The organism is Thalassospira sp. MIT1004 (assembly GCF_001858545.1).
GTDB classification, from domain to species: Bacteria; Pseudomonadota; Alphaproteobacteria; order Rhodospirillales; family Thalassospiraceae; genus Thalassospira; species Thalassospira xiamenensis.
Window position 1 is genome coordinate 230,686 of record NZ_MCAO01000011.1, and the last position, 57,671, is coordinate 288,356.

Here is a 57,671-nt window from a genome sequence, read left to right on the forward strand (position 1 = left end):
GCTTGCAATCTATGCCAGCCTGCCGCGTCGGCCTGCGGGGGTGGATAACCACAATACACCCGATGCCCGCCGCGCCTTTGGCCCGATGGCGCGGATCGGCTTTTCAACCCTGCCCGTGATTGCCGCAGTTATTTTGTATAGCGCGATCGGCATGCCACAAATTCCGTCGCGTCCCTATTCCGAACGGGCGGGCGAACGCAATCTTGCCGCCGCTGCGGCCGCGGCAAACGATGTGACCGATCCAGACTTTCAGACCGATCAGCAAATCCGCCGGCTGCTCAGCCAGATCGTCCTGTCGCTCGAAGCCAATCCCCGCAATTTGCAGGGCTGGGTCGTTCTGGCGCGTGGGTCATTGCGTCTGGGCGATATCGAGCGGGCGGTTGCCGCCTTTGCGCGTGCCTATGCGCTTTCCGGTCATAATCCGTTACTCGCTATCGAATATGCCGATACACGCATTACCGCCCAACAAGGCCAGATTGACAAGGTGTCACGCGATCTGATCCTGCATGCGCTTGGCCAGATGCCAAACCATCAGCTCAGCCGCTATTACTATGGCATGATGCTCAAACAGCAGGACAAGTATCAGCAGGCCCTGAATGTCTTTACCGATCTCTACCGTGACATTCCAAAGGACGACCCGCTCAGCGGTGCGACCGAGGCGGAAATACAATTGCTGAACGCAGAAATCGCCGACGCAACACAGGCCGAACCGAACTAAAGCGTTTTGTGCCCTTCGCTATTGCGTAATCAGGGGACAACCGGTTTTGGTTGCCAGTTCCGGATCACATTTCGGATCGGTACAGATCATGTCGAACTGCTCCAGCTTGGCAAAAAGCATCGGCTTGATGACATTGAACTTTGTTGAATCGACAACAAGGATCTTGTTGGCCGCGGTCTCAAGAACCGCCTGTTTGATATCAACCTCATGGGGGTTGGAACAACTGACACCCCGGCTGATATTGACCCCGCCCGCCGACATGAAGGCGGTATTGATATTCAGGTTCAGAATGGCATTCACGCTGTTGCTATCGGCAAAGGATGCCGAAGACGCGTGATACATCCCGCCCAGCATGATGACCCGAAGGCCCGGCTTTTTGCACAGGATTTCGGCAACATTGATCGAATAGCAGATCGCCGTGATATCCCGATTTTCTGGTAACGCATTGGCGAGATAGGGAATGGTCGTCCCGCAATCAAGAAATATGGTATCGCCCGGTTTGACATAACGCGCGGCAATCTGACAGGCTGTGCGTTTGAGATCGGTATGCGAACCGCGTTCACGGTCCAAGATGTATCCAAGGCCACCGGCTGCTGGCGACTTGAGCGTGATGTACCCCCCCATATATGTGAAAATATTTTCACAATTGGCGACATCACGGCGGACCGTCATTTCCGAAACGCCCAGCAGATCGGCGGCATCCTTCAACCGAATGACATTGCTGACCTCCAGATTGCGGGTCAGGGCTTCTATCCGGTCCTGCGATTTGATCGACATTCAGACTCCGTTCACTGCCGATATACTGGCTGACAGGCCACAGACACACCTGAAATGATGTCGATAGCCACTCAGCACAACCATAAATTTCATCCTAAAACCCCTGATTATAGCGAGACGGGCAGCAACTCAATCAAGTTCTGTTCTGATATGTTTTTGGCTTGACCGGATGTTAACCCGATGACAGGATCATTTCAATAAATGTTAAAAATTTAACAAAACGGCGATAGCAACCCGTTATCGTCGAGGGAAACGTTACATGTCGAATGCTCCACTTCCCGCCGTTGCAGGCGATCTTGCCGCTTATATTGATCACACCCTTCTGGCGGCCGATGCCACCCCCGATCAGATTGTCTCGCTGTGCGCCGATGCGCGAAAACACGCTTTCAAGGCGGTCTGTGTCAATCCGATCTATATCCCGCTGGTCGTGCGCGAACTGGCCGATACCAATGTTCTGGCATGCTCGGTGGTGTGTTTCCCGTTCGGGGCCGATCCGGTTTCCGCCAAGGTTTCCGAAACCCGCTGGGTGGTTGAACAGGGTGCCCGCGAAGTCGATATGGTCATAGCACTTGGCCTGCTCAAGGCTGGCGATACCGATGCCGTTCGCGCCGATATTGCCGCGGTAAAAGAAGCCTGTGGCGATGCCACCCTCAAGGTCATCATCGAAACAGCCCTGCTCACCGACGAACAGAAAGTCCTTGCCTGCGAACTGTCCAGACAGGCCGGTGCTGATTTCGTCAAAACCTCGACCGGTTTCGCCGGCGGTGGTGCCACTGCCGAAGACATCGCCCTGATGCGCAAAACCGTTGGCCCGGATATCGGGGTCAAGGCGTCGGGTGGGGTTCGCACCACCGAAGACGCATTCAAGATGATTGCAGCCGGGGCATCACGCATCGGTGCCAGCGCCAGCATTAAGATTATCGGTCAGTAAACGGTGCCGGTGGCCGCATCCCGGCCACCGGAAAATTGCTGTTTTCGGAACGAACCGCATGAAAAGCCTTGGCTTTCATGCCAATAAGACGCAGAAAACTGCCAGCTAAAAAAACGATTTCAATTTGGAGGTAACAATGAACAAGCTTCTTTCATCGCTTGTCGTCGCCGGTTCCCTGCTTGCAGGTGCGGCCCATGCAGACGAAGCGGTCAAAACGCCGGACATCATTTCGAAATTCACATCCGAAACCACCGGCAAGGAATATTCCATCGCCACCGTGGTCAAGGTTGACGGTATCGCATGGTTTGACCGTATGCGCGAAGGTGTCGAACAGTTCGGCGCAGACACCGGTCACGATACCTGGATGGTCGGACCGAGTGCCGCGGACGCTGCCGCACAGGTGCAGCTGATTGAAAACCTGATCGCACAGGGCGTTGATGCCATCAACATCGTGCCGTTCTCGGTCGAAGCCGTCGAACCGGTTCTGAAAAAGGCCCGTGACCGCGGTATCATCGTGATCGCCCACGAAGCATCAAACCTGAAAAACGCCGACTACATCCTCGAAGCGTTTGATAACAAGGCATATGGCGCGAAGCTGATGGAAGTCCTCGGGACCTCCATGGGTGGCAAGGGCAAATATGCCGCCACCGTCGGCAGCCTGACCTCCAAATCCCAGAATGAATGGATCGACGGTGCCGTCGAATACCAGAAAGAACATTTCCCGGACATGGAACTGGCGACCGAGCGTCTCGAAACCTATGACGACGCCAACACCGACTACACCAAACTCAAAGAAACCCTGACCACCTACCCGGACCTTCAGGGTATCGTTGGCGGCCCGATGCCGACCTCGGCAGGTGCCGGTCGTCTGATCGCCGAACGCGGTCTTCAGGGTAAACTGCACTTCGCAGGGACCGGTCTGGTGTCGGTTGCCGGTGAATATCTGGCAAATGGCGACATCGAATACATCCAGTTCTGGGATCCGGCGGTTGCTGGCTATGCCATGAACATGCTGGCCATTATGGCGCTCGACGGCAAAGGCGACCAGATCAAGGCTGGTCTCGACCTTGGCCTTCCGGGTTACACCAATCTCAGCACCCCGGAAGGCAGCAATGCCAACCTGGTTTATGGCCAGGGCTGGGTCGGTGTGACCAAGGAAAACATGGACAAGTATAACTTCTGATTTCATCCTTTGGTGAAGGCGTCCATTAAGGACGCCTTCATTTTATTATGAGATCAGGCCCTTTGTTTCACGTTGACGGGCTTGTCATGTCTGAAAATTTCATTGAATTGCGAAACGTCCGGAAAGAATTTGCCGGCGTTGTTGCGCTTAAGGATCTTTCGCTGACGATCCGAAAAGGCGAAATCCACTGTCTTGCCGGTGAAAACGGTTCGGGCAAATCGACCCTGATCAAGATCATGTCCGGTGTATATCAGCCAAATGCCGGCGAGATTTACATTGATGGCAACAAGGTTGAAAGCCTGTCTCCCATGGCATCCATCGAACATGGGGTGCAGGTGATCTATCAGGACTTCTCCCTGTTCGGGAACCTGACCGTGGCCGAAAACCTTGCCATGAATGTGCAGCTTCGCGAACAGCGTCAGGTTCTGAACTGGCGCAAGGTCCGCGAGATTGCCAAGGAAGCGGTCAAACGTCTCGGGGTTGATCTTGACCTTGATACCGATGTCGAAAAACTGTCCACGGCGGGCAAACAGCTTGTCGCGATTGCCCGTGCGCTGATGTCAGATGCCCGTCTGATCATCATGGACGAACCGACAACCGCCCTGACCGGCAAGGAAATCGAAACGCTTTTTCGCATCGTCAAGGATATCCAGTCGCGCGGGATTGCCATTTTGTTTGTCAGTCACAAAATGCGCGAAATGCTGGAAATCAGCGAACATATCACCGTCATCCGTAACGGTCAGAAAGTGGCCGACGGCCCGACCGGTGATTTTGACGAAGCCCTGATCACCCGTCACATGACCGGGTCTGATATCATTTCCGAACCCTATATCTGGGACCAGCAGAAATATGGTTCGATGCCGCCGCGCATTGAAACCAAAAACCTGACCCACGGAAACGATCTCGACAATATCAACCTCGCGATCAAACCGGGCGAGATTGTCGGTGTTTCCGGCCTGCTTGGATCGGGTCGTACCGAACTGGCCCTGTCCCTGTTTGGCATGATGCCCGGTTACAACGGCACCATTTCGATCAACGGCACGCAAACCGTGCTCGATACGCCGCAAAAGGCGATCAGGGCCGGGGTTGCCTATGTTCCCGAAGACCGTCTCAGCGAAGGACTGTTTCTAACCCAGGGCATTGATCGCAACATGCTTGCGACCAGTTACGAAAAACTGGCCCCCGGCCTGCTGATTGATCAGAACAAGGCCGAAGAATGGGTTGAAACCATGATCCGCGACATGCAGATCGCAACCCCCACCGGCAAAAAGCTGGTCAAGGAACTCTCTGGCGGCAACCAGCAACGTGTGGTGATTGCCCGCTGGCTTCTGACCAATGCCAAATTCCTGATCCTGAACGGCCCGACCGTCGGGGTGGATGTCGGATCGAAGGCGGAAATTCACCGGATCATTCGCGAACTGGCCCAAAAAGAAGGGCTGGCCGTGCTGATGATTTCCGACGACGTGCCGGAACTGGTCCATAACTGTAACCGTATTGTCCTGATGCATCGCGGAGCCTTTGTCGAGGAAATGGCATCTGCCGATACCTCCGAAGACCAGATCAGCGACAAGCTCAAGAATTTAACGTAAGGAAAAACTCGATGGCCTGGTTTCAAAAATCAGAGGTGGTCATCGCGGGCATTCTTGTGCTTGCCATGATCCTGATCGGGCTGGTCAACCCCGCCTTCTGGAGCCTGGACAACATGTTCAGTCTTCTGCGCAGCAACGTGATCATCGGCATCATGGCGCTTGGCGTTTTGCTGGTGATGATTTCCGGCGGGATTGATGTTTCGTTCCCGGCATTCGCTGTTGCCGCGATGTATCTGACCATCAAGGGCATGCTGTATTTCAATTATGACGGTGTTGTCCTGCCCTTCGTTGCCGCGGCGACCATGGGGGCGCTGTTTGGCTGTCTGAATGCGTTCTTTGTTTATAAATTCCGCATGATCCCGCTGATCGTGACCTTGGGTACGGGCAGCATGGTGCGCGGGTTCCTGCTGGGTGTTGTTGGCACCAGCATGATCAACATCAACAAAATGCCCGATGCCCTGATTGATTTCGGAAAGTCCGATATCATCAGCATGGTCAAACCCGATGGCACAACCTATGGCCTGACCGCGATGGTTGCTGTCTATGTCGTTCTGGCCGTGGCCCTGCATATTGTGCTGCGTTATACCATGATCGGCCGCGGGGTTTATGCCATGGGCGGCGATCCCGAAGCCGCCAGCCGCGTTGGCTTCAACATCCGCAAGATCACCTTCTTCATCTATTGTGTGGCCGGGGCCCTGGCCGGGTTTGCCGGCCTCCTGCACAGCGGCATGATCTGGCTTGCCAACCCGCGTGATTTCGTCGGTCTTGAACTGGACGTCATCGCGGCTGTGGTTCTGGGCGGTGCTTCCATCTTTGGGGGGCGCGGTTCCGTTCTGGGAACCATGCTGGGTGTGTTCATGCTGGTGATGGTGAAAAACAGCCTGATCATCATGAAGATCGACACGACGTGGCAGCGCGTTGTTGTCGGCGTCATCATTGTAATTGCCACCGCCATTACGGCATGGCGTGACCGCCGTGCGAATGCGTGAGGGGGCCGATATGAAACGTGAACTCGATTTCCGCAACCTTCTGAACAAGGACAACAATATCGTTCAGCTGATCGCCATGACGATCCTGATCTTTGTTGTCATGACCGCCCTTAGCCCGGATAAATTCCTGCGCTATTACAATTTTGAATCCATCACCTACACCTTCCCGGAACTCGGCCTTCTGTCGATTGCGATGATGATTGCCATGCTGACCGGCGGCATTGACCTTTCGGTGATCGGCATTGCCAACCTGTCGGGGATCTTTGCCGGGGTGATGTTCAAGAAATTCGCTACCGACGCCGGTGTTGCCGATACCGGTTTTGGCATTGTTCTGCTGGGTGGCGTTGTCGCCCTTGGCACCGGGCTTGTCGCCGGGGCTTTGAACGGTCTGTTGATTACCCGGTTAAAAATCACGCCCATTCTGGCGACCCTTGGCACCGGGCAGGTCTTTACCGGCCTTGCCATTGTCATGACCGGCGGCCCGGCAATTGTCGGCTTCCCCGAAGCCTGGGCCTTTATCGGCAATGGCAAGATCTTTGGGCTGGCAACGCCGTTTGTCCTGTTCGTGGTTCTGGCCTGCCTGATCGCCTTCATGTTGCGCCGCACGACCTTTGGCATCAATCTGATGCTGATCGGTACCAACCCGAAGGCCGCCCTGTTTGCCGGTCTGAAACGCGAAAAGATGGTCCTGCTCAGCTACATGCTGACCGGGGTGATGGCGTCCATCGCCGGAATCATTCTTTCGGGGCGTACCAATGCGGCAAAGTCGGATTACGGCACATCCTATCTGCTTCAGGCGGTTCTGATTGCGGTTCTGGGCGGCACCAACCCGGCCGGTGGCCGTGGCACGGTGCTCGGTGTGTCGATCGCGGTTGCGGCCCTGATGCTGCTGTCAAGCGGCTTCCAGATTCTGCGGTTTTCCAACCATCTGATCGATTTTATCTGGGGCGTGTTCCTTCTGCTGGTGATTGCGCTCAACGCCTATAAAAACCGTTCGCGTTAAACGAGGTGACTTCATGACTGCGTCAACCAAGGTTAACCTGCGCAAAACCTTCTTCGGCGACGCCGAACATGTCATCGCATCGCATGGTGGCATGACGGCCAGCCTGTTTCGCTATGAAACCGGCATCGAAGCAGTCCGGCTGAAAAACGAACGCGGCTATCTGGTCATTCTGCCCTTCATGGGGCAGATGATCTGGGATGCGGTGTTTGATGGCGTGGATCTGACCATGGAAAACATGTTCAGCATGCCGCGCCCGGCCAACGTCATTGTCGAAACCTATGGCTGTTTTGCGTTCCATTCGGGGCTGCTGACCAATGGCTGCCCCGGTCCGACCGATACCCATCCGCTGCATGGCGAAATGCCCTGTGCCGAAATGGACAGTGCCGCCATTGAATTTGGCCATGACGACGACGGTGCCTTTATGGCGATCAGTGGCACCCGCGAATATGTCATGGGCTTCGGGGCGCATTACATGGCGCGGCCCCGTGTGGTTCTGCGCCCGGATGCGACGCTTTTCGATATTCAGATGAATGTCGAAAACCTGTCGGGTGCGGCAATGGACCTGATGTATATGTGCCACGTCAATTTCGCGTTCTGTGATGGCGCACAAATCATCCAGCCCGCCGGTTTCACTCCCACCGACACCATCGTTCGCACCGAAGTCCCGGCCCATGTGCCGCGCAACCCGGATTACGATGCGTTTCTTGAAACGCTGGCGCAAAATCCGGCGGCGATGGAAACCCTCGACGAACCGCATCGCTATGATCCCGAACAGGTGTTTTACATCCGCAACGCCAAAACCGATGCGCATGGCAACACTGCCTGTATGATGCGCCGCGTCGAAGGCGATGCGTTTCACATTGCCTATAACACCAATGATTTTCCCAAAACGGTCCGCTGGATACTGGCCAATCAGGATCAGAAGGTCGCGGCCTTTGCCCTGCCATCCACCTGCGAACCCGAAGGCTTCAACGCCGAAAAAGCCAAGGGACATGTCATTTCCCTGCGATCTGGCGAAAGCCGGAATTTCTCGGTAAGGCTGGGCTATATGACGCAGGCCGAAAGTGACACGGCCGAACAGGCGATCCGTTCGCTGTAAATCAGGAGAATGAATATGGCAGGCAAAATTGCCATTGTCGGAAGCAACATGGTCGATCTGATCACCTATACGGATCGTATGCCGTTGCCCGGCGAAACCATCGAAGCACCACGTTTCGAAATGGGATGTGGCGGCAAGGGGGCCAATCAGGCCATCGCGGCTGCACGTCTTGGCGCCGATGTCATGATGGTCACCAAGGTCGGCGACGATATCTTTGCCGATAACACCATCCGCAATTTCGAAACATCGGGCATTGATACCCGCTTTGTCGAACGGGTACCGGGCACCTCAAGCGGCGTCGCCCCGATCTTTGTCGAACCGTCAGGCGAAAACTGCATCCTGATTGTCAAAGGGGCCAATGCACAACTGTCCCCGGCCGATGTCGACCGTGCTGCCGATGCGCTCAAGGAATGCGACCTGATTTTGATGCAGCTCGAAATTCCGCTGGAAACGGTGTATCACACCGTCGCCTTTGGTGCCGAACATGGCATTGAAACGCTGGTTAATCCGGCCCCGGCCCCGGCTGACCTCGACAGCACCAAAATCGAAAAGGCCACATTCCTCGTCCCGAACCAGACGGAACTTGCGACGATTTCGGGTATGGCCGTGAATTCATTGGCCGATGCCGAAGCCGCCGCAAGAAGCCTGATCGCACGTGGTGTCAAAACCGTAATTGTGACACTGGGCGGTGATGGCGCGCTTCTGATCAATGGGAACGATGCGGCGGTTCATATTGATCCGGTATCGGTCAAACCGGTTGATACGACCGGTGCTGGCGATGCCTTTATCGGCAGCTTTGCGCGCTACTATGCCGAAAACCGTGACGTCAAAGCCGCCCTTGAAATGGCCGTGCGGTATGCGGCTGACAGCATCACCCGTCCCGGCACGCAGAAATCATATGCAACCGTGCAGGATTTCGAAAAGTTCTGCCAATCGCTGTAATCAGGTCTGATCTTCGGACAACAAAAAAACGGGTGCAGGAGACTGCGCCCGTTTTTTATGTGGTCCGACGACACGGCACAGATTGCACCGTCCCCTAGGAACCAATCAGATACAGCACACCCAGCAAAGCCGCGACAATAAGAATGAAAGTTCCCGCGACCGCCACAAATCGCATCACCGGATGCAGTTTGGCAAGTTCCGTGGTTTCATCGCTCTGTGATTTATGGCCGCCTGCTTCGCGTTCCTTGTGAAACCGGCGAAGCGCCTCATCGCCACTCATCGGTGGCATCTGCATCCGGTCGAGAACCGTTCCCTGATCACGACGATCAGATGCCGGTTCACCATTGCGATTATTGTCTGCGGTCATCAATCCCGGTCAGCGTTCGGCGGTCAGGCCGTCATCACCAGCACCAAGGTCCTGCGACTGGTAAACCGGCCACTTCCCCGCAGCAAGACGATCAAGCGACGGGCTGTCCTGTCCCAGACGCGAACGATACATCCAAAGGTTCGCCATCACACGCTCGATAAACAGGCGCGTTTCACGCGACGGAATGCTTTCGATGAAATAAAGCGGATCTTCGTTATCCTTCAGCGCCTTCTGCCAGCGCCCCAGATTGCCGATCCCGCCATTATAAGCCGCCATCAACTGCAAGAAGCCGTTATCGACCCCGTTCTGCCCCAGAAGATGATCGACATATTTCTGACCCAGCGACAGGTTGACTTCCGGCTCGTAAAGTTCTGCACGCTTTTCACCGCGATAACGGGTATTGCCGATATAGCTTGCGGTTGCGGGCATCAGCTGCATCAAACCACGCGCCCCGGCGTGGCTCCGCGCCTCGGCATTGAAGCCGGATTCCTGACGCATCAACGCATAAATCAGCGCCCGGTCGACTTCATAACCGCCTTCCGGTGCCCATGGCGGAATCGGATAAAGCGCATTGACGATGACCTCGCCGGTTTTCTGCGCGATATAACCGCCCAGACGCATGGTCAGCGACGCAAAATTGGCACTATCGGCAAGCGCCAGGGCCGCACGGCGCAGCTTGGCATCGTCGCTGGCTGCAGCCTTGCGCAATTCCTGTTCGGCCTCTTCACGCCTGTCGATCTGGATCAGGGCAAGGGCACGACGGCCATGCGGATCCAGTTTCAGCTTGTTGGCGCGATTTTCATCAAGCGCCAGACTGTCCCAGTCAAACACGTCATCCCGGCCAAGCGACCGCAACGCCAGAAGCCCATAAAACGACCGCGGATATTCCGCGGCCATCTGCAACAATTTGTCGGCTTCAACAAAACGCCCGGCGGCCAGATCAATACGTGCGGCCCAGAACGCCCCGGCCGACCGCGTCCAGCTTGACGCATAGTCGTTCTTGGTCAGGGCCACAAAATGGTCATGCGCCTGATCCATCTTGCCCAGCCGCCACGCCGTCAGACCCGCCGTCCAATGCGCCTGCGGCAGATATTTGCCCGACCGCTTTGCGGCTTCGGCGGCATGGCGCAAAGCCAGATCGGGCTTGCCGAAATAATAATATCCCGATGCAATCGATGTTCTGGATTCGTCCTGCTCATAGGCATCAAACAAACGCTTGGTTTCCAGTGCCTCAAGAACCTCAAGCGCGCCTGTCGGCCAACCGCCGCCGATCCGCTGGCGAATGCGGCGTTTCAGAACCGAAACGCGCGAACGCTGTGCCGATGAAAGGCTTTTGGTCGATTTGTGGTAATAGGGACGGATATCTTCGTAATCATATCCGGCACCGTTGACATACCCGCCAACCGGTTTCTTCGGATAGGTGGCATTGCCACGACGTTGCAACGCCAGTTTATAGATGGTCGGCGCTTCGGGCAGATCGGCATAAAGTGCCAGCCAGTCCTTCAATTCCTTGTAGCGCGACCGATACGCCGTCGGATGCAGATAGCGCTGTGCTTGGACATGCCCCATCAGCAGGTCATCGGACAGACGCGAAATCAGGTTGTCCGCATCCTTCCAGCGGCCCTGCTCCTGCACGACAAAAATCTGTTCATAAAGTTCTGCATCACGCTTGGACAGCACAGTCGGTGTTTTGACCGAGCCCGCATCATCACTGGCCGCAGGCGCACTAAGGGCGGCCTGTTCCTTGGTCGCCTGGGCGTCGGTTACAGGCAGCGCCAATGCAATGGCACCCAGTGCGGTAATGAAAACGGTGCGCCGAAATGCCGATATGGCACGCGGCAGGCTTGTTTGTAGTGCTTCGATCAAAACCAGTCTTTCCCCTACGAGACTCCGGCAAAGCCGTGTTTGTATCCCGAAGCAGTTTCTCGTCGCAACCTGTAGAGTGCGGTGTCCCCCCGCATTTGGCAAAGATATATACCAGCAAAAGCCGGTGCCGCGAAATGATTTCTCCGAAATCAACCACTTGGCGGGGGTGGCCGCACATTGCCTGCCCGCTGCATATCGGCCATGCATCGTGCGTTTCGTAAGGTAATTTACGACAATTTCTGCGCCACGGCCCGCAAATCGCGCCACGCCATCCGTTTCTGTTCCGGTGTCCGAAGCAGATAGGCCGGATGGAACATGGCCGTCACATCGGCAACACTGGCAGCCCCTAGCGCCATTTCTTTCCACGTGCCGCGCAACCGGGTGATGCCGCGGTCTTCTTCCATCAGGGTCTTGGCCGCACTGCCGCCAAGGCAGATAACAACCTTTGGCCCGATCAGTTCAAGATGACGGCGGACAAATGGTTCGCACACCGCGATTTCGGCGGTGGTCGGCTGCCGGTTTCCCGGCGGACGCCAGGGCAGGATATTGGTGATATAGACTTCCTCGCGCGCAAAGCCGATGGATCGCAACATCGCATCAAGCAACTTGCCGCTCGGTCCGACAAAGGGTTCGCCCTGCCGGTCCTCTTCCGCCCCCGGTGCTTCACCCACCAGCACCAGCCGTGCTTCCGGGTTCCCCACGCCAAAGACGGTATTGCTGGCCGATTTCTTAAGTGCGCAGCCTTCGAACTTTTCGACCGCTTCCTTAAGATCGGCCAGATTTGTTGCCGCCGCGGCAAGGTCACGGGCCGATTGGCGGGCTTCATGTGGCGTATCGGATAACAGGAACCCTGCCCCCGGTGGCATGGGCGGCGGCGGGGTCATCGGGGTTGCACCACCGGCGGGCCGTGGCATCGCCGGGCGGGCAGCCGCGCCACCATTGGGCGGCAATGAAGCACGGCCGGGCTGGCCTGCTGCCTGTCGGCTCAGGCTTTCGGATGCCTTGAAACGGTCCAGCGGCTCGTCGGCAATCGCCTCGTCCGCGCCCATTTCAAACTGCCAGATCAATGCCTGCAGCGGGTCCAGGTTATTTACATCAAAATCTGTAATTGGTTTGCTCATCTACACAGGAACGGTGTATGTTGCGGCGCACTCTTTGGAATGGCGCATGGATTTCAATCGACTTTAACGATTTTGGATCACTTGCACCATATACAAACGTGACTCAAATCGGTACACCTATACCGATTAAACAATGAATGTGAGAAATCAGGGCTTGGGCGAGACTCTGATCGGTGAATACCGGCTTGTGACCCATACGGGCGAAAACAGTCCGAAACGGTCGGCAGCCAAAGGAGAGAGGCCATATGGAACGCGAATCCATGGAATTTGACGTGGTTGTCGTCGGTGCCGGTGTATCCGGTCTGTCGGCTGCCATTCGACTGATGCAACTCGCCCAGGAACATGAAAAAGAAATCACCGTATGTGTGGTGGAAAAAGGTTCCGAGGTCGGCGCGCATACGCTTTCGGGTGCGGTGATGGAACCGCGTTCGATGAACGAACTTTTCCCCGACTGGAAAGAACGCGGCGCACCGCTGAATGTCCCCGCTGGCAAGGACGAGTTCCTGATGCTGAGCGAAACCGGCGGTATCAAGCTCCCCACCCCACCGCAGATGCATAACAAGGGCAACTATATCGTCAGCCTCGGCAATGTCTGCCGCTGGCTTGGTGAACAGGCCGAAGCCATGGGGATCGAAGTTTATCCCGGCTTTGCCGCCGCCGAAGTCCTGTTTAACGAGGACGGTTCGGTCAAGGGGATCGCGACCGGCGATATGGGCATCCAACGCGATGGCACACCCGGCCCGAACCACGAACCGGGCATGGAACTGCATGCGAAATACACCTTCTTTGCCGAAGGCTGCCGTGGCTCGCTGTCCGAACAGCTGATCAAAAAATTCGACCTTCGCAAAAATTCCGATCCGCAAACCTATGGCATCGGGATCAAGGAACTGTGGGAAGTTGATCCCGAAGTTCACGAAGAAGGCAAAATCACCCATACCACCGGCTGGCCGCTTGATAAAAACACCTATGGCGGATCGTTCCTGTATCACCTTGATAACAATCAGGTCGTGGTCGGTTTTGTCATCGGGCTTGATTACGAAAACCCGCATCTCAGCCCGTTTGACGAATTCCAGCGGTTCAAAACCCATCCGAAAGTCCGCAAGATTTTCGAAAAGGGCCGCCGCATTTCTTACGGTGCGCGTGCGCTGAACGAAGGCGGTTTTCAATCGATCCCCGATCTGGTCTTCCCCGGTGGCTGCCTGATCGGTTGTTCGGCTGGCTTCATGAATGTCCCGAAAATCAAGGGTTCGCACACCGCGATGAAGACCGGCATGCTCGCCGCCGAGGCCGCGTTCGAGGCGCTAACTGCCGAAACGCCACCCGCCTCGATGGAAAGCTACCCGGAAAAACTTAAAAACAGCTGGGTCTATCCCGAACTGCACAAGGTCCGCAACATCCGCCCAAGCTTCGCCAAATGGGGCTTCTGGGGCGGCATGGCCTATAGTGCGGTTGATACCTATCTGTTGGGCGGCAAGGCCCCCTGGACCTTCAAGAACCATGCGGACCATACCTGCCTGAAACCGGCTACCGACATGCCGAAAATCGACTATCCGAAACCGGATGGCGTGGTCAGCTTCGACAAACTCTCGTCGGTGTTCCTGTCAAACACCAATCACGAAGAAGACCAGCCGATCCACCTGACGCTCAAGGATGCCAGCGTGCCGGTCGACGTCAACCTTGCGGTTTATGACGGGCCCGAAGCCCGCTTCTGCCCGGCTGGCGTTTACGAATTTGTCGCGGACGAGGACAAAGGCGGCAAACGCCTGCAAATCAACGCGCAGAACTGCGTGCATTGCAAGACGTGTGACATCAAGGACCCGACCCAGAACATCGTCTGGGTGGTGCCCGAAGGCGGCGGTGGCCCGAACTATCCCAATATGTAATGCTTGAAAAAGGGCCGCGTCGTGCGGCCCTTTTTCGTAATGTCGATGATCGATATGCGCCCTATTCCGGGGCATATCCGAATGCGGCGGGCGGATTGGCCGCCGTTTCGGTCCAGACACTTTTGGGCTGCATATATTCCATCAACCCTTCCTTGCCGCTCGACCTTCCATACCCACTGGCACCAAATCCGCCAAACGGCGACATGACATTGATCGTCTTGTAACTGTTGATCCAGAACGTCCCGGCACGGACATTCGCCGCCACCCGGTGCGCCCGGTCCACCGATTGCGTCCACACCGCCCCGGCCAGACCAAACTTGCTGTCATTGGCAATCGCAACCGCCTCGGCCTCATCGTCAAACGGGATGACGGAAACCACCGGGCCAAAGATTTCCTCGCGCGCAATCGCCATGTCATTGCGCACATTGCCCAACACCGTCGGACGCAGGAAATAACCCTCGTCATACCCTTCCGGGCGAATACCACCGGCCAGCAATTCCGCGCCTTCTTTCTGGCCTGCTGCCACCAACCGGCGCACGGTCTGATATTGTGCGTCATTGTTGATCGGGCCGATCTGGGTTGCGCTATCCATCGGATCACCAACCGGAATGCGATTGGCCCCATCGACCAGCATATCAAGGAAACGGTCAACCACATTACGCTGCACCAGCAACCGCGATCCCGCGACACAGCTTTGCCCCGCCCCGCTGAATATCGCGGCCTGCGCACCCAGCACCGCACGTTTAAGGTCGGCATCACCAAACACGATATTGGCCGATTTCCCGCCAAGCTCCAGCACGCAGGGCACGATATTCTGGGCCGCCTGTGCGGCGATAATTGCCCCGGTGCGCGGCGATCCGACAAACACCACCTTGCGCGTCACATCATGGGTGGTCGCCGCAACCCCGGTCGTGGTGCCAAGCCCGGTCAGAACCGTAATCACCCCATCGGGCAATCCGGCCTTTTTCGATAAAACCCCAAGGGCCAACGAGGTCAACGGCGTCATTTCCGATGGCTTCAACACCGCAGCATTCCCGGTGCAAAGGGCCGGGGCCAACTGCCATCCGGCGGTAAAGATCGGCGCGTTCCACGGCGTAATCTGTGTCACCACGCCATACGGCTCGGGCCGGGTATAGTTCAGATGGCTGGTCGGCACCGGGATCACATCACCATGCAACTTGTCGGCCCAACCGGCGTAATATTCAAACATCTCGGCAACTTTAAGCACCTCGACCTTGGTATCGCGGATCGGCTTGCCCGCGCTCACGGTTTCCAGCAACGCCAACTGATCAAGGTGATCACGCACCTGCTGCCCGATCCGCCAAAGGATGCGGCCACGTTCGGCCGCCGTCATGCCCCACCAGACTTTCTGCCCGGCACTGGCCGCCTTCATCGCGGCATCCACGACGTCCGCCCCGGCATCCTTAAGGGCCAAAAACGCTTTGCCGGTCGCCGGATCGATCAGGTCGAACATATCACCGCGTCCGGGCATCATCGCCCCATTGACCCAGCTTCCGATCTCATCGCTGCCAAAAAACGGCGCCATCGCCTTGTGATAGTCACGTGCCATCAGTTTGCTATCGCTGCTCATGATTTGGCTCCTTTGTGGGTCGGGTCGCATTCGGTGATACGGTTGAAATCGGCATTGTCAGACAGCAGTTCCTCGCTCGCCGCCCAGATCTGCCCCGCCAGTTCCGAAACCGGCATCGCAACACTCTTGTCCTTGGCCAACGCCATGGCAAGGCGCACGTCCTTTCGCATCAATCCCATGGTAAAGCCGCTGTCAAAGGCCCCATTCATCACCCATTTCGGATAATTGACCTCGCTGATCGCACTGCGGCCCGATCCGGCATTCAGCGCCGCAATCAGGTTTTCGGTGGTTACCCCCGCCGCGTTGCCCAAACGCACCGCCTCGCTCATGGTCAGAAGGTGGCTTGCCACCAGCATGTTATTGACGATCTTGACCGCATGCCCCGCCCCCACCGGCCCGACATGGGTGATCTTGCCACCCAACGAGCTTAGAACCGGCATCGCACGCGCCACATCGGCATCCCCGCCGCCAACCATCATGGTCAGATTGCCGCTATTGGCACCGGCTGGTCCGCCGCTGACCGGGGCATCAATCAGGATATGCCCCTGCATGCGCAGCACCGTATCAAGTTCGCGGGTCACATCGGGCTCGGACGTGGTGGTATCAATCACCAATCGCGGATCGATATCGCGTCCGCCAAGGCCCTCATCACCGCCAAGAACCTTGCGCACATGGTTTGCCGTCGGCAATGACAGGATGATCGTCGGGCACGCCTCAAACAATTCGGACAGTCCGGCGACAATCGTCACCCCCGACGCGGCGGCCTTGGCCTGACATTCCATCGAAACATCAAACCCGATGACCGAAAAACCATCCCGCAACAGGGTGCGCGCCATGCCCAGCCCCATATTGCCAAGACCAACGACACCAATGGTGCCGGTTTCTGGATTACTCACGATATTTGCCTCTTTGCTTTCAGACAGCCGGGCTCAGCCGGTGAAGGCACGCGCCTTCCCGTCACGGCACCGATGCGGTCCGATGTGATTTTTTGATTTTGCCCCCGAACTTTCCGGTGGATATCGGGCGAACTCAAGATCAATTGCCGGAACATGTTGTTGCCGAAACAGCAACACATATGCTCTGATTACGTGATCAGCTTCACAAGCACCAGACATCAACCACCCAATCAGGCACCCCAAACAGGCACGAACACCATGAAGATCGACGACAAGCCACTGCGTTATTTCCTTGCCGTGTTCGAGGCCGGATCCATCCGAACCGCGGCCGAAAATCTGCGCATCGCCCCATCCGCCATCAGCCGCCAGATCGCATCCCTCGAAGCCCATCTTGAAACGCTTCTGATGGAACGTACCAAACGCGGCATCATCTTTACGGAATCGGGCCATATGGTCGCCGCCCATGCCAGACGCCGCTTTGAAATGGACGAGGCCTTTTCGGTGGATCTGGCGGCTGCGCGCGGTGCCATCGCCGGAAAGGTGCGCATCGCCACGGGCGAGGGCTTTGTGGTCGACCTGGTCAATCACGTTGTCCGCCCGCTTCGCGATGAATTCCCTGATATCCGCCTTGAAATCGATGTCGCGGGCACCGAAAAAATCACCCACGGCATCCTGCGCGATGATTACGATATGGGGCTTGTCTTCAACCCGCCGCGCAATCCCGATCTGGAACTGCTGGCCGAGGATCACGCACCGCTTTGCGCCCTTGTCCCGCCGGGATTTGATCTGGCGAAAAAGGAAAGCTGCACGCTTTCCGATACGCTGAATTACCCGGCGGCCTTGCTGAACCCGCATTTTGGCGTTGCCAAACTTCTGGCCAATGTCGATCAGGGCAACCGGCTGGCCCGCGATGCGTTCCTGACCGCCGATTCGATCAATGTCGCGGTGCATTTCGTCCTGTCAGGCGGCGGCATCACCTTTCTTCCGGCCTTTGCCGTATCGCGACAATTACGCAGGGGCGAGGTGGTTGCGATCCCGATGACCGACCCTTTTCTCGCCCGTGTTCCATCCCATCTTCTGGTGCGCAAGGGACGCCCGAAAACCGCCGCTGTTCGGGCGGTTACCGGCATGATCCGCGACCGGATGGAAGCCTTCGGCTCCGCCTGGTATCCCGAAGAACACGCATAGCATCAAGGCACCTGTTGCCGTTCTGGCAACACAAGCATCCCAAAATGGCACTTGCTCCACCCCGGTCGAGTTTTCATTGTCGGACAAAATCCCCGGCGCCAAAAATGGCAGAATTGTGAAATATGCCAATGCCGGGATACCGCAGGGATGATGCAACAGTTCTGGCCTTTTTTGACCGTGGCCATGGTTGCGTCGAACACGCCACGTCAAGGAGACTGGGAAATGAACGCGCTTCGGGGACAATTGGAGCTCTGGCGGCTCCACCTCGCCGTTATCGTACTCGGCGCCATCGCCGAACTGATCGGCATTCAGAAAATTCCATTTGGCATCGGCGCGATTTTGCTGCTGCCGCTGCTTTATGCCTTCGTCATGGCGGCATTGATGAACCCCAATATCATGCCGAAATTCGGGAAATTCATCCGCCAGAAGGAAGTCAAGGCCGCATCGCCGCTGATCGTGATTGCGATCATGCCGTTTATTGCGAAATTCGGCACCACCATTGGCCCGGCAATCCAGACCATCATTGATGCCGGTCCGGCCCTTCTGTTGCAGGAACTGGGCAACCTTGGCACCATCGTTCTGGCCTTCCCGCTGGCGGTCTGGGGCCTGAAAATGGGCCGCGAGGCGATTGGTGCGACCTTCTCGATTGCACGTGAACCCAACCTTGCGATCATCGCCGACCGCTATACCCTCAAAAGCCCCGAGGGCACGGGTGTGATGGGCGTTTACGTGATCGGCACCCTGTTCGGGACCTTCATCTTTGCCATTCTGGCGTCCCTTTTCGCCAGTGCGGACATCTTTGATCCGCGCGCCCTTGCCATGGCATGTGGCATCGGCAGTGGCTCGATGATGGCGGCCTGCACCGGTGCGCTGACCGAAGTCATCCCGACCATGAAGGACGAAATCCTTGCCCTTGCCGGGGCCAGCAACCTTCTGACCTATGCGACCGGGCTGTATGCCGGCCTGTTCATCGCCCTTCCGATTGTTGAAAAACTCTATAACGCGACCGCTGGCAAAAACGATATCGCCACCGCAAACAAGAAGGAGGCCTGATCATGTCCGAGAATGCAATTGCAATGGAACGTACCCGTCCGAACATTGATCTGACAGATCACGCCGTTACCCTTGTCATCGTCTGCCTTGTCGGGCTGGTGATGAATACGGTCGGCCCGGCCATCCCGCTTGCCGATGGCTTTGTCGGCATGGTGGTGATCTATCTGATCACCATGGCCGGCCTGCTTCTGACCCGCTTTGCACCGTTCTATCTGCCAAGTGTCGCATGGATTTCGCTGGTCGGTATTCTTGCAACCCTGCCCTGGACCCCGGGGTCGGAATGGATCGTCGCACAGGCCAAATCGGTCAATTTCCTGGCCCTTGCCACCCCGGCCCTTGCCTATGCCGGTTTTGCGATTGCCAAAAAGGAAATCGAAGTCGCCAAGCATTCCGGCTGGAAACTGGCACTGGTTGCCTGCCTTGTCTTTCTTGGCACCTATGCCGGTTCGGTTCTGGTTGCCGAACTGATCCTGCGCCTGCAAGGCGTCTGATCCAACACCATATAAACGGGGGCCATCACGCCCCCGTTCTTTATGACACGCAACAGAGTATGCAGATGACTGTCACCCAATCCTCCCTTCATCCTCGCGCCACCGAACTCGTTGATGAATTCACCCAATGGCGACACCATCTGCATGCCCATCCCGAAACCGCGTTCGAGGAAAAGCTGACCAGCGCCTTTATCGCGCAAAAGCTTCAATCCTTCGGGCTTGATGTCAAAACCGGCATCGCCAGAACCGGCGTGGTCGCCACCCTTCACGGCAAAAAGGGTTCGGGCAAACGCATCGGCCTTCGCGCCGACATGGATGCGCTTGATATCCATGAAACCACCAATTTACCTTATGCCTCGAAACATCCGGGCAAAATGCATGCCTGCGGTCATGATGGCCATATGACGATGCTGCTGGGGGCTGCCAAAATTCTCGCTGAAAATCCCGATTTCACCGGCACGGTCGATTTCATCTTTCAGCCCGCCGAAGAAAACGAAGGCGGCGGGCGCGAAATGGTCGAAGAAGGCCTGTTTGACAGCCACCCGGCCGATGCGGTTTACGGCATGCATAACTGGCCCGGCCGTGATGTCGGCACCATGGCGATGAAGCCAGGCCCAATGATGGCCAGCTACGATATTTTTGAAATCATTGTGGATGGCCGCGGCTGCCATGCCGCCATGCCCCATCTGGGCCGCGATCCGATTACCGCCGCCGGTCAGGTGCTGCTGGCCCTGCAAACCATTACCGCGCGCAATGTCAATCCGCTGCAAAGTGCGGTGATCTCGCCGACCCAGATTTTCGCGGGCGACACATGGAATGTCATCCCCGACACCGCCACCATCCGCGGCACCGTGCGCACCTTCGCACCCGACATTCAGGATCTGGTCGAAGACCGCCTTAAAACCGTGGCCGATGCCACCGCGCGCGCATTCGGTTGCACCGCGCGCGTGATGTATCAGCGCCGCTACCCCGCCACGATCAACAGCGAAGCCGAAACCGCCATCGCCTTTGCCGCCGCATCGCGCGTCGTCGGGGCCGATCAGATCGACCAGACCCCCGAACCCTCGATGGCGAGCGAGGATTTCGCCTTCATGCTCAATGCAAAACCCGGAAGCTATGTCTGGCTTGGCAATGGCCCGACCGATGGCAATTGCCTGCTGCATAACGCTGCCTACGATTTCAACGACGATGCCATTCCATATGGTGTGAGTTACTGGATATCACTGGTCGAGGAATGCCTCTCAGAGTGATTGTTCAAGCTTTCAGTCAGTTTACCTTAATTCGCTGGAACGCAGCTTAAATGTTCCTTGCTGTAAGTCTTACGATAGACCTCAATCATTTCATCACAAACAAGCTTGTTGTCTCCGTATCCAAAGATCAAGCCTACCTTGTATTGCTGATCTGAATAGAAATCTCCCCGCTTATATATCCAGTAGTCTCCACCACTACTGATTGGTTCTTCAACTGCTTTTTCTAGACGACGCACACGATCATCATAGTCGCTCTCGCCACAGGCTGTTAGAATAGTAGCAAATAAAAGCACTATCAGCCTCATCTTCCGCTCGCCTTCTTTTTCAATGCGGCGTCAAGTAGCGCCTTTCTCTTTTCCAAGTTTTCATCCTCAGTCAATATTTGCCGGACTTCATGACTAACTGGATGCCCTTCGCCATATAAAATGGCTGATTGCACAGCGTTTTCTATCACATTCCGTAAGTCTTCCGGGTGTCTCTTGAAACCATATATATCAAAAAAACACCGGCAAACTGCATCACCAATGGAATAGGCATCGATTTTCCATTGTTTTCCTTTGAGAACATAGCAATCTCTGATCCCAGAATTAGAGATGCTTGCCGCTGTTGATCGAGTGGCATTCTTTTCTTGAATATCTGCAACATCCCTCACCTCAGTTCGCCTCGCCCTATTTCTTGCGTCATTGGCCTCACAACATCAAGGTAGCAACACACCGAACTTATTTATTGATATTTTATTTTTCCATTTCAACCCAAGGGCATTCACTCCAATCGGATCATATGTCGGTTCGGAATTTTCAATGACGATGCCATCCCTTGCGGCGTCAGTTACGGGATATCACTGGTCGAGGAATACCTATCAGTGTGATTTTCTGACGGAAATATCGCATTTTCCTTGTCTAATCCCCAATCTGCGCGTTCAATGTCCGCCCTTTTTTGACTGGCGATGGATGTGTGATGGAGATCGCGATTGTAACGCTTGATGGTTTTAACGAGATCGACAGCTTTGTCGCCCTCTCGATCCTGAACCGGGCCAGGGGCAATGGCCTTCGTGCGGTCATTACCGGGCCCGGCCCATCCGTGACCTCGATGAACGGGGTCGAAGTCAGGATACAGGAACCGTTATCCTTCACCGCGACGGCCGATGTCGTCCTGTTTGGCAGCGGCATCCACACCCGCGATCATATCAATGATCCCGATCTGATGGCGCAAATCCAACTTGATCCGTCGCGCCAGATGATCGGCGCGCAATGTTCGGGTGTGCTGTTCCTGCACAAACTGGGCCTTCTGCCCGCGACCATCACGACCGATACCAAAACCCGATCCCTTCTGGTGCGCACCGATACCGTGCTTGAAGACCGCCCGCTGGTCGCACAGGGCAATATCGTCACCAGCGGCGGCTGCCTGTCATCACACTATCTGGCGGGGTGGGTTCTCGCACGTGCGCTTGGCACCGACAAGGCGATGGCCATTCTGGAATATGTCGCCCCGGTCGGCCAGAAATCGCATTTTGCCAAACAGGCGCGTGACATCATCGTGCCCCAGCTTGATGTTCCCGCCAAACGCCCGCTTTACTGCTAGCTATATCCTCATCACGGGAACGTTTTTGGCTTTGCGCAACCACCTGTGGGAAGTTGCCGTACAATCACATATGCTGCGCCCGGTAGATACCAAGCTAAATGGCAAATGCTTTGCCTTATATTTGCCGACTGGTTAGGGTTAGCTCCATAAAAGTTAGTGGCCCGCATTGAGCGCAGAAAATGCGGCCGGTTGGGAATTGCAGACGCAGGACAAGTTTTTGAAACGCCATCTGTTAAACATCGTCATTCCGATGACGGCTCTTGCCCTTTCGGCCTGCGGCACCATGTCGCAGCCCGCTGATCGTGCCGAGTTCGAATATCCGCAAAGCAACAGCTTCTCGGGCAATTTCCTTGCCGGCAAGGCCGCCCAGATCGAAAACCGCACCGATTATGCCGCGCGCTATCTGTTGCGCGCCCATGAAATCGACCCGGAAAATGATGATTTGCGCCGCCGCGCCTTTCTGGCCCTGATCGCCGAAGGCCGCATTGCCGATGCAGAACCGGTTGCGCGCGTGCTCGTCGATGAAAATCCCGAAGACCTGTTTGCCATCATGACGGTGATGGATGCCGAAATCCGCGATCAGGATTATCAGGCCGCCCTTGATGCCGTATCGACCCTGCCGCAACGCGGGATCACCTCCCTGATCGTGCCGCTGGCCAAGGCATGGATTTATACCGGCCTTGATCAGCCACAAAACGCCATGGCCGCCCTTAACGAATTGCAGGGCAACGGCTCGCTCAATCCGCTGTCGGAATATCATCGCGGTCTGATCCTGGCCTATTTCGATGACCTGAACGCCGCCGAAGTCGCCCTTGCCAGCGCCTATGGCGACCCGGCAGATGCGCCGCTGCGCGCGGCCGAAGCATTGGGGTCGGTCTATGAACGCAAAGGCCAGACGCAAAAGGCATCCCTTCTCTATGAAAGCTATATGGACCGCCACCCGCAGTCGCTGGCGATGCCCTATCACCTTGACCGTCTGGCAAAGGGGGAGCCCCCCACCAGCGTCATCCTGACCCCGGCATCGGGTCTGGCGGAGGCCTATCTTGATATCGCGACCCTGCTTAGCCAGGAAAACGCGGTTGATCCGGCCCTGCTCATGGCGCGTTATTCGCTGTCACTGCGCCCCGGTGATGACATCACCCGCCTTCTGGTCGGCGAGATCATGGAAATCCAGCAACGCTTTGACGCAGCCGTCATTGTCTATCAATCGATCCCCAAAGACTCCCCGCATAGCTGGAACGCGCGCCTGCGTGCTGCGGCAAGCTATGAACAGCTTGGCAAGACCGACGATGCGATTGCCCTGCTCGAAACCATGGTCAATGAACGCAGCGACCGTCCCGATGCCCTGATCCAGCTTGGCGATATCCTGCGCATCGATCAGGACTTTGCCGGGGCGGCCAATGCCTATGACCGGGCGATTGAACGTCTGGGCGGCACGGATGCTGTCGGCTGGCGTCTGCTCTATCGGCGCGGCATTGCCTATGAGCGCGCCGGAAACTGGCCAAAGGCCGAGGCCGACTTCCTCAAGGCGCTCGAACTTGAACCCGATCAGCCCTATGTCATGAACTATCTTGGCTATAGCTGGGTCGATATGGGCAAAAACTTCGATCAGGCCGAAGACATGCTCAAACGTGCCGTCGAACTGCAACCCGATGACGGTTACATCATCGATAGCCTTGGCTGGGTCTATTACAAGCTCGGCCGTTATGATGATGCCGTCGAACAGCTCGAAAAGGCGGTTGAACTCAAACCCGATGATCCGACCATCAACGATCATCTGGGCGATGCCTACTGGCAGATCGGCCGCTTCCACGAGGCCCGCTTCCAGTGGCACCGTGCGCTTTCGTTCAATCCGACCGACGAACTGCGCGCAGATGTCCAGGCCAAGCTTGACGGCAAAACACCCCATGCCGGTGACGTTGCCGCAAACTGATTGATCGGGGATAAAGGGCATCCGCATCATGTCTTCGACCCATACCGAACCGGCCCCGGCCAAGCTCAACCTGTTCCTGCATGTCACCGGCAGGCGCGATGACGGCTATCACCTGCTCGATAGCCTCGTCTGCTTTGCCGATTGCGGCGACGTGATCACCGCAACCGCGCGCGATGATAGTGAACTGACCCTTGCGATCACCGGCCCGATGGCGGGTGATCTTGGCCATGGCAATATCGAAGACAACCTGATCCTGCGTGCCGCCCGCCTGCTCCGGGCCGAAGGCGCGGTAACGCAGGGTGCCGACCTCACACTTGAAAAAAACCTGCCCGTCGCATCGGGCATCGGCGGCGGATCGGCCGATGCGGCCGCGACCCTTCGCGTGCTCTGCCGGGTCTGGCAACTTGATATCCCGACCGACGCCCTTGAAAAACTCGCCCTTAAACTCGGTGCCGATGTACCGGTTTGTCTGCATGGCAAGACCGTCCTGATGCAGGGCATCGGCGAAAAACTCATTGATCTGCCGGAATTGCCCAGCCTGTCACTGGTGCTGGTCAATCCGGGCAAGGCGGTTTCAACCCCTGAAATCTTTGCTGCGCGCGATGCCGGTTTTACTGATGAAAATCTATGGGATCGCACGGCACGGTTTCAAAGTGCCGCCACCCTTGCCGCCGCCCTTCAGGACTGCCGCAACGACCTCACCCTTCCGGCATCGGGCATTTTGCCCGAAATCTGTGATGTGCTCAATGCGCTGGCCCGCGAAGACGGCTGTTTACTCGCCCGCATGTCAGGCAGCGGGGCGACCTGCCTTGCGATTTACGACACCGAAAATCAGGCGGAACGTGCCGCAAACGCGATTGCCGAAAGCCAGCCCGACTGGTGGGTACAGGCCACCGGAATTCAAACAATGCAGGATCGCGCCCGCGCGCAAATCGGCGCATCCTTCCCGACCTAAATCCCCGGCAAAAAAAGGTTCAAATAGAGGGTTGCACTCCGGCGCGGGGAACGCTATTTTCCGCGCCACACACGCTGATGGGGCGTGGCCAAGTGGTAAGGCATCGGTTTTTGGTATCGTGTACCGTAGGTTCGAATCCTACCGCCCCAGCCAAGACAAACCGCTTTGAGGTTTTCCTCAAAGCGGTTTTCTTTTTTCTGCTTCAAAACGACCGATAGCAGCGATTTTACGCCTCGCCATCTGCCAGTGCGCCACCGCTTTCCAAGAACCTGACATGACGCGAAAAATTACGACGCCCACCGTAATTGCGGTTTTTATCTGGTATCGACAACCCTGCATTGTATAGTCCTAATAAACCGTCAGGAATATGAGGATCATCCGTGTCAGATACCCAGACAGAAAGCGCCACGGCAAATCAATCAGATGGCGCCTCCGATGCCAACGACATCAAAGAAAAACTGGCAAAATCCGGTTTACTGTCCGGTCTTCTGGCTGATGAACACATAAAGAAAACCTTACTTGCCGAACTGCGCGATTTGGGCTTCAAGCCCCCACTTCATCATCTTGCCTTTCGACTGATCACTTCGACTGCTTCCAAGTCTGAATCCTTTATTGGCAAGTCAATCACCTCTCGCCTTGCCGCCTTCATTGACCGGCAACCAAAACTTGCAGGCTTGCTGCAACGCCTGATCAATATTCAGCATGGCGAAAAAACCAAAGACGCCCTCAAAAACAGCGTTCTTACCGCCATTACAGACGGCCGCACGGTTGATACCTCCGATATCAATATCGATTCGGCAACCTCACTTGAAACCATGCTGGCACTGTATAACGTCCAAGGTCAGGACAAAATCCTGAACGCGATAGACGATCAAACAAGCACTTTGATTGAGACTTTTCGTCAGGACATCACAAATGCGTTTCAGAGTGACTACGCTCCTGTTCTTTCTTGGCCGGAAACTGCACACAGGCCCCAAAACCTTGGTGCTTTTGACCGGGTGAAATATACTTCTGGCCTTGATGAATTGTATGGCCGCAACGACGAAATCACCCTTCTGCACCAATTCGTTGGCGATCTATCGCTGTGCGGACCGATATTCAATTTTCGCTGGATGCTGCTCACGGGTGATGGTGGGACCGGCAAGACACGACTGGCCTATGATTTCACCCAAAAGAAATTAAACTCGGCAATTTGGGATGCTGGCCGACTGTCGATAAAGGACCTGCAATCTGCCAGCAACATTGCAAAATGGCGGCCACAAAAACCGACTTTCATTGTGATTGACTATGTCGCGAGCCAACCGAAAGAAACCGGCAATCTTCTGCGCAATTTCGCCAGTCAGGCCAAACATTATGATTTTCCAGTCCGCGTCCTTTTGCTCGAACGCAAAGCGGACGAAAACTGGCTAAACCAAATGATCCCCCCGAACGGCGACGACATAATGATATTGAATCATGTGTTTGGTCATGAAGACAAAAATGGGTTTCCCATCCCACCGGTGGATGAAACCGCCATTATCCAGATGATGCGTGGTCGTTTCATTAAAGACGGAAAAACCCCGCCGGATGATGAAACCCTTTTATCTGCTGCAAAAAAGGTCGATACACGTCCAAATGATTCTGGTCTTCCTCGTCCGCTTTTCGCCTTGGCCACCGCAGATGCCCTCATGGCCGAAGCCGATGAAGATTCCCAATCAAATACCGAACAGATTGTCGTCCAACTGACCCAAGAAGACGTCCTTGAAGGCATGCTCAAGCGCGAAGAATATATGCACTGGCGACCAGCAGCCAAGGATGAAAAAGGCGTATTGCAGCGCTATAAACTGGCTTTGGCCCTTGCAACTCTCCAACAAGAAGTATTGGACTTTAACGATCTCGCTTCCAAAGAAGCGGACTATGGGGCCACACTTGCGCGATATCTTCCTGATCCCCCACCCGATGAAAACACCCATCTTATCTTGGCACTGAGCGGCACCGGAACGTTCTTGCCACCGCTTGAACCCGATATCATGGGCGAATATTTTCTGGCCAAAACCCTGATGGAAGATATTCCCAAACACCGGCATACCTTTCTCAATGCAGTCTTGGAAAAAGGTAAAGTCGGCTCCGTGATCACTCTTTTGCGAATGCAACAAGACTTCCCACAAAAAATCGCAGAAATTGATCTCCCGTCCGCCATGCAAATCTGCAACACCGAACAGGCTGCTTATACTTATTCATTTCTGGCACCGAACTATACAACACACTACCTGAGATCAAATGCCATTCCAGCCGCAAACAACTTCTTAAATGGTATCCAAGGCCTGACTAATAAATTCCCCGAAAGCAACCGTATAACTTTGCAAGAAGCTAAGGCTGTATTCAACGCCACCAACGCCGCTCTTAAAAACGGCGACTGGGTCAGAGTTGACGACATGCTGGCCCGACTGGATACCCTTCGCAGCCAATTCAGCGATCATCCTGAAATCGCTTTGCCTGAGGCACGGGCCGCCCTCAATGTCATTAACGCTGCTGGAGAAAAGGACGACTGGGTCAGGGTTGACGACATGCTGGCCCGACTGGATACCCTTCGCAGCCAATTCAGCGATCATCCTGAAATCGCTTTGCATGAGGCACGGGCCGCCCTCAATGTCATTAACGCTGCTGGAGAAAAGGGCGAATGGGTCAGGATTGACGACATGCTGGCCCGACTGGATACCCTTCGCAGCCAATTCAGCGATCATCCTGAAATCGCTGTGGAAAAAGCAAGGGCCGCTGTCAATATCATCAACGCTGCTGGAGAAAAGGGCGACGGGGTCAGGGTTGACGACATGCTGGCCCGATTGGATGCCCTTCGCAACCAATTCAGCGACCATCCTGAAATCGCTTTGCGTGAGGCAATGGCCGCCGTCAATGTCATCAATACTGCTGGAGAAAAGGGCGACTGGGTCAGGGTTGACGACATGCTGACCCGACTGGATGCGCTTCGCAACCAATTCAGCGATCATCCTGAAATCGCTTTGTATGAGGCAATGGCCGCCGTAAACGTCACTAGCGACGCTGGAGAAAAGGGCGAGTGGGTGAGGGTTGACGACATGCTGGCCCGACTGGATACTCTGTGCAACCAATTCAACGACCATCCAGAAATCGCTTTGTATGAGGCAATGGCCGCCGTAAACGTCACTAGCGACGCTAGAGAAAAGGGCGGCTGGGTCAGGGTTGACGACATGCTGGCCCGGCTGGATGTCCTTCGCAACCAATTCAGCGATCATCCCGAAATCGCTTTTCATGAGGCAATGGCCGCTTTCAACATCATCAACGCTGCTGAAGAAAAGAGCGAATGGGTGAGGATTGACGACATGCTGACCCGACTGGATGCCCTTCGCAACCAATTCAGCGATCATCCTGAAATCGCTTTGCAACAGGCAATGGCCGCCGTAAACGTCATAAACGCTGCTGGAGAAAAGGGCGACCGAGTCAGGGTTGACGACATGCTGGCCCGACTGGATGCCCTTCGTAACCAATTCAGCGATCATCCTGAAATCGCTTTGCAACAGGCAATGGCCGCCGTAAACGTCATAAACGCTGCTGGAGAAAAGGGCGACCGAGTCAGGGTTGACGACATGCTGGCCCGACTGGATGCCCTTCGTAACCAATTCAGCGATCATCCTGAAATCGCTGTGGAAGAAGTAAGGGCCGCTGTCAACCTCACTAACGCTGCCGGAAAAAATAGCGACTGGGATCGCGTTGGGGCAATGCTGGAACGATTAAATACCTTAGCAGACAAATTTGGAACAGAACTCGTTCTTTCCGAGACGAACGACGACCAAACTCTCACTTTGGAAGATATGATTTCTTATGTGACGGGTATCCTTAGCCTCAAGCCCGAATAGAACCTTGTGCACACATGCATTACGGTGCAACTAACCCCGCCATCACCGCCACAAGCGCCCGGATCGCATCCCCATCGGTCTCCACCCGTCCGGCGGCATAACCGACCCCCGCCGGAATGGCTTTCTTGCACGATGCGTGCAGCTCCACCGCCCCAGTTTTGCGCAACAATACCGCCGCATTTTCCGGTGTAATACCGCATCCCGGCAGGATCGTGATCCGTCCGTCTGCCTGCGTGATCAGGCGCGCAATCATGTCCGCCCCCTGTTCGGCGGTCGGCTGCTGGCCCGATGTCAGGATGCGGTCAAAGCCAAGATCGATGGCACCTTCAAGCGCGTCAAACGGATCGGGCACTGCGTCAAACACCCGATGCAATGTCGCCCCAAGCCCGCCCGCCACGGACAGAAGATCGGCCAGCATATCCCGATCAAGCCGCCCGTCTCGCATCGCCGCCCCAATCACGACCCCCTCTGCCCCGTGGTCGCGGGCAAGGGCGATGTCATGTTTCATCATAGCCACGTCAGACGCGCCATAGATGAAATCGCCGGGCCTTGGCCGGATCATCACCCGGCAGGGCACGGGAATATCGCGCAAACGGGCCATCGCCCCGGCACTTGGCGTCACCCCGCCGACCGCAAGGGCCGCGCAATATTCAATGCGATCCGCCCCGGCACGCGCGGCCACCATCGCATCGTCAAAACTTTCAACACAGATTTCCAGAAGCGGTTTGATCCCGGCTGTCATACACCCGCCCCGCCATCCAGAAGATGCAGCATCGCCGCCCCGCGAAGCCCGCCATCGCGGCTATGCTGCCCCGGCACCACCAAGGGCGCGTCATAACGGCCCAGAACCCGTTTGCGGACCGCGTCATCGATCATCGCAATCAGGCGGCTTTCGGATGCCAGCCCGCCGCCGACCGGCACGCAATCGGGGTCAAGCACATTGACCATCAATGCAAGCTCCCCCGCGATAAGATCGACAAAAATCTCCACCGCGCGGCCTGCCATCGCGTCCCCGCCCTGCCAGCCGTCGGTGATCTCGTAACTTGGCCGTTCCTGTCGGGGGGAAAGTCCGGCAATCTGCGCGTAAATCCGTTCAAGCCCCCGCGCCCCGCCCCAGGCATCAAGGCACCCGGTCCGGCCACAGCCGCACACCACCGGCGCAAGCCCATGACGGATCAGCGCACCCGACACATCATTGCCATGCCCCCATTCGCCGCGAATGCCACTGCGCCCGCCAATGAACTGCCCATCCACCACAATGCCGCCGCCCACCCCGGTGCCAAGGATGATGGCAAAAACCGTCCGCGCGCCCTTGGCCGCCCCGCTGCGTGCCTCGGCAAGTGCAAAGCAATCGGCATCATTGGCAACCCGCACATCGCGGTTCAGGATTCTGGAAAGTTCCGGGCCAAACGGCCATCCCTTGATCGCCGGAATATTGGCCGAAATCACCGCCCCGGTCTGCGGGTCAAGCCCCCCGGCAAAGCTGATGCCGATATCGGCATTCTCGCCAAATTCACCGTCCGCATCGGCAATCAGCCCGGCAATCGCCGCAACAAAGGCATCGCGATCCTGTGCGGGTGTCGGCACCTTGATCTGGGACCGGATATCGCCCCCGCCATCAAACACCCCGAATTCGATTTTCGATCCGCCAATATCAAATGCGTACTGCATGCCAGCCTGCCCAAAACCCCGTGATCTTTCCTATCGGATATACCACAGGACCGCCGCCCGCAAAAACAAACGGCGTCCGCCACATGTGCGAACGCCGTTCCATATCGACAATCAGATTGATCAGGCGCGCAGCCGTGCCGCCAGATCGTCATAACCCGGCATGCCCTTGACCGGCCCAAGCGCTGTCACCGTCGGCGTCCCGCCCAGAAGCGACTTGCCCGCCGCACGCACCCGTTCAAGGTCAACCGCCTCGACCTTGGCAATGATTTCTTCCATGGTCTGCGGACCACCAAAAATCTGGATCTGGCGCGCAAGCGTTTCGCAACGACCGGAATTGCTTTCCATGCCCATCACGACCGATGCCTTAAGCTGTGCGCGCGCCCGGTTCACTTCTTCCTCGGTCAAATCGACCGTGGCGCGCACCAGTTCGTCACACATCACCGGCATCAATTCGCCAATGTCATTCGGCCCGGTTCCGGCATAAATCGAAAACAGCCCGCCATCGACATAATGTGACGAGAAGCTATAGACCGAATAGACAAGCCCGCGCTTTTCACGGATTTCCTGGAACAGCCGCGAAGACATGCCGCCACCCAGAAGCGTGTTGAACACCTGCAGATCATAGAAACTGTCATCGGTATAAGACACCGTCGGCAGACCGAAAATCACATGCACCTGTTCAAGGTCGCGCTGCTCGATCCGGCTGCCGCCCTCATAGCGAAGGGCTTCCATTTCATGATCTTCATGCGCCGGAAGGTTATCGAACTTTTCCGATACCAGATCGACAATCTGCTGATGATCAACCTTGCCCGATGCCGAAAACACCATGCGTTTCGGGCTGTAACGCCGCGACATGAAATCAAACAGATCATCGCGTGACAGCGACGATACATTTTCCGGACTGCCCAGGATCGACCGGCCAAGCGCCTGATCGGGCAGGGCCGTTTCCTGGAAATAGTCGAAAATGATGTCATCGGGCGTGTCATTGGCCTGCCCGATTTCCTGCAAAATCACCTGACGTTCGCGTTCAAGTTCCTTCGCATCAAGGGTCGAGTTCTGCAAAATGTCGGCAATCACATCAATCGCCAGTTCCTGATCTTCATGCAGGACCTTGCAGTAATAGGCCGTATTCTCGCGCGAGGTATAGGCATTCATCTGCCCGCCAACATTCTCGATTTCCTCGGAAATCTGAAGCGCGCTGCGACGCCGCGTTCCCTTGAACGCCATATGTTCAAGCATATGGGAAATGCCGTTGATATCGGGTGTTTCGTTGCGCGCACCCACATCAACCCACGCGCCAAGCGCTACGGATTGAACATGTTCAAGGCGGTCGGTCGCAACGATCATCCCGTTGTCAAGCCGGGTGAGCTCGACTGTCATATAGCTTTACTCCTGTGTTTCATTTCATGCCCTCGTATTACTGTATTTCAGGCCGCACGTCGCCTGTCGCGAACATGCGCCATCAATGCACCAACATCATTGGACATGGGCTCGACCTTCTCAGGCCGGTCATATAGGTCAGACAGCCGTTCGGGCAAGTCCGGGTAAATCCCCGATGCCTGTTTGACCGCATCCGGGAACTTCGCCGGGTGTGCTGTCGCCAGGGCCACCATCGGCACCGATTTATCGCGATTGCATTTGCGCCCGGCGACAATACCGATCACCGAATGCGGATCAACAAGCTCGCCACTGGTCGCCAGCACATCCCTGATCGCCGCCCGGGTTTCATCATCGCTTAGCCGATAACCGTCAAAATGTTCCCGCGCCCGGGCAAACTGCCCTTGCGACATTTCCATGATCCCGGTTTCGCGGAACTTCGTCAGCATCCCGGCAATCGCAAGGCCATCACGATCATAAAGATCAAACATCAACCGTTCAAAGTTCGAACTGACCTGAATATCCATCGATGGGCTGATGGACGGCTCGACACCTTCCATCTTCATCACCCCACTTTCGAAAAAGCGGGCGAGAATGTCGTTGCGATTGGCCCCGACCACAAACTGTTTGATCGGAAGCCCCATCTGCATCGCGGCATATCCGGCATAGACATTGCCGAAATTGCCCGACGGCACGGAAAACGATATTTCGCGTTCCGGCGATCCAAGCTGCGCCCCCGCCCAGAAATAATAGGCGATCTGGCACATGATGCGCGCCCAGTTGATCGAATTGACCGCCGAAAGGCCGACCTCGTCGCGAAACGCATGATCATTGAACAATGCCTTCACCAGGTCCTGACAATCATCAAACGATCCCTCGACCGCGATGTTATGCACATTGTCCGACAGGATGGTCGTCATCTGGCGGCGCTGGACTTCGGAAACGCGCCCCTTCGGATGCAGGATGAAAATATCGATATTTTCCCGATCCCGGCAGGCTTCAATCGCGGCTGACCCGGTATCGCCCGACGTCGCCCCGACAATCGTGATCCGTTCGCCGCGCTTGGCCAGAACATGGTCAAACAGCCGCCCGACCACCTGCAACGCATAATCCTTGAACGCCAGGGTCGGACCATGAAAAAGCTCCATCACCCAGTCATTGGCACCAAGCTGCTTAAGCGGTGCGACCGCTTCGTGATCAAACCCGGCATAGGTTTCTTCAAGGATGGTTTTAAGCGCCGCATCATCGACCGATCCGGTCGTAAAGGGCTGGATCACCTTATAGGCAACCTCGGCATAAGTCAGGGTCCGCAGCGCACGAATGTCATCGGCAGTAAAAGTCGGCCAGCTTTCAGGCACATACAATCCACCATCACGGGCCAGACCGGCCAAAAGGACATCATCAAACTGCAAAACCGGCGCGGTTCCCCGCGTGCTGACATAACGCAACGACCTATGCTCCTGAACTGGGCTTTCACAACATTCAGGCACCCCTGCCCCAAACGGGCAAAGACACTCCAAACCGAAAGTTAGTGAGGGGAACAGCCGCCATAGTCAAGGGTCAATCCGGAAGATCAGGCGTGCTTTGCGCAATATCGCGTAACGCCGCGTGATCGCTGCCTATTTATCAAGCTCGATCCCGTGTTCCTTGAGCTTGGCTTCCGCCACCGCGGCACGGCGCACCACCGTGCGGTAGTTATTCAGAAGAATCCGCAGGATCGCCTTGATGAAGCGATCGGACGCCGCCATTTTCTGCTCAAACGTCTGGCGATTGATCGCAATCAGGACCGTGCGTTCACGCGCCCGCGCCGATGCCATCCGCGGCTGGTTGTCCACCAATGCCAGTTCACCGAAAAGCCCCCCGGCTTCGATGGTGCCAAGGATGACTTCTTCGTTGCCATTCATGGTCTTGAAGATTTCAACCCGGCCTTCCTGCACGACAAAGGCTGCACTGCCGGGTTTTCCTTCCCGGAAGATCACCTGATCGGCGGCATATACCTGCCGATCCATCACTTTCTTGTTGCCGTCGGTTATCCCCATGACACTTCCGGGAAAATGGACATTAAATCAGAATATCCTGATGTGGGGCTATTTGCCTGCCGTCACCTGTGCCGGAAGGACGAGTGATGCTAGCAGATACCTATCGCCAATCAATCAGTTTCACCCGCCATATCTGTTTTCCATATGCGCCTTGAAGGCCGCCACGCCAAGCGGTTGACCGGTTGCCTCGATCAGAATCTCGTCGGTTGATTTGCTCGATGCCTTGCCGTGGATATTTTCGCCAAGCCACCCCATCAACGGGCTGAAATCGCCCCGTGCCAATGCGCCTGGAATTTCCGGCTTGGCCTTTTTCGCTGCGGCAAAAATCTGGGCCGCTGCCATCGCGCCCAGCGTATAGGTCGGGAAATATCCCCACGCACCTGATGGCCAATGGATATCCTGCATGCAGCCATCCCTGTCATCGGGCGGCGTAATGCCCAGCAACTTGCCCATCATTTCGTTCCACGCCCCGGGCAGATCAGCAAGCTTCATGTCGCCTTCGATCAGGGCGCGCTCCAGCCGATAGCGCAGGATCACATGCGCCGGATACGTCACCTCATCGGCATCCACGCGGATCAGGCCCGGCTCGACCCGTGTATAAAGCCGATGCAGGTTGCCTGCATTCCAAGCCGCGTCATCGCCACCAAACGCCGTCTTGAAGACCGGCCCGGCATAGGTCAGGAATTCTTCCGACCGGCTGGCCTGCATTTCCACCAGAAGCGACTGGCTTTCATGCAGGGTCATGCCGCGCGCCTTGCCTACCGGCTGATTGCGCCACGCGCCGGGCAATCCGCGTTCATACATCGCATGGCCGGTTTCATGCAGAACCCCCATGATCGCCGATGTGAAATCATTCTCGTCATAGCGCGTCGTAATGCGCACATCATCGGGAATGCCGCCACAGAACGGATGATGCGAAATATCCAGACGGCCATGCTCGAAATCAAAACCGACCGCCTGCATCAGATCAAGGCCGACCCTGTTCTGAACCGAAACCGGGAACGGCCCGGCCGGGCTGATCGGGGCTTGTTCGGACTTCTGGCGTTCAATCACTTCGGCGGTAAAGGACGGCAGGAACGATTCCAGTTCGGCAAACAGGCTATCGATCCGATCAGACCGCATCATCGGGTCATACTGATCGAGAAGCGCGTCATAGACCGACGTGCCAAGGGCTTCGGCCTTGGCTTTGCCCGCCTCTATCGACAGGTCAAGAACCGTCTGAAGTTTCGGCAAAAGCCCGGCAAAGTCATTATCGGCACGCGCCCCGCGCCATGCGACTTCGCAACTGGTCGCCGCCAGCGACATTTTCTCCACCAGATCGGACGGCACCGCCGTGCCATGCACCCAATTGCGTTTCATTTCCGCCAGATTGGCTTTCTGCCACGCATCAAGGTTTTCACCCCCGGCCGCTTCGATCAGATCGCCCATATCGGGTGCGGTGATCAGTTCATTGGCCATGACATCAAGGGTCGCCAGTTGCTCGGACCGGGCATTGGCCCCGCCATTGGGCATCATCGCCGCCATATCCCAATGCAGCATGCCGCCTATATCGGACAGAACATTGATGCGGCGAAAACGGGCTTCAAGCGATTTATAGGCGTCAGTCATGGAAACTCCTGTTCGGCGGAACCGGAAAACGGGGCAAAAAAAAAGCACGGCCAAAATGCCGCACAATGGCGGCATCCGGCAATCAAAGGGCTGGATCACAGGCAGCCAGATCAGCTGTCTGCGCCATCCTTCTGCGGGCGGCGGTGATACAGAATAAAGATCACAATCAGCGAAAGCGCAAGGCTGTACCATGTGATCGCATATTGAAGATGATTGTTCGGAAGATCGATTTTGGCCTGACCACCAATCGGCAACCCGCCGGGGATTTCCGTTTCGTCAAGTTCAAGATAATAGCGGCTGGCAAGATCCGCCCCGCTATCCTCGGCCATCGCATCGACATCGACAAAGAACCACTGGTTTTCCAGCGGCTCGTTTTCCGGCTGAACCCAGTGTCGGGTCTGCGGCAGGCGCAACACACCCGTCACCCGAACATTGCCTTCAATCAGGCTGTCAGGGCGGGTTGACGGATCGCGATAATCCTGCGGCACCCAGCCGCGATTGACCAGAATGATCCGGCCATCTTCCTGTTCCAGCGGCGTGATCAGATGAAACCCGATATTGCCCCGGCGTGTGCGCGCCATCAGATACATTTCCTGATCGTTCAGGAAATGACCGTCGGCATAGGCGGCCCGGAATGCCATCGCCGGGTCCGGTGCCACATCGGTTGGCACGGCAATCGGCGGCTCGGACGCATGCGCCTGACGTTCCGCGATCAGGTTCTGTTTCCAGAACAGGCGATCCACCTGCCAGGACCCAAGTCCCAGAAGGATCACAAGGGCAAGACCGGCACAGATTTTGATCGCAGGGCTGGGGCGTGTCGTCAGAAGGGGCATCTATTGGGTTCAATCCTGTTCGGAAGTCGACCGATGGCGATATTGCAGCGCCACCATGAGGCCTTTTAACGGTCGCAGCAAGGCCAGTGTTACCCCGATGATGGTCGGAAACCATAACACCGCATGCAACCACAAAGGCGGCATATAGGTCATCTCGACCCAAAGCGCCAGCGGCACCACGACAAAACCAAGGATGAAAATGATGAAAATCGCCGGGCCATCACCGGCATCATGACCACGAAGGTCAAGACCGCATTGCTCGCAACTCTCGCGAACCGTCAGAAAGCCCGAAAACAGCTTTCCCCCACCGCAGCGGGGGCATTTGCATGCCAGCCCGGTGCGTATGGGGGAAAGTGCTGGATAATAATCCATGGTCATTGGGTGACCGGTATCCTTTATTCGCCGCCCCAGATGTAAACGGCAAAGAACAGGAACAGCCAGACAACGTCAACGAAATGCCAGTACCAGGCTGCGGCTTCCAGACCGAAATGATGATCGGGTTTGAAGCCGTCCTTGATCGCGCGGCCAAGGCACACCGCCAGGAACACCGTACCGACAAACACATGGAAACCGTGGAAACCCGTCGCCATATAGAAGGTCGATGAATAAATGCCATCGGCAAAACCGAATGCGGCATGGCTGTATTCATAAGCCTGAAGACACAGGAAGATAACGCCAAGGGCAACCGTAATCGCCAGCCCCTGCACCATATCCTTTTTCTTGCCTTCAAGGCAGCCATGATGCGCCCAGGTCAGCGTGCAGCCCGACAGAAGCAGAATCAGCGTATTGAGGAACGGCAAATCCCACGGATCAAGGACTTCAACGCCTGCGGGCGGCCATTCGGTCACGCCGGGGCTGAAAATCACAAACGCGTTGTGGAAGAAGGCCCAGAAGAAGGCGACAAAGAACATCACCTCGGACGCGATAAACAGCGACATGCCATACCGCAAGCCGATCTGCACCACCTTGTTGTGGTAGATGCTGGACTCGCTGATCACGTTGCTCCACCAGCGGAACATCACAAAAAGAATGCCCGCCAAACCAAGTGCTGCCAGCCAGAAATCTGTCGGCGCACGATCCGAATGCATGAACATGACCATGCCACCGGTAAACAGCCCTGCCGACATCGCAGCCACCAACGGCCACGGGCTCGGGTCTACCAGATGGAACGGATGTTTCTGAGCGTGATCACTCATTCCTCGCCCCCCTCAATCCTCACAAATGAAACCTTTAAAGCTCTCTTCATTGGAAACCGGGATACCTGCACAATCATCAGGCCCTAGCCTCCATTTTCTTCGTCCCCGTCCGGCCCTTCAACCGATGCCTCGGCCTTATAGAAGGTATAGGACAGGGTAATGGTCTTCACGTCTCGGGTATTCGGGTCTTCTGCAATCGCCGGATCGACATAGAAACTGACCGGCATATCCACACGCTGGCCGGGTTCAAGCGTCTGTTCGTCAAAACAGAAACAGGCGATCTTGCTGAAATACTGCCCGGCCTTAAGCGGCGTTACATTGTAAACCGCCTGACCGGTGATCGGTTTGACCGACATGTTTTCGGCCATGTAATGGGCAAGGTTGTCTTCGCCCAGTTTCACGGTCATTTCGCGCTGCTCGGGCTTGAACTGCCACGGCAGACGGGAATTCACATCGGCATTGAACCGGATTTTGATGGTCTGTTCCGAAACATCGCGCGGCGCATCGGTGCCAACCTGCGTTGTGCCGCCATATCCCGTCACCTGACAGAACAGCGCATAAAGCGGGACCGAAGCATAAGACAGGCCAATCATGCCGCCAACAACGGCAACACAACCAAGCAATACGCGCTTGTTGCGCGCCTTTGTTTTGTCCGCATGCTTCTGATCAGCCATATATGCCCTAGCTCATCTTAAGAATGGTGATGGCGAAAAACAGAACCGCCAACCCGCCAAGAATGACAAGAAACGCCCAGTTCTTTTTGCGCCGTTTGGCGTAAAACGCGTCGAGTTCGGCTTTGGTCATTTTGGGCTCGGTCATGCCAGATATCCTTTGATCCAGACATCGGCAACCATCGCCCCGAACAGAACGAACAGATACAGGATCGAATATCCGAACATCTTGTGCGGTGCTTTTTCTTCCGCATTGCGCAACACGCGAACCGCATGACGCAGGAACCAAAGCCCGGTCAGTCCCGCCGTCACACCGTAAAACACGCCAAGCAATCCGGTCGCGACCGGCACAAACGTGATCGGCAACAACAGGATCGTATAGATCAGCATCTGTTTTTTGGTTGCGGCCTCCCCGGCCACAACCGGCATCATCGGAACCCCGACCTTGGCATAATCGCCACACCGGAACAGGGCCAGCGCCCAGAAATGCGGCGGCGTCCACATAAAGATAATCAGAAACAGCGCAATCGAATTGATATCGATCCCGCCGGTCACCGACGCCCAGCCGATCATCGGGGGAAATGCCCCGGCGGCACCGCCAATAACGATATTCTGCGGTGTGCTGCGTTTCAGCCACATGGTGTAAACGAACACGTAAAACGCAATCGACACCGCCAGAAGGGCGGCGGCGGCAAAATTGATCGCAACCGCCATCACGGTCACCGAAAGAATGGATAACGCAATCCCCAGCGAAAGCGCCTCGTCGGCGGGCACACGCCCCGCCGGGATCGGACGGTTCTGGGTGCGTTTCATGTGGATATCGATGTCGCGGTCGTACCACATGTTGATCGACGCCGCCGCACCGCTGGCAACGGCAATGCAGGCAATCGCAACCAGTGCCAGGAACGGATGCATTGTTCCCGGTGCAATCAAAAGACCCACGGCACCGGTAAACACCACAAGGGTCATCACACCGGGTTTAAGCAACGCAATATAGTCGCGCACTTCCGATACCGGTAATGCGGCGATGTTATCGATTGCAAGGGTCTGCTGGGCGGCCTGCTTGGTCATGTAATTCTGGTCTTCTTTTCTCGGGGCGGTCGTATGTTCCCCGCCGGGAACCCATGGTCACCGGCGGGGAACGCAAGATCGGATCAATTACTTGATGCGCGGCAGTTCGTCAAAGGTATGGAACGGCGGCGGCGAGCTGACGGTCCATTCCAGTGTATCCGCACCTTCGCCATATGGGTTGGCTTCGGCCTTTTTGCCACGGATGAAGGCATGCGCCACCACCCCGACAAAGAAGATCGTCGCTGCGAATGAAAGATACGCACCATAGGACGAAACAAGGTTCCAGCCTGCAAACGCATCCGGGTAATCGGCATAACGGCGCGGCATGCCGGCCAGCCCCAGGAAGTGCTGCGGGAAGAAGGTCAGGTTGACACCGATAAAGAACAGCCAGAAATGAATCTTGGCGCCCAGATCGGAAATCTCGTAACCCGACATTTTGCTGAACCAGTAATAGAAGCCCGCAAAGATCGAGAACACCGCACCCAGCGACAGCACATAATGGAAATGCGCCACCACGAAATAGGTATCATGCAGCGGCAGATCCATGCCGGAGTTCGCCAGGATAACGCCGGTCACACCACCAACCGTGAACAGGAAGATAAAGCCAATCGCCCACAGCATCGGTGCGCGAAGCTCGATCGAGCCGCCCCACATCGTTGCAATCCACGAAAAGATCTTAACCCCGGTCGGCACCGCAATCACCATCGTTGCCGCGGTGAAATAGGCACGCGTGTCAACATCAAGGCCGACGGTATACATGTGGTGCGCCCACACGATGAAACCGACAACACCGATTGCGACCATGGCATAAGCCATCCCGAGATAGCCGAAAATCGGCTTGCGCGAGAAGGTCGAAATGATGTGGCTGATGATGCCAAAGCCCGGCAGGATCATGATGTAAACTTCGGGATGACCAAAGAACCAGAACAGGTGCTGATACAGGATCGGGTCACCGCCACCGGCCGGATTGAAGAAATCCGTGCCAAAGTTGCGGTCGGTCAGAAGCATGGTGATCGCACCACCCAGCACCGGCACCGCCAGAAGCAGCAGGAACGCGGTCACCAGCATCGCCCACGCAAACAGCGGCATCTTGTGAAGCGTCATGCCCGGCGCACGCATGTTGAAAATGGTGGTGATGAAGTTCACCGCCCCCAGGATCGAGCTTGCACCGGCAAGGTGCAACGCAAAGATCGCCAGATCAACCGATGCATCGGGATGGCCAAGCGAGGCCGACAGCGGCGGATAAACCGTCCAGCCGGTCCCGGCACCGCTACCGACCACCGCCGACAGCATCAAAAGTGCAAAGGCCGGCACGAGCAGCCAGAACGAAATATTGTTCAGTCGCGGGAACGCCATGTCGGGCGCACCGATCATGATCGGTACGAACCAGTTGCCAAAACCGCCAATCATGGCGGGCATGACAACAAAGAACACCATGATCATGCCATGTGCGGTGACCAGAACGTTAAAGAAGTGGTGATCTTCGATGACCTGGGTGCCCGGATGGGCCAGTTCCATACGGAACCAGACCGAAAACGCACCACCGATCAGACCGGCAACCAGCGAGAATGCAAGATAGAGCGTGCCGATATCCTTGTGGTTGGTCGAAAGGAACCAACGGGTAAAGAAACCGGGCATGTGATCATCATGCGAATGTGTGTCAGCGTGAGCCATAAATCTCTCCCTCACTCTGCCGAAGCCACAGAAACCGGCGACGGCAGATCAACCGACGCGAATTTCTCCTGGGCCTGTGCGACCCATGCTTCGTATTCTTCCATGGTCACGGCCTTGACCGCGATCGGCATGTAGGCGTGGTTCACGCCACACAGTTCCGAACACTGACCATAGAAGGTGGTGCCTGCATATTCGCCCGGAATGCGGGTCCAGGTTTCGTTCAGGCGGCCCGGCACGGCATCCAGCTTGATGAACAGCGACGGCATGGCCCAGTTATGGATCACATCGTCCGATGTCATGATCAGGCGGATATTGGTGTCAACCGGCAGAACGACGGGGTTGTCCACATCCAGAAGGCGCATCTTGCCCTCTGCAACGGCGGTTTCCTCGTCGATCATCAGGGAATCGAACGTGAAATTGCCGCTGTCGGGATATTCATACGTCCAGTACCACTGCTTGCCGATGATCTTCAGCGTCATATCGGCGTCTTCGACGCGGTCTGCGAAATACAGCAGACGGAACGACGGGATCGCGATAATCAGAAGGATCAGGACCGGCGCCACGGTCCATACGATTTCAAGAAGCGTATGGTGGGTGGTCTTGGACGGGATGGGATTCCGTTTCCGGCTAAAGCGGAAAAGAACATAAAGCAACAACAGCAGGACGATCACCGTAACGGCGGTCATCAGCCATGTCAGAAGAATAAAGAAATCATGGCCCTGTACAGCCACCGGCGAAACCGGGTGCTGAAGACCCAGTTGCCATGGCTCAGGCTGACCAACCGCGGCAAGCGCGGCACTATCCAGTCCGGTCAGAACTGCCAATCCCAGCAAAAGAATGGGAAACAGCATCTTGATCGACATGCGAATCTGCCCCCTCGCATTACATCTCAAGGCAATTTGTCCAAAGGAAAGCCACATCGTGACCCTCGACATATACGAACATAACGGGTTGTTCGTTCATCGAAAAGGTATGCCGTGATGACTCAACCATAAATCGGCATAGCCACCAGGATCGCGACGTAACATCAGACAAACCTGATTTTCAAACCCGCATGCACTGCGGCACAACGGTATGGAAGGCGAATAGCCTATCTTAACAGCCTGTTCCAGAAAAAACCTCGCTGCGTTGCACAAAAATATTACTTTTCCTTTCAGGAATTTAGCGCATGGGTTCAATTTTTTTCTAAATCCAATCGCCTACCCTTGCGATAGAAATGGTGCCATTCCTCATCGCGCCGGACCATCATAGCCCGCTTTGCTGCCACGCAACAGACAGGGCAAAATTATCCTTTAGGCGATACAAACCGCAGGTAAAATCCTTATTTAAGTACGGATTTATCGGCATCCCCCGAACGACGCGTGTTTTACCGCCAGAATCACCCCCGTTTGCCCACTTTATCCACAGGCAAAACCATCACAATCAATCATTTACCCTGTTCCGAGTCGTAAAATCATCACTCCCCGTTTCAACACCGGGCCCGGCATGCCCCGACCGCACGCATGAAGTTTTTCGAATGCACCGCACAAAGGTTGATAAACGCTGCGATCTCTGTGATTGTAATCACAAGGAAATCACCGGAAAAAAGCGCACCGGCTTCCGTATTTCGGGACACGAAACCTACATAAAAACGCGCAGATGCCTTTAATTGAGGGAATCTTCCCCAATATCAGGGGAATGGTCTTGCCAAACTGATCGTTTGGCTGAAACCATTCTATGCAAAAGTATTATATTTTTCTGTTCCGGGATGATTTGTGGATTATCATCGGAACAGGATTACCGTGACGTTTCAGATCGAGGTTCGCTCATGTCCCGCCAAGGAAGCAAAAAGCTTTTCACCGCAGAGCTCCGGCTGCTCAACAAGCTGGAAAGTATGAGTGATATCGTCTCCCTGCCGCTACCGGCCCCGTCCCCTGATGGCGGCGGCGCAGTGGGTGGCACGGATATGTCGACACTCCATAATGCGATCGAGGATCTGAAGGCAGAACTTCTGTCCGACATCCGCATCATGATGGAAGAACAGAAGAAGCTGAATGCGCGCGCCGATGATGATGATCAGGACGACGCCCGCAAAGAGCTTCGCATGCTCAAGACCGAAATTCGCGCCCTTGCCAATTCCATTCAGGAAACCAAGCGCGAAATCGCCGCCCTCTATACCGCGCCGGACGACAGCAGCGGCACGCGGATCAACATCGTCAAGGGCGAACTTGATTCCGTCGTCGCCGCGACCGAGGATGCCACCGCCAACATCCTTGAAACCGTCGAAAAAATCGATGCGGTTGCCCATAATATCCGCTCTGCCGCCCCCGATGACTATACCCAGGGGCTTGCCGACGACATCGTTGATCTGGTGGTCAAGGTGTTTGAATCGTGCAACTTCCAGGATCTGACCGGGCAGCGCATCACCAAAGTCGTCAACACCATGAAATATATCGAGGAACGCGTCACCCGCGTGATCGAAATCTGGGGCGAGGATGACTTTGGCGAATTCGATCTGCCCGCCGACCCCAAAGGTCAGGACAATCTCGATAAAACCGTTACCCGCGCGCCGCAAAACGTCGAACGCGTCAGTCAGGACGAAATCGATCAGATCTTCTCGCAGGAAGAAATCGACGCCCTGTTTGACTGATCCGTTTATTGGCCTGAAACGTCACCAAAACACCAAAGCCTGCCGGAAACGGCAGGCTTTTTCACGTGCAGAGTTTGGTCCCGTGGCCTTAGGCGTGGCCCGCTTCGCCTGAAAGAAGTTCCGGGGCAAAACCCAGCTTGGCAAAGGCCTGTTCCCATTTGTCTTCGCAATCAACACCAAACAGAAGGTCGGCATCGGCATCGACATGCAGCCAGCCATTGGCAAGAATCTCGTTTTCAAGCTGCCCGCTGCGCCATCCGGCATAGCCAAGGGCCAGAATACTGCTTTTCGGGCCTTCGCCGAGCGCAATCTGTTCAAGGATATCGACCGTTGCCGTCACCGAAACACCCGGATCGACATGCAATGTCGCCTCGTTCTCAAAATCGGTGCTGTGCAGAACAAAGCCCCGCCCGCTTTCGACCGGTCCGCCGAAATGCACCTGAATATCTTCAATCGTCGGTGCCGGGCGCGCAATGCCAAGCTGTTCAAGCAATTCCGGGAAGGTGATGCTGTCAATCAGCCGGTTGATCACCAGCCCCATCGCCCCATCCTCGTTATGGGCACAGATATAGACCACGCTTTGCGAAAAGCGGGGGTCACGCATGCCCGGCATCGCCACAAGCAGCTTCCCTTCCAGATATTCGCCAGTGTGTTCTTTAATTCCCATTCCCGAACTTTTCCTGTTTTGCTCATACAAACCTAACGCGATCCGTCGCCCATTACCACCGAAAGCCACCTTTGCCTGAAAACAGTCCAAAAATGACATTGATCAAAGCCGAAACGCGCCACTGCTTTACATGTAGGTAGCCAGACAGGCAATCGACAGCAATCGCCTGGTAAAAAGATGGTGTTCCTGATCACATCACCGGGCACACCACCGATCAACCCACCAGGCACACGAGCCGGTAACGCAGTCGTGCCTTGCTTTGAACATCAACCGGGATTAGCCATCATTTCCATGGCATCCTGGGGCGTGCCGGTGGCACAAAGCCCGGTTTTGTGCCATATCCACCAAACGGAATGTCATCGTGCCCGTTTCGAAAACCAGAAGGAACCACCCGTGATCCGGTCTTTGCCTGTCATCCTTGGCCTGTTTATCGCAGCCCTCGCCCCCCTGGGTATCGGGGCGGGCACAGGGGCGCATGCGCAAACCGCCGCCAGCAACCGGGTTGACGAGGATTTCGCATCGGTCCGCCTGCTAAGCGCGCGCGACGCCATCAATGGCCGCGATGAAATCCGCCTTGGTCTTGAATTCGAACTTGAGCCCGACTGGAAAATCTATTGGCGCAGTGCCGGTGATGCCGGTTTCCCGCCGCAGCTCGACTGGGCCGGATCAACCAACATCGGCGATGGCGAAATCCGCTGGCCCGCGCCGCACCGTTTCTCGATCTTTGGCCTCGAAACATTCGGCTACAAGGATCACATCATCCTGCCGATTGATGTCCCCGTGACCGATCCCGCACAGGCCGCCCATATCGAGCTTGATGTCGATTATCTGGTCTGCAGCGATGTCTGCATCCCCGCACAGGCCCACCTTACCCTTGATATCCCGGCAAGTCTTTCGGGCGGCACGGATGGCGATAACCCCGCCATCAGCAGCTTTGCCCATGACATCGAAAAATTCGCATCCCGCGTCCCGCTTCGCGGGGACAACCTGCCAATGTCGGTCACCGATATCTGGCAGTCGGTCGACGCATCGGGCGAAAAGGACAAAACATTTCTCAATGTCGCCGTCTCGGGTCTTGATCAAACCGCGACCGACCCGGTTGAAATCCTGATCGAAGGCAATGTCCGCCTTGGCTTTGGCGTGCCGGTCCCGACCGCAACCGATAACGCAACCGGCACACAGCAATTCCGGATCCCGATCTATGGCCTGAAAGACGGTCAGACCACGATTGGCGATGACGTGATCGTCACCGTCATTGCGGGGCCCCTTGCCATCGAACAGGACTGCCAGATCGCCGCTGCCCCGTCTGGTTCTGCCACCAGCAGCAACACCGTTTCCGGCACCAGCATCGCCGCCACCAGCCTCTGGCTGATCGGCGCGCTGGCCCTTCTGGGCGGCTTTATCCTGAATTTCATGCCCTGCGTCCTGCCGGTCCTCTCGATCAAGGTCATGTCGGCGATGAAGGCCCAGGGTGCCGAACGCAGTGCCACCCGCCGTGGCTTCCTTGCCAGTGCGGCGGGCATCATCACATCCTTCTGGCTGATTGCGGCCGTCCTGATCGGCATCAAGCTTGCGGGCGGCACGATTGGCTGGGGCATCCAGTTCCAGCAACCGCTGTTCCTGACCGTGATGACCATCATCGTCGCCCTGTTTGCCTTCAATATGTGGGGCCTGTTTGAAATCAACGGTCCGGCTGAACTCGGCAATGCTGCTAATGATGCCATCACCACGCGCGAACAATCCGGAAGCCACCTTGGCGGTCATTTCCTGACCGGCATGTTTGCCACCCTGCTGGCAACCCCGTGCTCGGCCCCGTTCCTTGGCACCGCCGTTGGCTTTGCTTTGGCAGGCAGCAGCTTTGACATTTTCTGGATATTCACCCTGCTGGGTATCGGGCTTGCCATTCCTTATCTCGCGATTGCCGCCCGGCCCGAAATCGCCCGCCTTCTGCCCAAGCCGGGCCGCTGGATGGGCTTTGTCAAAGGGGTTCTGGGCGTGGCCCTTGCCGGGACCGCCATCTGGCTGCTGTCGGTTCTGGCGGTTCAGATCGGCATGGGCGGGGCGATTGCAGTTGGTGTCGCCCTTGTGATCGCGGGCATCCTTCTGTTTGCCCGCCACCGCACGACGGTGCAGAAACGCAAATTTGCTTTTACAGCACTTGCCACCCTTGGCGTGCTGGCCGCCCTGTTTGCACCGGGCTTTTCCAAGGCCCCGCTCAAGAACACCGCATCGCGCACCAGCACCGAAACCCTGCCGTGGCGGCCCTTCGCCCCGGATGAAATCGCCCGCCATGTTGCCGATGGCAAAACCGTGCTGGTCGATATTACCGCCGAATGGTGCGTGACCTGTCAGGTCAATAAAAAGCTGGTCCTTGAAACCGACGATATGACCGCTGCCCTGACCGCCGATGACGTCATCCTGATGCAGGGCGACTGGACCCGTCCCGATCCGGTGATTTCGCAATATCTGGCGGGTTATGGCCGCTATGGCATTCCGTTCAATGCCGTATTCGGGCCCAAGGCACCGGACGGTGTTCTGCTGTCCGAACTGCTCGGCAAACAGGAAGTCCTTGATGCCATCGCCCGCGCATCTGGTGGTACCGACCTTGTGAAAAAGTGATGTGATGCACATCTTTTCGGGATCACGATAAACCGTGACAAAGATTTGAAACCATCGAAACCCCAACGGATATGATTGAAGATCAACCCGTTTTGCTGTTTGATGGCCCTAGAGCCTTTTCCGTTGGGATTGAAGCGTTTTGCCGGAGGCATTCTTCTGTCCCGCAAGGAAGGGATCGCAGAGCGTAGCGGGGCTACGGTCAAGATCCCTGACGCTGCGGGGCAGAAGAATGTCCCGGCCCGAAGGGTTCGGGTTTGGCGAACAAAATCGCTTCAATCCCAACGGAAAAGGCTCTACCCAATCACCAGAACAAGGGCGGCAATCAAGCCCCCCGCATGACGGAGAAAACCCCATGACCATCGAAGTCGGCAGCAAACTTCCCGAAGTCACGCTTTTCCGCGCCACCGCCGACGGCCCCGAAGCCGTCAACACCAACGAATTTTTCGCCGGTCGCAAGGTCGTTGTCTTTGCCGTGCCGGGCGCTTTCACCCCGACCTGCTCGGCCAAACATCTGCCGGGCTTCGTTGCCAATGCCGATGCCATCAAGGCAAAGGGTGTTGATGAAATCGTCTGCCTGGCATCGAACGATGCCTTTGTTCTGAACGCTTGGGCAAAGGCCGAAAATGCCGGTGAAAACATCACCATGCTGTCCGATGGCGACCTCGCCTTCGTTAGCAAGACCGGCCTTGAACTCGACCTGACCGGTCGCGGTCTTGGCAAACGCGCCAACCGCTTTGCCATGATTGTCGATGACGGCAAGGTCACCGATCTTGCGGTCGAGGAACCCGGCGCCTTTGACGTGTCGAGTGCCGAAACCGTGCTGGGCAAACTCTAAGCCCGAAACACCTGCAAAAAGCAAAAAGCTCCGCCTGATCCGCGGAGCTTTTTATTTTGATGCCGCATCCTTGGGGGCAGGCCCCTAACGCGGCAGCAAAACCGGTATTGGTTCTGACCGGCTGTCAAAATCGCATTCAAAAGTCGGGTCGGTGTGTTTGGCAATGAAATGCACCACACCTTCGCGGAAATCTTCCTTGATCGGCGACCAGCTCATGAAGACACCGCCGCGATTGTCATATTCGCGAATGTCACGGTCATGGGACAGTTCAACAAAACTGTGGCCCAGATCTTCGGTGGCCCCGGCGACAAGCCATGACGGTTTGATCCCGCCATGCCACAGCAGATAGACACCGCCAACATTGTCAAGTTTCAGCTCGCTGAAATCATCGATCATGAACAGGCGATAATACTCGCCACGCGGGCTTTTCCGCCATTTGATATCTTGTGCCTTTGGCTGGCGCAAAGTGCCAAGCGACCAGAATCCCATTTCATCCTCCAAGCGCACCAAAACGCGCGCAACTGCCCGTCACACGCATCCCAACGCTGCTTTTGTTTTTTGTGAATTCGACTATATCGGAAAACCGTAAACTTTTGGTTGACCGATGAGAAGTCGGAAATTCGTAAAATCTTGTTTCCGAACAAGACTTCTTCAGGGTTTCAACCCTGAATATAAGATCATCACCCCGATTTGGAAATACTCAGTCGAACAATTTGTCGATGTCGTCCTGACTGATCCCCTCGCCTTCCAACTGCGGACCATTCAGAAGATCGTCATCCTCGTTCTTCGGCGTCCCGTCATCATTTTCGGGAACCGGCAGATCGCTAAAGGCATCCTCGCCCCAGATCAGGATCATGTTGTGAACCCGTTCTTCAACGAATTCAAGGGTCCGAACCACCTTGTTGATGCGCTGGCCGGTGATGTCCTGGAAGTTACAGGACTCGAAAACCTTGGTGACCAGAAACGCGATCTGTTCGACATGTTCGGCCACAAAGTCGGATGGTGCCGAATTTTTAAGCGTCATCGCCAGATCGTCGATCTGTTCGGCGGATTCAAGGATCGTATGCGTTGCCATTTCCGTATCCTTGATGATCGCATCAAGTTCGGTGGTCGCACTGACAAGGCGGTCATCCTCGGCCTTCGGATGACGCAGCGACGCGATCTGCATCTTCGCCCTGTGAATATGTTCGTTCATTTCCTCGATCTGCTTGCGGATCAGTTCAAGGTCGTCTTTGTCCGGTTCCGACGCACCCGGACGATTGCTATGGGTAAAATTGCTGCTGACCGGATCGGGCAATACATCCATCGCATCACCATCCGATGCCGGTGCGATATGGGCGGCATCAATACTGCCACCGGCACGCACCGCATCGCGCAGTTGGGCGACTTCCGACCTCAGGGCACGAATTTCATCAAGTACAGCCTGATTGATCCCGGATGCCTCAACGGTCGCAGCCGGTTTCGGCGCTGGCAATGGCGCACCTGCACCCATACCGGTTTCAAGCGTCGGATCGAAAAAGGAATCCGACCAATCTTCCACCACACCACCCGAACGTTCTTTTAAACGGCGTTCTGCGGTGAAAACCTTCTGCACGCGACGTGTCATGGCTGACTTCAATCCTCCGGCAACGGGCTTGACCCGATCCCTGTTCCCCCGATCACCCACCCCCGTGGTCAGATGATCACATTAAAACGAGTATAAGGGTCCAGATTGCTACAAGTCCAATGGGTTTCAAGAACAAGCCTTTGAAAAAGAACACCCCGGCCAGATGACCGGGGTGCGCAAAAAGGTTATGTTGCGTTGCAAATCAAGCAGTTTCAGGCATCCAGCGCAGAACCGGCTTTCTTGCCGCTGCCGTTTCGTCAAGACGACGACGCGGTGTCAGATACGGCGCATTTTTAAAGAATTCCGCATCGCCCGATTCTGCCTTGGCCACCAATGCCAGCACCGCATCGCAGAACTGATCAATCGATTCCTTGGTTTCGGTTTCCGTCGGCTCGATCAAAAGCGCGCCATGCACCACCAGCGGGAAATACATGGTCATCGGGTGGAAGCCCTCGTCTATGATCGCCTTCGCCAGATCCAGCGTCGAAACACCGGTATCTTTCAGGAAATCATCGTCAAACAGCGCTTCGTGCATGCAATAGCCGGGGAATGCCACGCTCAGCTTGTCTTTCAGACGCGCCAGAAGATAGTTGGCATTCAGCACCGCATCGCCCGATGCCTGACGCAATCCATCCGCGCCATGGCTTTTCATATAAGACAGCGCCCGAATGAACATGCCCATCTGACCGTGGAAGCCTTTCAGACGACCGAACGGCTTTTTGCCATCCTGTTCTTCGGCGGTTTCCACCAGATGGAATTTCTCGCCCTTGCGCACGACATAGGGGATCGGTGCAAACGGGGCCAGTGCGTCGGAAAACACAACCGGACCCGAACCCGGTCCACCGCCGCCATGCGGGGTCGAAAAGGTCTTGTGCAGGTTGATATGCATCGCATCAATGCCAAGATCGGCCGGGCGCACCCGTCCGACAATCGCGTTGAAGTTCGCCCCGTCGCAATAGAAATACCCACCGGCCGCATGGACCAGATCGGCAATCTTGCGAACGTCGCGCTCAAACAGCCCGCAGGTATTCGGGTTGGTCAGCATGATACCCGCCACATCGTCGCCAAGCTTGGCTTCGAACGCGGCAAGGTCCACACGGCCATCTTCGGTGGCCGGGATCGAATCAACCGTGAAACCACATGCCGCGGCCGTTGCCGGGTTGGTCCCGTGGGCTGATTCCGGCACCAGAACACGACGACGGTTTTCACCGCGCGCATCAAGGGCCGCACGGATCGCCATCATGCCGCAAAGTTCACCCTGCGCACCCGCTGCGGGCGACATGGAAACGGCGGGCATCCCGGTCAGAACCAGCAACCAGTGCGCGCAACTGTCAATCAGTTCAAGCGCCCCCTGCACCGTGCTTTCGGGCTGCATCGGATGCAGGTCGGCAAGACCGGGCATACGCGCAACCTTTTCGTTCAGGCGCGGGTTGTGTTTCATCGTGCACGAACCCAGCGGGAAGAAGCCGGAATCAATGCCAAAGTTTTTTTGCGACAGGCGCGTGAAATGACGCACCACCTGCGGCTCGGACAGGCCCGGCAAACCAACATCGCTATCGCGATCAAGGCCGCCAAGGCGTGATTTGATGCCCGCTGGCTTCGGAAGGTCAACACCGGTACGACCCGGTTCGCCCTGTTCGAAAATCAGCTTCTCCTCAAGAACGAGGCCGCGGTTACCGGTATGGGTGGTAAAGCTCATGCCAGCACCTCCTTCAATGCAGACGCAAGGTCCGCGATGTCTTCGTCGGTGTTGGTTTCGGTCGCCGCCACCAGCATGTAATGGTCCAGATCGTCACGGTTCGGATACAGGCGCGACAACGGAACGCCACCAAGGATACCCTTGGCAACCAGTGCCTCGACCACCTCGGCTGCCGGTTTGGCAAGCTTGACGGTGAACTCGTTAAAGAAGCTGTCATTGACAACTTCCGCACCCGGTACCGCATCAATCGCATCGGCGGTCTTGCAGGCGGTTTCATGGTTAAGCGTTGCCACACCACGATACCCGTCTTCCCCCAGAAGGCTCATATGCACCGTAAAGGCCAACGAACACAGACCGGAATTGGTGCAGATGTTCGATGTCGCCTTTTCGCGGCGGATATGTTGTTCACGGGTCGAAAGCGTCAGAACAAAACCGCGCTTGCCGTCCTGATCAACCGTTTCACCACACAGGCGACCGGGCATCTGGCGTACCAGTTTGCTGGTCGTGGCAAACAGACCAACATATGGCCCGCCATAGTTCAGGTTGTTACCAATCGACTGGCCTTCGCCGCAGACGATGTCCGCGCCAAAGCTGCCCGGCGATTTGACCGCGCCAAACGCCATCGCCTCGGTAAAGACCACGATCAGAAGCGCACCCTTGGCATGGCACGCATCCGCAAGCTTCGTGTGGTCCTGAATACGGCCGAAAACGTCTGGATACTGGACCACGACGCAGGCGGTCTGATCATCAATCAGATCGTCAAGCTCGTCGGCGGTTGCCTGCTTTTCCGGGTGCCCGTCGCGACCGGCAACTTCGGTATCGCTATACTGGCAATAGGTTTCCGTGACTTCACGGTAATGCGGATGCAGACCCCCCGACAGAACCGCTTTCTTGCGCCGTGTTGCGCGGCACGCCATCAGAACGGCTTCCGCGCACGACGTTGCCCCGTCCCACATCGATGCGTTGGCCACATCCATGCCGGTGATCGATGCCACCTGGGTCTGGAATTCGAACAGATACTGCAACGTACCCTGCGCGATTTCCGGCTGATAGGGGGTATAGGCCGTCAGGAATTCACCACGCTGGATGATGTAATCGACCGTGGCCGGAACATGGTGGCGATACGCCCCCGCACCCAGGAAGCTCGGCACGCTGGCCGTGCCCATGTTTTTGGCGGCCATTTTCGCCATGTCGCGTTCGACCTGCAATTCGCCCAGATGATGGGGCAGATCGACCGGCTCGGACAGCAGCGCGCCTTCGGGCACGTCGCTATATAATTCATCAACGGACTTTGCCCCGATGGTTTCAAGCATCGAGGCGCGATCCGCCTTGGTTAGCGGAAGATAACGCATATCTTAAAGGCCTTCGACAAAGTCTTTATACGCAGCTTCGTCCATCAGCTCATCAAGCTGGGACTCATCGGAAAGTTCCATGCGGAAGAACCAGCCATCGCTTTCCGGGGCTTCGTTCACCAGTGCCGGATTGTCATCAAGTTCTTCGTTGGCTTCGACAACGACACCATCAAGCGGCGCATAAACGTCGCTGGCGGCCTTGACCGATTCGACAACCGCCGCATCGCCATCCTTGGTCAGCTTTTTGCCAACTTCCGGCAGCTCGACATAAACGATATCGCCAAGCGACTGCTGGGCGTAATCGGTAATGCCAACGGTCGCGACACCGTCTTCATATTCAACCCATTCATGTTCCTGCGAGAATTTTTTAGCCATGGTAATTCGTCCCTGTAAGATCAGTTGTCTCTAAAATCTCGGTATCTTTTGCGGGCCGCAAACGCTGCCCGAACTCTTTTTTTTCTGATGATCAGCCGCGATAGTAACGATGTGCCGCAAACGGCAGTTCGACGATTTCCGCCGGGCGTGCCTTGCCGCGCACCATCAGATCGACTTTGGTACCCGGGGCGGCAAATTCAATTGCGACATATCCCATCGCAATCGGGCCATCCACGGTCGGGCCGAAACCACCGCTGGTGATTTCGCCAATTTCTTCGCCGTCACTGTTCAAGACCGGCGTATGTTCACGCGCCGGGGCCTTGCCTTCGGGTTTGATCCCGACACGTTTGCGATCCGCGCCATTGGCAAGCTGATCAAGGATGACATCCGCCCCCTTGAACCCGCCTTCTTCGCGACGACGCTTGTTGATGATCCAGTTAAGGTCGCCTTCGACCGGGGTGGTCGTGGTATCGATATCGTTGCCATACAGGCAAAGACCAGCTTCAAGACGCAGCGAATCACGCGCGCCAAGGCCAATCGCCTCGACCTCTTCCTCGGCCAACAACTTGCGCGCCAGCTCTTCGGCGCGCTCGTTCGGCACGGAAATCTCATACCCGTCTTCGCCGGTATAGCCCGACCGGGTAACAAAGCACGCGATACCGGCAATATCGATCTCGGCAAAGCTCATGAATTTCATATCGGCAACCGAGGGTGCAAACCGCGCCAGCACGCGGGCGGCGTCCGGGCCCTGCAAGGCCATCAACGCGCGGTCATCAATCTCGATCAGCTCGACACCGTTATCCAGATTGGCCCGCATATGGACAATGTCATCATCCTTGCACGCGGCATTGATCACCAGAAACAGGCTGTCGCCCGCATTGGTGATCATCAGATCATCCAAAATCGTGCCATCGTCATTGGTAAAGGCGGAATAACGGGTGCGGCCGGGTTTGAGGATCGCGATATCACCGGGCACCAGCTTTTCAAGCTCGGCCACGCGATTTTCGCCGGTCAGGCGGACCTGCCCCATATGCGAAACATCAAACAGACCGGCCTTCGCGCGGGTATGCAGATGTTCGCCCTTCACCCCCAACGGATATTGCACCGGCATGTCATAACCGGCGAACGGCACCATCTTGGCACCCAGTTCCACATGCAAATCATAAAGGGCGGTTTTCAGCAGTTCGGTTTGATGATCGGCCATCAAGGTCTCCAGACAGTCGTTGCGAAACATAGCCGACCAGTGGCCAACCACGTCCCCCTCTGTCTTGGAGCCTGAAAGAATCACAGCCGGTTTGAATACCGGTCTGCTTACATCTTCGGCGAGACGCACATCCATGTTCGATGCCGCCTGCTTTCCAGAGTCCCATCTCCCCGCGGTCCGTTTGCCTGAGAGTTTCCGGGGTGGTTGCTCCTTCGGCGTCCGCGCAATCCCTATCGATGTAATCACGCACATCGATCAAGACCGTGGCACTCTCCCACGGGGATCATTTGGGTATGCCCCCTTATACGGATTTGAATCCGACCAGACCAGCCCCAAAAATCATATCCTCTCCACCCCATCCATTGGTATGAGGATTAAAAGCCCTTTTTTTGCCCCTCCGGCAAATGCCCATTATTTTGTATGAGGATTACCGAAAACGAACTTTTGTTCAAAAACGAAAATCCCGCCACGCGAGGCGGGCGGGATTTGATTATTCACCAAAAATGAATAATAGGCCGGATTATTAATTTTTTCCGAAGCGTCGATTGTAATCAAGCTGATCGGCGCTTAGCTGGAAACCAAGGTAAATTTCATAGTCCGGACCGGCCCAGACATCATCCAGCGGCACGTTCAAAGTCACCTGCTCGTCGCGATAGCGCGCCAGGTTCAAATTGCTCGGAAACGCCATCTGAACATCGAACAGATTCTTCTGGATAAACTCGCCAGACGGGTCCTTAAGTGCTACGAAATACTGGAGTTTTGCGTTGCGCCCCTGTGCGGCCGGGCCCAGTTCGGCATTGATCACCGGGCTGATCACGACGTTCAGGATCTTGTCATCAAGGTCATAGCCGCAATCGCCCAGATAACCGCCAAATTCGGCTTCAAGGATCACATCGGTCAGGTCCTTGCCCTGACCGCTGAACTGCACCAATCGGGCGGTATCATTGGGCAGGAAGGCCCGCGGACATGCCGGAACCGGCTGCTCTTCGAACGGGTTGCTGCTGCACGCCGCCAGAAAACCGGCAAACGACACCAAACCCAATGCACAAACACGCCGCAGTCCGTTCGCAATCGTCATCCAAGCCTCTATAGAACTGGTCAAATTCGCTGTCATGCCCGGTCCGGGCACAACCGCGCGCAGTCTATTCGCTCCGATATGGCGACACAACCCGCTTCCGTTTCAAATCGCGGCATGGGGCCTAAATACATGGCCGGACATAGCTGAACATGCATCTTTACACGGTGTCTGTCATTGCGTGCACGGTGCTGGCAGGTTATGTAACGAAGACATTTGAATAACCGTGCCATCGCATGGCGCACATCATGAACATTCGGACCCGTATCATGTCTGACAAAGCCGACCTTCGGATCATCCTTGCCAACCCGCGCGGTTTCTGTGCCGGGGTGGATCGTGCGATCGAGATCGTCGAAAAGGCGCTGGTGAAGTATGGCGCGCCGGTCTATGTCCGCCACGAAATCGTCCACAATAAATTCGTGGTCGACCGCCTGCGCGACATGGGGGCTGTTTTTGTCGATGAACTCGATAGCGTCCCGGATGGCGTGCCAGTAATCTTTTCCGCGCACGGTGTACCGAAATCGGTCCCCGAAGCTGCCGAAAGCCGCCAGCTTGAATATCTTGATGCGACCTGCCCGCTGGTGTCCAAGGTCCATCGTGGTGCGGAACGCCACCATGCAGATGGCAAACATATCCTTCTGATCGGCCATGCCGGTCATCCCGAAGTCATCGGCACCATGGGGCAGTTGCCACCGGGCAGCATGACCCTGATCGAGACCGAAGAAGACGCCGAAAACCTTCAGGTCGAAAACCCCGAAAACCTGGCGTTTGTGACCCAGACCACCCTGTCGCTGGACGATACGGCCAAGATCATCTCGATCCTGCAACGCCGTTTTCCGGCGATCGAGGTCCCGAAGAAAGAAGACATCTGCTATGCGACCACCAACCGCCAACACGCGGTCAAGCTGATCGCAACCGATGCCGATGCCATTCTGGTTCTGGGCGCGCCAAACTCGTCAAACTCGAACCGTCTGGTCGAAGTCGCGAAACGCGAAGGATGTGACCGTTCGGTTCTGGTCGAACGCGCCAAGGATATCGACTGGTCCAAGCTTGACGGTATTTCGACGCTTGGCATTACTGCGGGCGCATCCGCCCCGGAAATTCTGGTCGAGGAAGTCATCGATGCCTGCCGGGAACGTTATAACGTCACGGTCGAAACCCTGACTTTGACCAATGAAAACGTCACCTTCAAGCTGCCCCGCCAGCTTGCCAGCTAACCCCGCCCTGATGCAGGAAATCCGGATATCCCATGGCCGTCTATACCGACGTTTCTGACGAAGATATCGCCCGTTTTGTTGCCGAATACGATATCGGCACCGTGATTTCGTTCAAGGGAATCGCCGAGGGTGTCGAAAATACCAACTTCCTGCTTCAGACCGATCAGGCATCCTTCATCCTGACCCTGTATGAAAAGCGTGTGAACCCGGATGACCTGCCGTTCTATCTGGGCCTGATGGATCATCTGTCGGCCAAGGGGCTGAATTGCCCGACACCGATCCACGGCAAGGACGGGGTCGCGTTACGCCGTTTGTGCGGACGTCCGGCCGCCATCACATCCTTCCTGAACGGCATGTCGCCGCGCCGGATCATGCCCCATCACTGCACCGGGCTTGGTGCGGCACTGGCACACTTGCACACCGCCGGTCAGGATTTCGACATGTATCTTGGCAATGCGCTAAGTGTTACGGGCTGGCGCCCGCTGTTTGAAAGCTGCCGTACCGATGCTAACGGCGTTCAGCCCGGCCTTGAAAAACTGATCGAGGATGAACTGGCCTTTCTTGAAGCCAACTGGCCCCATCAGTTGCCTGCGGGCGTGATCCATGCCGACCTTTTCCCCGATAATGTGTTTTTCTTCCCGGGCAAGGATGACGTATCGGGCCTGATCGATTTCTATTTCGCGTGCAATGACCTTCTGGCCTATGACATTGCGATCTGCATGAATGCGTGGTGTTTCGAACCTGATAACAGTTTCAACGTCACCAAGGCGCGCAACCTTCTGTCAAGCTATGGCAAGGTGCGCACATTGTCCGATGACGAAATGGCCGCCCTTCCGATCCTTGCGCGCGGGGCGTCATTGCGGTTCCTGCTGACCCGTCTTTATGACTGGATCAACACGCCCAAGGATGCGCTGGTCACACCGAAAAACCCACGCGAATACATCAATAAACTGCGCTTTCATCAGCGGATCGACA

The 57,671-nt window shown here is 56.2% G+C and carries 52 protein-coding genes, 1 tRNA gene and 2 riboswitches (2 of these 55 only partly in view); of the genes, 23 read left to right on the top strand and 30 right to left on the bottom strand.

Annotated elements, in window-relative coordinates:
• Positions 1–718, top strand: partial view of a cytochrome C biogenesis protein CcmI gene (locus tag BC440_RS05865; protein ID WP_065701809.1) — the 3' portion only. The gene continues 41 nt to the left of window position 1, outside the view; the window shows 718 of its 759 coding nt (coding positions 42–759); its start codon lies off the left edge, out of view; the stop codon is at positions 716–718.
• An 18-nt stretch (positions 719–736) separates the two neighbouring features.
• Here BC440_RS05865 and BC440_RS05870 read toward each other — a convergent pair whose 3' ends face one another.
• Positions 737–1,495 carry a DeoR/GlpR family DNA-binding transcription regulator gene (locus tag BC440_RS05870; RefSeq protein WP_007090231.1) on the bottom strand — a complete coding sequence of 253 codons (759 nt, stop codon included), beginning with the start codon at positions 1,493–1,495 and terminating at the stop codon, positions 737–739.
• A gap of 259 nt (positions 1,496–1,754) precedes the next feature.
• On the opposite strand from BC440_RS05870, the gene deoC reads away from it, so the two are divergent.
• From deoC to rbsK, 7 genes are all read left to right on the top strand, one after another.
• Entirely contained in the window at positions 1,755–2,426 is a 672-nt protein-coding gene (gene deoC, locus BC440_RS05875; protein WP_037987192.1) for a deoxyribose-phosphate aldolase, read from the top strand.
• Between the two features lie 136 nt (positions 2,427–2,562).
• Positions 2,563–3,609 carry an autoinducer 2 ABC transporter substrate-binding protein gene (locus BC440_RS05880; protein WP_007090233.1) on the top strand — a complete coding sequence of 349 codons (1,047 nt, stop codon included), beginning with the start codon at positions 2,563–2,565 and terminating at the stop codon, positions 3,607–3,609.
• A gap of 86 nt (positions 3,610–3,695) precedes the next feature.
• The gene (locus BC440_RS05885) at positions 3,696–5,198 is read left to right on the top strand and encodes a sugar ABC transporter ATP-binding protein (protein WP_065702147.1); all 1,503 of its coding nucleotides are present in this window, start codon (positions 3,696–3,698) and stop codon (positions 5,196–5,198) included.
• An 11-nt stretch (positions 5,199–5,209) separates the two neighbouring features.
• Positions 5,210–6,187: an ABC transporter permease gene (locus BC440_RS05890; protein WP_007090235.1), complete on the top strand. Its 978-nt coding sequence runs from the start codon at positions 5,210–5,212 to the stop codon at positions 6,185–6,187.
• 10 nt (positions 6,188–6,197) lie between these two features.
• Positions 6,198–7,190: an ABC transporter permease gene (locus BC440_RS05895; RefSeq protein ID WP_037987469.1), complete on the top strand. Its 993-nt coding sequence runs from the start codon at positions 6,198–6,200 to the stop codon at positions 7,188–7,190.
• Positions 7,191–7,203: 13 nt separating this feature from the next.
• The gene (locus BC440_RS05900) at positions 7,204–8,289 is read left to right on the top strand and encodes an aldose 1-epimerase family protein (protein WP_065701810.1); all 1,086 of its coding nucleotides are present in this window, start codon (positions 7,204–7,206) and stop codon (positions 8,287–8,289) included.
• Positions 8,290–8,304: 15 nt separating this feature from the next.
• On the top strand, positions 8,305–9,231 hold the full coding sequence (gene rbsK / locus BC440_RS05905; protein ID WP_007090238.1) for a ribokinase: 927 nt from the start codon (positions 8,305–8,307) through the stop codon (positions 9,229–9,231).
• Positions 9,232–9,325: 94 nt separating this feature from the next.
• On the opposite strand, the gene BC440_RS05910 is transcribed toward rbsK, so the two are convergent.
• From BC440_RS05910 to BC440_RS05920, 3 genes are all read right to left on the bottom strand, one after another.
• The gene (locus BC440_RS05910; RefSeq protein WP_007090239.1) at positions 9,326–9,598 is read right to left on the bottom strand and encodes a hypothetical protein; all 273 of its coding nucleotides are present in this window, start codon (positions 9,596–9,598) and stop codon (positions 9,326–9,328) included.
• A 9-nt stretch (positions 9,599–9,607) separates the two neighbouring features.
• Positions 9,608–11,464: a lytic transglycosylase domain-containing protein gene (locus tag BC440_RS05915; protein WP_065701811.1), complete on the bottom strand. Its 1,857-nt coding sequence runs from the start codon at positions 11,462–11,464 to the stop codon at positions 9,608–9,610.
• A gap of 227 nt (positions 11,465–11,691) precedes the next feature.
• Positions 11,692–12,585 (bottom strand): uracil-DNA glycosylase, encoded by an 894-nt coding sequence (locus BC440_RS05920; protein WP_065701812.1) that lies wholly within the window; start codon positions 12,583–12,585, stop codon positions 11,692–11,694.
• A gap of 245 nt (positions 12,586–12,830) precedes the next feature.
• Between BC440_RS05920 and BC440_RS05925 the strand changes: the two genes are divergently transcribed.
• On the top strand, positions 12,831–14,468 hold the full coding sequence (locus BC440_RS05925) for an electron transfer flavoprotein-ubiquinone oxidoreductase (RefSeq protein WP_065701813.1): 1,638 nt from the start codon (positions 12,831–12,833) through the stop codon (positions 14,466–14,468).
• A gap of 61 nt (positions 14,469–14,529) precedes the next feature.
• On the opposite strand, the gene BC440_RS05930 is transcribed toward BC440_RS05925, so the two are convergent.
• Together BC440_RS05930 and BC440_RS05935 are read right to left on the bottom strand one after the other, a co-directional pair.
• A complete protein-coding gene (locus BC440_RS05930; protein WP_065701814.1) occupies positions 14,530–16,059 on the bottom strand; it encodes an aldehyde dehydrogenase family protein in 1,530 nt (509 codons plus the stop codon).
• Positions 16,056–16,955, bottom strand: coding sequence for an NAD(P)-dependent oxidoreductase (locus BC440_RS05935; RefSeq protein ID WP_223304870.1), 900 nt, complete (start codon positions 16,953–16,955; stop codon positions 16,056–16,058). The genes BC440_RS05930 and BC440_RS05935 overlap by 4 nt, the downstream gene beginning before the upstream one ends.
• 258 nt (positions 16,956–17,213) lie before the next feature.
• Here BC440_RS05935 and BC440_RS05940 point away from each other — a divergent pair, with 258 nt between their 5' ends.
• The 4 genes from BC440_RS05940 to BC440_RS05955 all read left to right on the top strand — a co-directional run bounded on the left by BC440_RS05940 (position 17,214) and on the right by BC440_RS05955 (position 20,937).
• Positions 17,214–18,143, top strand: coding sequence for a LysR family transcriptional regulator (locus BC440_RS05940; protein WP_065701816.1), 930 nt, complete (start codon positions 17,214–17,216; stop codon positions 18,141–18,143).
• A gap of 222 nt (positions 18,144–18,365) precedes the next feature.
• Positions 18,366–19,196, top strand: a complete 831-nt coding sequence (locus tag BC440_RS05945; RefSeq protein WP_065702149.1) for a DUF3100 domain-containing protein — start codon at positions 18,366–18,368, stop codon at positions 19,194–19,196.
• A gap of 2 nt (positions 19,197–19,198) precedes the next feature.
• Positions 19,199–19,687 (top strand): hypothetical protein, encoded by a 489-nt coding sequence (locus tag BC440_RS05950; protein WP_065701817.1) that lies wholly within the window; start codon positions 19,199–19,201, stop codon positions 19,685–19,687.
• A gap of 65 nt (positions 19,688–19,752) precedes the next feature.
• Complete coding sequence (locus BC440_RS05955; protein ID WP_065702150.1) at positions 19,753–20,937, top strand: M20 aminoacylase family protein; 1,185 nt, start codon at positions 19,753–19,755, stop codon at positions 20,935–20,937.
• A gap of 26 nt (positions 20,938–20,963) precedes the next feature.
• On the opposite strand, the gene BC440_RS05960 is transcribed toward BC440_RS05955, so the two are convergent.
• Positions 20,964–21,242, bottom strand: coding sequence for a hypothetical protein (locus BC440_RS05960; RefSeq protein WP_065701818.1), 279 nt, complete (start codon positions 21,240–21,242; stop codon positions 20,964–20,966).
• Entirely contained in the window at positions 21,239–21,589 is a 351-nt protein-coding gene (locus BC440_RS22600) for a hypothetical protein (protein WP_139189978.1), read from the bottom strand. The genes BC440_RS05960 and BC440_RS22600 overlap by 4 nt, the downstream gene beginning before the upstream one ends.
• Positions 21,590–21,894: 305 nt before the next feature.
• Here BC440_RS22600 and BC440_RS05970 point away from each other — a divergent pair, with 305 nt between their 5' ends.
• The 5 genes from BC440_RS05970 (at position 21,895) to BC440_RS05990 (ending at position 29,278) form a co-directional block, all read left to right on the top strand.
• The gene (locus tag BC440_RS05970) at positions 21,895–22,518 is read left to right on the top strand and encodes a DJ-1/PfpI family protein (protein WP_065701820.1); all 624 of its coding nucleotides are present in this window, start codon (positions 21,895–21,897) and stop codon (positions 22,516–22,518) included.
• A gap of 166 nt (positions 22,519–22,684) precedes the next feature.
• Positions 22,685–24,451, top strand: coding sequence for a tetratricopeptide repeat protein (locus tag BC440_RS05975; RefSeq protein WP_083195720.1), 1,767 nt, complete (start codon positions 22,685–22,687; stop codon positions 24,449–24,451).
• Between the two features lie 28 nt (positions 24,452–24,479).
• Positions 24,480–25,406 (top strand): 4-(cytidine 5'-diphospho)-2-C-methyl-D-erythritol kinase, encoded by a 927-nt coding sequence (locus BC440_RS05980; RefSeq protein ID WP_065701821.1) that lies wholly within the window; start codon positions 24,480–24,482, stop codon positions 25,404–25,406.
• 78 nt (positions 25,407–25,484) lie between these two features.
• Positions 25,485–25,559, top strand: a tRNA-Gln gene (locus BC440_RS05985).
• Positions 25,560–25,786: 227 nt separating this feature from the next.
• On the top strand, positions 25,787–29,278 hold the full coding sequence (locus BC440_RS05990) for a hypothetical protein (protein WP_065701822.1): 3,492 nt from the start codon (positions 25,787–25,789) through the stop codon (positions 29,276–29,278).
• 19 nt (positions 29,279–29,297) lie between these two features.
• Here the strand turns inward: BC440_RS05990 and BC440_RS05995 are convergent, their stop codons facing one another.
• From BC440_RS05995 to coxB, 14 genes are all read right to left on the bottom strand, one after another.
• Positions 29,298–30,020 (bottom strand): copper homeostasis protein CutC, encoded by a 723-nt coding sequence (locus tag BC440_RS05995; protein WP_065701823.1) that lies wholly within the window; start codon positions 30,018–30,020, stop codon positions 29,298–29,300.
• Positions 30,017–30,949 (bottom strand): ROK family protein, encoded by a 933-nt coding sequence (locus BC440_RS06000; RefSeq protein WP_065701824.1) that lies wholly within the window; start codon positions 30,947–30,949, stop codon positions 30,017–30,019. Before BC440_RS06000 ends, BC440_RS05995 begins: the two co-directional genes overlap by 4 nt.
• A 120-nt stretch (positions 30,950–31,069) precedes the next feature.
• A complete protein-coding gene (locus BC440_RS06005; RefSeq protein WP_065701825.1) occupies positions 31,070–32,329 on the bottom strand; it encodes a pitrilysin family protein in 1,260 nt (419 codons plus the stop codon).
• 47 nt (positions 32,330–32,376) lie between these two features.
• Positions 32,377–33,774: a threonine synthase gene (gene thrC, locus BC440_RS06010; RefSeq protein WP_065701826.1), complete on the bottom strand. Its 1,398-nt coding sequence runs from the start codon at positions 33,772–33,774 to the stop codon at positions 32,377–32,379.
• A 171-nt stretch (positions 33,775–33,945) separates the two neighbouring features.
• Positions 33,946–34,365 carry a cyclic nucleotide-binding domain-containing protein gene (locus tag BC440_RS06015; protein WP_063092049.1) on the bottom strand — a complete coding sequence of 140 codons (420 nt, stop codon included), beginning with the start codon at positions 34,363–34,365 and terminating at the stop codon, positions 33,946–33,948.
• Positions 34,366–34,485: 120 nt separating this feature from the next.
• Positions 34,486–35,973, bottom strand: a complete 1,488-nt coding sequence (locus BC440_RS06020) for a carboxypeptidase M32 (RefSeq protein ID WP_065701827.1) — start codon at positions 35,971–35,973, stop codon at positions 34,486–34,488.
• 110 nt (positions 35,974–36,083) lie between these two features.
• Complete coding sequence (locus BC440_RS06025; protein WP_063092051.1) at positions 36,084–36,806, bottom strand: SURF1 family protein; 723 nt, start codon at positions 36,804–36,806, stop codon at positions 36,084–36,086.
• Positions 36,807–36,815: 9 nt separating this feature from the next.
• On the bottom strand, positions 36,816–37,184 hold the full coding sequence (locus BC440_RS06030) for a DUF983 domain-containing protein (RefSeq protein ID WP_063092052.1): 369 nt from the start codon (positions 37,182–37,184) through the stop codon (positions 36,816–36,818).
• Positions 37,185–37,201: 17 nt separating this feature from the next.
• Positions 37,202–38,002 (bottom strand): cytochrome c oxidase subunit 3, encoded by an 801-nt coding sequence (locus BC440_RS06035; RefSeq protein ID WP_007092272.1) that lies wholly within the window; start codon positions 38,000–38,002, stop codon positions 37,202–37,204.
• An 83-nt stretch (positions 38,003–38,085) separates the two neighbouring features.
• Complete coding sequence (locus BC440_RS06040) at positions 38,086–38,676, bottom strand: cytochrome c oxidase assembly protein (RefSeq protein ID WP_065701828.1); 591 nt, start codon at positions 38,674–38,676, stop codon at positions 38,086–38,088.
• A gap of 7 nt (positions 38,677–38,683) precedes the next feature.
• Complete coding sequence (locus tag BC440_RS23080; RefSeq protein ID WP_156487974.1) at positions 38,684–38,821, bottom strand: hypothetical protein; 138 nt, start codon at positions 38,819–38,821, stop codon at positions 38,684–38,686.
• Positions 38,818–39,744 (bottom strand): heme o synthase, encoded by a 927-nt coding sequence (gene cyoE / locus BC440_RS06045; RefSeq protein WP_175484468.1) that lies wholly within the window; start codon positions 39,742–39,744, stop codon positions 38,818–38,820. Before cyoE ends, BC440_RS23080 begins: the two co-directional genes overlap by 4 nt.
• A gap of 87 nt (positions 39,745–39,831) precedes the next feature.
• Positions 39,832–41,418, bottom strand: coding sequence for a cytochrome c oxidase subunit I (gene ctaD / locus BC440_RS06050; protein ID WP_065701829.1), 1,587 nt, complete (start codon positions 41,416–41,418; stop codon positions 39,832–39,834).
• A gap of 11 nt (positions 41,419–41,429) precedes the next feature.
• Positions 41,430–42,281 (bottom strand): cytochrome c oxidase subunit II, encoded by an 852-nt coding sequence (gene coxB / locus BC440_RS06055; RefSeq protein WP_007092276.1) that lies wholly within the window; start codon positions 42,279–42,281, stop codon positions 41,430–41,432.
• A gap of 944 nt (positions 42,282–43,225) precedes the next feature.
• On the opposite strand from coxB, the gene BC440_RS06060 reads away from it, so the two are divergent.
• Positions 43,226–44,047, top strand: a complete 822-nt coding sequence (locus BC440_RS06060) for a hypothetical protein (RefSeq protein ID WP_007092277.1) — start codon at positions 43,226–43,228, stop codon at positions 44,045–44,047.
• An 88-nt stretch (positions 44,048–44,135) separates the two neighbouring features.
• Here BC440_RS06060 and BC440_RS06065 read toward each other — a convergent pair whose 3' ends face one another.
• Positions 44,136–44,714 carry a YqgE/AlgH family protein gene (locus BC440_RS06065; RefSeq protein WP_065701830.1) on the bottom strand — a complete coding sequence of 193 codons (579 nt, stop codon included), beginning with the start codon at positions 44,712–44,714 and terminating at the stop codon, positions 44,136–44,138.
• 393 nt (positions 44,715–45,107) lie between these two features.
• On the opposite strand from BC440_RS06065, the gene BC440_RS06070 reads away from it, so the two are divergent.
• The gene (locus BC440_RS06070; protein WP_223304872.1) at positions 45,108–47,333 is read left to right on the top strand and encodes a protein-disulfide reductase DsbD domain-containing protein; all 2,226 of its coding nucleotides are present in this window, start codon (positions 45,108–45,110) and stop codon (positions 47,331–47,333) included.
• A 352-nt stretch (positions 47,334–47,685) separates the two neighbouring features.
• Positions 47,686–48,168 (top strand): peroxiredoxin, encoded by a 483-nt coding sequence (locus BC440_RS06080; protein WP_007092280.1) that lies wholly within the window; start codon positions 47,686–47,688, stop codon positions 48,166–48,168.
• An 84-nt stretch (positions 48,169–48,252) separates the two neighbouring features.
• On the opposite strand, the gene BC440_RS06085 is transcribed toward BC440_RS06080, so the two are convergent.
• The 7 genes from BC440_RS06085 to BC440_RS06115 all read right to left on the bottom strand — a co-directional run bounded on the left by BC440_RS06085 (position 48,253) and on the right by BC440_RS06115 (position 55,518).
• On the bottom strand, positions 48,253–48,657 hold the full coding sequence (locus BC440_RS06085) for a hypothetical protein (protein WP_007092281.1): 405 nt from the start codon (positions 48,655–48,657) through the stop codon (positions 48,253–48,255).
• A gap of 211 nt (positions 48,658–48,868) precedes the next feature.
• The gene (locus tag BC440_RS06090) at positions 48,869–49,774 is read right to left on the bottom strand and encodes a protein phosphatase CheZ (protein ID WP_065701832.1); all 906 of its coding nucleotides are present in this window, start codon (positions 49,772–49,774) and stop codon (positions 48,869–48,871) included.
• Between the two features lie 202 nt (positions 49,775–49,976).
• On the bottom strand, positions 49,977–51,473 hold the full coding sequence (gene gcvPB, locus BC440_RS06095) for an aminomethyl-transferring glycine dehydrogenase subunit GcvPB (protein ID WP_062961255.1): 1,497 nt from the start codon (positions 51,471–51,473) through the stop codon (positions 49,977–49,979).
• Positions 51,470–52,825, bottom strand: a complete 1,356-nt coding sequence (gcvPA, locus tag BC440_RS06100) for an aminomethyl-transferring glycine dehydrogenase subunit GcvPA (RefSeq protein ID WP_065701833.1) — start codon at positions 52,823–52,825, stop codon at positions 51,470–51,472. The genes gcvPB and gcvPA overlap by 4 nt, the downstream gene beginning before the upstream one ends.
• Positions 52,826–52,828: 3 nt before the next feature.
• Positions 52,829–53,200 (bottom strand): glycine cleavage system protein GcvH, encoded by a 372-nt coding sequence (gene gcvH / locus BC440_RS06105; protein WP_007092285.1) that lies wholly within the window; start codon positions 53,198–53,200, stop codon positions 52,829–52,831.
• Positions 53,201–53,291: 91 nt separating this feature from the next.
• A complete protein-coding gene (gcvT, locus tag BC440_RS06110; protein WP_065701834.1) occupies positions 53,292–54,404 on the bottom strand; it encodes a glycine cleavage system aminomethyltransferase GcvT in 1,113 nt (370 codons plus the stop codon).
• Between the two features lie 57 nt (positions 54,405–54,461).
• Positions 54,462–54,564, bottom strand: a riboswitch (glycine riboswitch).
• Positions 54,565–54,567: 3 nt separating this feature from the next.
• Positions 54,568–54,691, bottom strand: a riboswitch (glycine riboswitch).
• A 236-nt stretch (positions 54,692–54,927) separates the two neighbouring features.
• On the bottom strand, positions 54,928–55,518 hold the full coding sequence (locus BC440_RS06115; protein ID WP_247643533.1) for a hypothetical protein: 591 nt from the start codon (positions 55,516–55,518) through the stop codon (positions 54,928–54,930).
• 230 nt (positions 55,519–55,748) lie between these two features.
• Here BC440_RS06115 and ispH point away from each other — a divergent pair, with 230 nt between their 5' ends.
• A complete protein-coding gene (ispH, locus tag BC440_RS06120; RefSeq protein WP_007092365.1) occupies positions 55,749–56,696 on the top strand; it encodes a 4-hydroxy-3-methylbut-2-enyl diphosphate reductase in 948 nt (315 codons plus the stop codon).
• Positions 56,697–56,728: 32 nt separating this feature from the next.
• On the top strand, positions 56,729–57,671 hold the 5' portion of the coding sequence (locus tag BC440_RS06125; RefSeq protein ID WP_065701836.1) for a homoserine kinase. Its footprint extends 32 nt past the window's final position; 943 of the gene's 975 nt are visible here — the first part of the coding sequence; its start codon is at positions 56,729–56,731; its stop codon lies off the right edge, out of view.

Coding starts and splice junctions, on each gene's coding strand:
- BC440_RS06020 (WP_065701827.1), bottom strand. CDS start 35,973: ATGACTGACGCCTATAAATCGCTTGAAGCCCGTTTTCGCCGCATCAAT.
- rbsK (WP_007090238.1), top strand. CDS start 8,305: ATGGCAGGCAAAATTGCCATTGTCGGAAGCAACATGGTCGATCTGATC.
- BC440_RS23080 (WP_156487974.1), bottom strand. CDS start 38,821: ATGACCGAGCCCAAAATGACCAAAGCCGAACTCGACGCGTTTTACGCC.
- cyoE (WP_175484468.1), bottom strand. CDS start 39,744: ATGACCAAGCAGGCCGCCCAGCAGACCCTTGCAATCGATAACATCGCC.
- BC440_RS06080 (WP_007092280.1), top strand. CDS start 47,686: ATGACCATCGAAGTCGGCAGCAAACTTCCCGAAGTCACGCTTTTCCGC.
- BC440_RS06025 (WP_063092051.1), bottom strand. CDS start 36,806: ATGCCCCTTCTGACGACACGCCCCAGCCCTGCGATCAAAATCTGTGCC.
- BC440_RS05945 (WP_065702149.1), top strand. CDS start 18,366: ATGAACGCGCTTCGGGGACAATTGGAGCTCTGGCGGCTCCACCTCGCC.
- ispH (WP_007092365.1), top strand. CDS start 55,749: ATGTCTGACAAAGCCGACCTTCGGATCATCCTTGCCAACCCGCGCGGT.
- BC440_RS05870 (WP_007090231.1), bottom strand. CDS start 1,495: ATGTCGATCAAATCGCAGGACCGGATAGAAGCCCTGACCCGCAATCTG.
- gcvPA (WP_065701833.1), bottom strand. CDS start 52,825: ATGCGTTATCTTCCGCTAACCAAGGCGGATCGCGCCTCGATGCTTGAA.
- gcvT (WP_065701834.1), bottom strand. CDS start 54,404: ATGGCCGATCATCAAACCGAACTGCTGAAAACCGCCCTTTATGATTTG.
- BC440_RS06115 (WP_247643533.1), bottom strand. CDS start 55,518: ATGACAGCGAATTTGACCAGTTCTATAGAGGCTTGGATGACGATTGCG.
- BC440_RS05970 (WP_065701820.1), top strand. CDS start 21,895: ATGGAGATCGCGATTGTAACGCTTGATGGTTTTAACGAGATCGACAGC.
- BC440_RS06060 (WP_007092277.1), top strand. CDS start 43,226: ATGTCCCGCCAAGGAAGCAAAAAGCTTTTCACCGCAGAGCTCCGGCTG.
- BC440_RS06065 (WP_065701830.1), bottom strand. CDS start 44,714: ATGGGAATTAAAGAACACACTGGCGAATATCTGGAAGGGAAGCTGCTT.
- BC440_RS05880 (WP_007090233.1), top strand. CDS start 2,563: ATGAACAAGCTTCTTTCATCGCTTGTCGTCGCCGGTTCCCTGCTTGCA.
- BC440_RS05925 (WP_065701813.1), top strand. CDS start 12,831: ATGGAACGCGAATCCATGGAATTTGACGTGGTTGTCGTCGGTGCCGGT.
- BC440_RS06090 (WP_065701832.1), bottom strand. CDS start 49,774: ATGACACGTCGCGTGCAGAAGGTTTTCACCGCAGAACGCCGTTTAAAA.
- BC440_RS05955 (WP_065702150.1), top strand. CDS start 19,753: ATGACTGTCACCCAATCCTCCCTTCATCCTCGCGCCACCGAACTCGTT.
- BC440_RS05930 (WP_065701814.1), bottom strand. CDS start 16,059: ATGAGCAGCGATAGCAAACTGATGGCACGTGACTATCACAAGGCGATG.
- BC440_RS05980 (WP_065701821.1), top strand. CDS start 24,480: ATGTCTTCGACCCATACCGAACCGGCCCCGGCCAAGCTCAACCTGTTC.
- BC440_RS06005 (WP_065701825.1), bottom strand. CDS start 32,329: ATGACAGTCGAGCTCACCCGGCTTGACAACGGGATGATCGTTGCGACC.
- BC440_RS06015 (WP_063092049.1), bottom strand. CDS start 34,365: ATGGGGATAACCGACGGCAACAAGAAAGTGATGGATCGGCAGGTATAT.
- ctaD (WP_065701829.1), bottom strand. CDS start 41,418: ATGGCTCACGCTGACACACATTCGCATGATGATCACATGCCCGGTTTC.
- BC440_RS05950 (WP_065701817.1), top strand. CDS start 19,199: ATGTCCGAGAATGCAATTGCAATGGAACGTACCCGTCCGAACATTGAT.
- BC440_RS05995 (WP_065701823.1), bottom strand. CDS start 30,020: ATGACAGCCGGGATCAAACCGCTTCTGGAAATCTGTGTTGAAAGTTTT.
- BC440_RS06030 (WP_063092052.1), bottom strand. CDS start 37,184: ATGACCATGGATTATTATCCAGCACTTTCCCCCATACGCACCGGGCTG.
- BC440_RS05890 (WP_007090235.1), top strand. CDS start 5,210: ATGGCCTGGTTTCAAAAATCAGAGGTGGTCATCGCGGGCATTCTTGTG.
- BC440_RS05910 (WP_007090239.1), bottom strand. CDS start 9,598: ATGACCGCAGACAATAATCGCAATGGTGAACCGGCATCTGATCGTCGT.
- gcvPB (WP_062961255.1), bottom strand. CDS start 51,473: ATGAGCTTTACCACCCATACCGGTAACCGCGGCCTCGTTCTTGAGGAG.
- BC440_RS06085 (WP_007092281.1), bottom strand. CDS start 48,657: ATGGGATTCTGGTCGCTTGGCACTTTGCGCCAGCCAAAGGCACAAGAT.
- gcvH (WP_007092285.1), bottom strand. CDS start 53,200: ATGGCTAAAAAATTCTCGCAGGAACATGAATGGGTTGAATATGAAGAC.
- BC440_RS05895 (WP_037987469.1), top strand. CDS start 6,198: ATGAAACGTGAACTCGATTTCCGCAACCTTCTGAACAAGGACAACAAT.
- coxB (WP_007092276.1), bottom strand. CDS start 42,281: ATGTCGATCAAGATGCTGTTTCCCATTCTTTTGCTGGGATTGGCAGTT.
- BC440_RS05900 (WP_065701810.1), top strand. CDS start 7,204: ATGACTGCGTCAACCAAGGTTAACCTGCGCAAAACCTTCTTCGGCGAC.
- BC440_RS05940 (WP_065701816.1), top strand. CDS start 17,214: ATGAAGATCGACGACAAGCCACTGCGTTATTTCCTTGCCGTGTTCGAG.
- BC440_RS05885 (WP_065702147.1), top strand. CDS start 3,696: ATGTCTGAAAATTTCATTGAATTGCGAAACGTCCGGAAAGAATTTGCC.
- BC440_RS05960 (WP_065701818.1), bottom strand. CDS start 21,242: ATGAGGCTGATAGTGCTTTTATTTGCTACTATTCTAACAGCCTGTGGC.
- BC440_RS06000 (WP_065701824.1), bottom strand. CDS start 30,949: ATGCAGTACGCATTTGATATTGGCGGATCGAAAATCGAATTCGGGGTG.
- deoC (WP_037987192.1), top strand. CDS start 1,755: ATGTCGAATGCTCCACTTCCCGCCGTTGCAGGCGATCTTGCCGCTTAT.
- BC440_RS06040 (WP_065701828.1), bottom strand. CDS start 38,676: ATGGCTGATCAGAAGCATGCGGACAAAACAAAGGCGCGCAACAAGCGC.
- BC440_RS06035 (WP_007092272.1), bottom strand. CDS start 38,002: ATGAGTGATCACGCTCAGAAACATCCGTTCCATCTGGTAGACCCGAGC.
- BC440_RS05920 (WP_065701812.1), bottom strand. CDS start 12,585: ATGAGCAAACCAATTACAGATTTTGATGTAAATAACCTGGACCCGCTG.